The sequence below is a fragment of the Flavobacterium facile genome (assembly GCF_036321945.1).
Taxonomy (GTDB): domain Bacteria; phylum Bacteroidota; class Bacteroidia; order Flavobacteriales; family Flavobacteriaceae; genus Flavobacterium; species Flavobacterium facile.
The window spans coordinates 226,493-267,317 of record NZ_JAZAYT010000030.1; the positions used below are offsets into that span (position 1 = coordinate 226,493).

At 31.3% G+C, this 40,825-nt stretch carries 42 protein-coding genes (1 of these 42 only partly in view); 36 read left to right on the forward strand and 6 right to left on the reverse strand.

What is annotated here, in order from left to right; translation table 11 throughout:
• The 18 genes from rpmD to kynU all read left to right on the forward strand — a co-directional run.
• Nucleotides 1–61 carry the end of a 50S ribosomal protein L30 gene (rpmD, locus tag UEQ13_RS06395; protein WP_091314305.1) on the forward strand. It extends 119 nt beyond the left edge of the window, so 61 of the gene's 180 nt are visible here — the last part of the coding sequence; its start codon lies off the left edge, out of view; its stop codon occupies nucleotides 59–61.
• Between the two features lie 13 nt (nucleotides 62–74).
• Entirely contained in the window at nucleotides 75–527 is a 453-nt protein-coding gene (gene rplO / locus UEQ13_RS06400) for a 50S ribosomal protein L15 (protein WP_091314302.1), read from the forward strand.
• Nucleotides 528–538: 11 nt separating this feature from the next.
• Nucleotides 539–1,882 carry a preprotein translocase subunit SecY gene (gene secY, locus UEQ13_RS06405; protein ID WP_329805514.1) on the forward strand — a complete coding sequence of 448 codons (1,344 nt, stop codon included), beginning with the start codon at nucleotides 539–541 and terminating at the stop codon, nucleotides 1,880–1,882.
• A gap of 6 nt (nucleotides 1,883–1,888) precedes the next feature.
• A complete protein-coding gene (gene infA, locus UEQ13_RS06410) occupies nucleotides 1,889–2,104 on the forward strand; it encodes a translation initiation factor IF-1 (protein ID WP_091314296.1) in 216 nt (71 codons plus the stop codon).
• A 70-nt stretch (nucleotides 2,105–2,174) separates the two neighbouring features.
• Nucleotides 2,175–2,291: a type B 50S ribosomal protein L36 gene (ykgO, locus tag UEQ13_RS06415; protein ID WP_002987490.1), complete on the forward strand. Its 117-nt coding sequence runs from the start codon at nucleotides 2,175–2,177 to the stop codon at nucleotides 2,289–2,291.
• A gap of 2 nt (nucleotides 2,292–2,293) precedes the next feature.
• Nucleotides 2,294–2,668, forward strand: a complete 375-nt coding sequence (gene rpsM / locus UEQ13_RS06420; protein WP_091314289.1) for a 30S ribosomal protein S13 — start codon at nucleotides 2,294–2,296, stop codon at nucleotides 2,666–2,668.
• Between the two features lie 8 nt (nucleotides 2,669–2,676).
• The gene (gene rpsK / locus UEQ13_RS06425; RefSeq protein WP_091314282.1) at nucleotides 2,677–3,060 is read left to right on the forward strand and encodes a 30S ribosomal protein S11; all 384 of its coding nucleotides are present in this window, start codon (nucleotides 2,677–2,679) and stop codon (nucleotides 3,058–3,060) included.
• 87 nt (nucleotides 3,061–3,147) lie between these two features.
• Nucleotides 3,148–3,753: a 30S ribosomal protein S4 gene (gene rpsD / locus UEQ13_RS06430; protein ID WP_329805515.1), complete on the forward strand. Its 606-nt coding sequence runs from the start codon at nucleotides 3,148–3,150 to the stop codon at nucleotides 3,751–3,753.
• Nucleotides 3,754–3,774: 21 nt separating this feature from the next.
• Entirely contained in the window at nucleotides 3,775–4,767 is a 993-nt protein-coding gene (locus tag UEQ13_RS06435; protein WP_091314275.1) for a DNA-directed RNA polymerase subunit alpha, read from the forward strand.
• A gap of 61 nt (nucleotides 4,768–4,828) precedes the next feature.
• The gene (gene rplQ, locus UEQ13_RS06440) at nucleotides 4,829–5,317 is read left to right on the forward strand and encodes a 50S ribosomal protein L17 (RefSeq protein WP_329805516.1); all 489 of its coding nucleotides are present in this window, start codon (nucleotides 4,829–4,831) and stop codon (nucleotides 5,315–5,317) included.
• A 152-nt stretch (nucleotides 5,318–5,469) separates the two neighbouring features.
• Nucleotides 5,470–6,579, forward strand: a complete 1,110-nt coding sequence (gene carA / locus UEQ13_RS06445; RefSeq protein ID WP_329805517.1) for a glutamine-hydrolyzing carbamoyl-phosphate synthase small subunit — start codon at nucleotides 5,470–5,472, stop codon at nucleotides 6,577–6,579.
• A 106-nt stretch (nucleotides 6,580–6,685) separates the two neighbouring features.
• On the forward strand, nucleotides 6,686–7,978 hold the full coding sequence (gene eno, locus UEQ13_RS06450) for a phosphopyruvate hydratase (protein ID WP_329805518.1): 1,293 nt from the start codon (nucleotides 6,686–6,688) through the stop codon (nucleotides 7,976–7,978).
• Between the two features lie 167 nt (nucleotides 7,979–8,145).
• The gene (locus UEQ13_RS06455) at nucleotides 8,146–10,110 is read left to right on the forward strand and encodes a tetratricopeptide repeat protein (RefSeq protein WP_329805519.1); all 1,965 of its coding nucleotides are present in this window, start codon (nucleotides 8,146–8,148) and stop codon (nucleotides 10,108–10,110) included.
• 4 nt (nucleotides 10,111–10,114) lie between these two features.
• Nucleotides 10,115–10,885 (forward strand): LytR/AlgR family response regulator transcription factor, encoded by a 771-nt coding sequence (locus UEQ13_RS06460; protein WP_329805520.1) that lies wholly within the window; start codon nucleotides 10,115–10,117, stop codon nucleotides 10,883–10,885.
• Nucleotides 10,886–10,898: 13 nt separating this feature from the next.
• Entirely contained in the window at nucleotides 10,899–13,184 is a 2,286-nt protein-coding gene (locus tag UEQ13_RS06465) for a T9SS type A sorting domain-containing protein (protein WP_329805521.1), read from the forward strand.
• Between the two features lie 188 nt (nucleotides 13,185–13,372).
• Nucleotides 13,373–14,659, forward strand: a complete 1,287-nt coding sequence (locus UEQ13_RS06470; protein ID WP_329805522.1) for a citrate synthase — start codon at nucleotides 13,373–13,375, stop codon at nucleotides 14,657–14,659.
• Nucleotides 14,660–14,964: 305 nt separating this feature from the next.
• On the forward strand, nucleotides 14,965–16,014 hold the full coding sequence (queA, locus tag UEQ13_RS06475; RefSeq protein WP_329805523.1) for a tRNA preQ1(34) S-adenosylmethionine ribosyltransferase-isomerase QueA: 1,050 nt from the start codon (nucleotides 14,965–14,967) through the stop codon (nucleotides 16,012–16,014).
• 93 nt (nucleotides 16,015–16,107) lie between these two features.
• Nucleotides 16,108–17,388: a kynureninase gene (gene kynU, locus UEQ13_RS06480; protein WP_329805524.1), complete on the forward strand. Its 1,281-nt coding sequence runs from the start codon at nucleotides 16,108–16,110 to the stop codon at nucleotides 17,386–17,388.
• A 48-nt stretch (nucleotides 17,389–17,436) separates the two neighbouring features.
• Here kynU and UEQ13_RS06485 read toward each other — a convergent pair whose 3' ends face one another.
• On the reverse strand, nucleotides 17,437–19,248 hold the full coding sequence (locus UEQ13_RS06485; RefSeq protein WP_329805525.1) for a hypothetical protein: 1,812 nt from the start codon (nucleotides 19,246–19,248) through the stop codon (nucleotides 17,437–17,439).
• 206 nt (nucleotides 19,249–19,454) lie between these two features.
• Between UEQ13_RS06485 and UEQ13_RS06490 the strand changes: the two genes are divergently transcribed.
• The 6 genes from UEQ13_RS06490 to UEQ13_RS06515 all read left to right on the forward strand — a co-directional run bounded on the left by UEQ13_RS06490 (nucleotide 19,455) and on the right by UEQ13_RS06515 (nucleotide 25,303).
• Nucleotides 19,455–20,969 (forward strand): M36 family metallopeptidase, encoded by a 1,515-nt coding sequence (locus UEQ13_RS06490; protein WP_329805526.1) that lies wholly within the window; start codon nucleotides 19,455–19,457, stop codon nucleotides 20,967–20,969.
• Between the two features lie 42 nt (nucleotides 20,970–21,011).
• The gene (locus UEQ13_RS06495) at nucleotides 21,012–21,539 is read left to right on the forward strand and encodes a T9SS type A sorting domain-containing protein (RefSeq protein WP_329805527.1); all 528 of its coding nucleotides are present in this window, start codon (nucleotides 21,012–21,014) and stop codon (nucleotides 21,537–21,539) included.
• Between the two features lie 85 nt (nucleotides 21,540–21,624).
• Nucleotides 21,625–22,704 carry an agmatinase family protein gene (locus tag UEQ13_RS06500; protein ID WP_329805528.1) on the forward strand — a complete coding sequence of 360 codons (1,080 nt, stop codon included), beginning with the start codon at nucleotides 21,625–21,627 and terminating at the stop codon, nucleotides 22,702–22,704.
• Nucleotides 22,705–22,772: 68 nt separating this feature from the next.
• Nucleotides 22,773–23,192 (forward strand): YMGG-like glycine zipper-containing protein, encoded by a 420-nt coding sequence (locus UEQ13_RS06505; protein WP_329805529.1) that lies wholly within the window; start codon nucleotides 22,773–22,775, stop codon nucleotides 23,190–23,192.
• Nucleotides 23,193–23,327: 135 nt separating this feature from the next.
• A complete protein-coding gene (locus UEQ13_RS06510; protein ID WP_329805530.1) occupies nucleotides 23,328–23,903 on the forward strand; it encodes an HNH endonuclease in 576 nt (191 codons plus the stop codon).
• A 56-nt stretch (nucleotides 23,904–23,959) separates the two neighbouring features.
• Nucleotides 23,960–25,303 carry an FAD-dependent oxidoreductase gene (locus UEQ13_RS06515; RefSeq protein WP_329805531.1) on the forward strand — a complete coding sequence of 448 codons (1,344 nt, stop codon included), beginning with the start codon at nucleotides 23,960–23,962 and terminating at the stop codon, nucleotides 25,301–25,303.
• Here UEQ13_RS06515 and UEQ13_RS06520 read toward each other — a convergent pair whose 3' ends face one another.
• Genes UEQ13_RS06520 through UEQ13_RS06530 form a run of 3 tightly spaced genes read right to left on the reverse strand, consistent with a single transcriptional unit; the run spans nucleotide 25,304 to nucleotide 27,560 of the window.
• The gene (locus UEQ13_RS06520; protein WP_329805532.1) at nucleotides 25,304–25,666 is read right to left on the reverse strand and encodes a cupin domain-containing protein; all 363 of its coding nucleotides are present in this window, start codon (nucleotides 25,664–25,666) and stop codon (nucleotides 25,304–25,306) included.
• 4 nt (nucleotides 25,667–25,670) lie between these two features.
• Nucleotides 25,671–26,039 (reverse strand): DMT family protein, encoded by a 369-nt coding sequence (locus UEQ13_RS06525; RefSeq protein ID WP_329805533.1) that lies wholly within the window; start codon nucleotides 26,037–26,039, stop codon nucleotides 25,671–25,673.
• Between the two features lie 15 nt (nucleotides 26,040–26,054).
• Nucleotides 26,055–27,560, reverse strand: a complete 1,506-nt coding sequence (locus UEQ13_RS06530) for a helicase HerA-like domain-containing protein (protein ID WP_329805534.1) — start codon at nucleotides 27,558–27,560, stop codon at nucleotides 26,055–26,057.
• A 336-nt stretch (nucleotides 27,561–27,896) separates the two neighbouring features.
• Here UEQ13_RS06530 and UEQ13_RS06535 point away from each other — a divergent pair, with 336 nt between their 5' ends.
• From UEQ13_RS06535 to UEQ13_RS06575, 9 genes are all read left to right on the forward strand, one after another.
• Entirely contained in the window at nucleotides 27,897–28,721 is an 825-nt protein-coding gene (locus UEQ13_RS06535) for a MotA/TolQ/ExbB proton channel family protein (RefSeq protein WP_329805535.1), read from the forward strand.
• Nucleotides 28,722–28,765: 44 nt separating this feature from the next.
• Nucleotides 28,766–29,407, forward strand: coding sequence for an ExbD/TolR family protein (locus UEQ13_RS06540; protein WP_329805536.1), 642 nt, complete (start codon nucleotides 28,766–28,768; stop codon nucleotides 29,405–29,407).
• Between the two features lie 18 nt (nucleotides 29,408–29,425).
• Complete coding sequence (locus UEQ13_RS06545; RefSeq protein ID WP_329805537.1) at nucleotides 29,426–29,995, forward strand: ExbD/TolR family protein; 570 nt, start codon at nucleotides 29,426–29,428, stop codon at nucleotides 29,993–29,995.
• A 21-nt stretch (nucleotides 29,996–30,016) separates the two neighbouring features.
• The gene (locus UEQ13_RS06550; protein ID WP_329805538.1) at nucleotides 30,017–30,835 is read left to right on the forward strand and encodes an energy transducer TonB; all 819 of its coding nucleotides are present in this window, start codon (nucleotides 30,017–30,019) and stop codon (nucleotides 30,833–30,835) included.
• A gap of 227 nt (nucleotides 30,836–31,062) precedes the next feature.
• Nucleotides 31,063–31,971 carry an energy transducer TonB gene (locus tag UEQ13_RS06555; protein ID WP_329805539.1) on the forward strand — a complete coding sequence of 303 codons (909 nt, stop codon included), beginning with the start codon at nucleotides 31,063–31,065 and terminating at the stop codon, nucleotides 31,969–31,971.
• Between the two features lies 1 nt (nucleotide 31,972).
• Nucleotides 31,973–32,878 carry a PstS family phosphate ABC transporter substrate-binding protein gene (locus UEQ13_RS06560; protein WP_329805540.1) on the forward strand — a complete coding sequence of 302 codons (906 nt, stop codon included), beginning with the start codon at nucleotides 31,973–31,975 and terminating at the stop codon, nucleotides 32,876–32,878.
• 2 nt (nucleotides 32,879–32,880) lie between these two features.
• Nucleotides 32,881–34,575 (forward strand): tetratricopeptide repeat protein, encoded by a 1,695-nt coding sequence (locus UEQ13_RS06565; RefSeq protein WP_329805541.1) that lies wholly within the window; start codon nucleotides 32,881–32,883, stop codon nucleotides 34,573–34,575.
• 445 nt (nucleotides 34,576–35,020) lie between these two features.
• The gene (locus UEQ13_RS06570) at nucleotides 35,021–35,653 is read left to right on the forward strand and encodes a 7-carboxy-7-deazaguanine synthase QueE (protein WP_329805542.1); all 633 of its coding nucleotides are present in this window, start codon (nucleotides 35,021–35,023) and stop codon (nucleotides 35,651–35,653) included.
• Nucleotides 35,653–36,030 carry an energy transducer TonB gene (locus UEQ13_RS06575; protein ID WP_329805543.1) on the forward strand — a complete coding sequence of 126 codons (378 nt, stop codon included), beginning with the start codon at nucleotides 35,653–35,655 and terminating at the stop codon, nucleotides 36,028–36,030. Before UEQ13_RS06570 ends, UEQ13_RS06575 begins: the two co-directional genes overlap by 1 nt.
• A 41-nt stretch (nucleotides 36,031–36,071) precedes the next feature.
• Here UEQ13_RS06575 and UEQ13_RS06580 read toward each other — a convergent pair whose 3' ends face one another.
• Complete coding sequence (locus tag UEQ13_RS06580; RefSeq protein ID WP_329805544.1) at nucleotides 36,072–36,776, reverse strand: class I SAM-dependent methyltransferase; 705 nt, start codon at nucleotides 36,774–36,776, stop codon at nucleotides 36,072–36,074.
• An 81-nt stretch (nucleotides 36,777–36,857) separates the two neighbouring features.
• Between UEQ13_RS06580 and UEQ13_RS06585 the strand changes: the two genes are divergently transcribed.
• Together UEQ13_RS06585 and UEQ13_RS06590 are read left to right on the forward strand one after the other, a co-directional pair.
• Nucleotides 36,858–37,355, forward strand: a complete 498-nt coding sequence (locus tag UEQ13_RS06585) for a YkgJ family cysteine cluster protein (RefSeq protein ID WP_329805545.1) — start codon at nucleotides 36,858–36,860, stop codon at nucleotides 37,353–37,355.
• Nucleotide 37,356: 1 nt separating this feature from the next.
• Nucleotides 37,357–37,758 (forward strand): PH domain-containing protein, encoded by a 402-nt coding sequence (locus UEQ13_RS06590; RefSeq protein WP_329805546.1) that lies wholly within the window; start codon nucleotides 37,357–37,359, stop codon nucleotides 37,756–37,758.
• Here the strand turns inward: UEQ13_RS06590 and UEQ13_RS06595 are convergent.
• Nucleotides 37,755–38,978: an exo-beta-N-acetylmuramidase NamZ family protein gene (locus tag UEQ13_RS06595; protein ID WP_329805547.1), complete on the reverse strand. Its 1,224-nt coding sequence runs from the start codon at nucleotides 38,976–38,978 to the stop codon at nucleotides 37,755–37,757. The genes UEQ13_RS06590 and UEQ13_RS06595 overlap by 4 nt on opposite strands.
• Before the next feature lie 12 nt (nucleotides 38,979–38,990).
• Here UEQ13_RS06595 and UEQ13_RS06600 point away from each other — a divergent pair, with 12 nt between their 5' ends.
• Nucleotides 38,991–40,223, forward strand: a complete 1,233-nt coding sequence (locus UEQ13_RS06600; protein WP_329805548.1) for an ABC transporter permease — start codon at nucleotides 38,991–38,993, stop codon at nucleotides 40,221–40,223.
• Nucleotides 40,224–40,825 lie beyond the last annotated feature (602 nt).

A 40,825-nucleotide genomic window follows, 5' to 3' on the forward strand; every position in this document is an offset into this window, starting at 1 on the left:
TGCTGTCCTTGGAATGGTAAATAAAGTTAAACACTTAGTTTCTGTAGAAGAAACTAAATAACAATATACATGTTATGAATTTAAGTAACTTACAACCAGCAGAAGGTTCTGTTCACAACCAAAACAAAAGAGTAGGTAGAGGTGAAGGTTCTGGTAAAGGTGGTACTTCGACAAGAGGTCACAAAGGAGCCAAATCACGTTCTGGTTATTCAAAGAAAATTGGTTTTGAAGGAGGTCAAATGCCTCTTCAACGAAGAGTACCAAAATTTGGTTTCAAAAACATCAATAGAGTAGAATATCAAGGTATAAATCTTGATACATTACAAGGTTTAGTAGAAAATGGTGTTATCACTGAAGCTGTAGATTTTACAGTATTTGTTGATACTCGTTTGGCTACAAAAAATAGCTTAGTAAAGATTTTAGGAAGAGGTGAGCTAAAAGCAAAATTAAAAGTTAGTGCTCACAAATTTACTGCTACTGCAAAAGCTGCTATCGAAGCTGCCGGAGGAGAAGTAGTAATTCTTTAATCATCATCACTATGAAGAAATTTATAGAATCATTTATCAATGTTTGGAAAATAGAAGAACTAAAAAATAAAATTTTAGTTACTCTTGGAATCTTACTTGTGTACCGTTTCGGTTCACAAGTAACATTGCCAGGTATTGATTCAACTAAATTGCAAAGTTTATCTAATCAAACTGAAGGTGGAATCGGTTGGTTAATTAATGTGTTTACAGGTGGTGCTTTCTCGGAAGCTTCAATCTTCGCATTAGGAATCATGCCTTACATCTCAGCATCTATTGTAGTACAATTAATGGGAATTGCTATTCCTTATTTACAAAAATTACAAAAAGACGGTGAAAGTGGTAGAAAAACTATTAACCAAATTACACGTTGGTTAACTATTGCAATTACATTGGTTCAAGGGCCAGGTTATATTTTTAATTTAAAACAAACCTTACCTGCTGAAGCATTTGTAAATCCTGATTTCTTTACTTTCTTCCCTTTATTCGGGTCAGTATTAATCATCGTTTCGGGTACAATTTTCGCAATGTGGTTAGGAGAAAGAATTACAGAAAAAGGAATTGGTAACGGTATATCATTATTAATTATGGTTGGAATTTTAGCTAGAATGCCAGAGGCATTTATGCAAGAATTCGCATCTGCTATTACAAATGGTGGTCCAATGAAAATCATTATCGAAATAATTATTTGGTTATTAGTAATTATAGCTACAATATTATTAGTAATGGCTTTGAGAAAAGTTCAGGTTCAATACGCAAGAAGATCAGTTTCTGGTGATTTTGAATCGGATTCAATGGATGATAATAGACAATTTATCCCATTAAAGTTAAATTCTGCAGGTGTTATGCCAATTATTTTTGCGCAAGCAATTATGTTTATACCTGCTGCACTAGCTGGATTATCTAAGTCTGACACGGCTTTAAGCATTTCAAATATGTTTAAAGATCCATTCGGTTTAGTATATAATTTAGTTTTTGCTTTATTAATTGTAATTTTTACGTATTTTTACACCGCCATTACGGTACCAACAAATAAAATGGCAGATGACTTAAAGAGAAGTGGTGGTTTCATTCCAGGTATTAAGCCAGGAGCTGAGACAGGCGATTTCTTAGATAAGTTAATGTCTTTAATTACCTTTCCAGGTTCATTATTCTTAGCTTTAATCGCAGTGTTCCCTGCAGTTATTCATGGTTTATTAGACGTTCAAGGGGCATGGGCATATTTTTATGGAGGTACTTCATTAATCATTATGGTCGGAGTTGCAATCGATACGATTCAACAAATCAATTCATACTTGTTAAACAAACATTATGACGGTTTAATGAAAAGTGGTAAAAATAGAAAAGCTGTCGCTTAATTAATTATGGCAAAACAATCAGCAATAGAACAAGACGGAAGCATTGTAGAAGCATTATCTAATGCAATGTTTCGAGTTGAATTAGAAAACGGACATGTAGTAATTGCTCATATCTCAGGTAAAATGCGTATGCATTACATTAAGTTGTTACCAGGAGACAAGGTTAAACTTGAAATGAGTCCTTACGATTTGTCTAAAGCTAGAATTACTTATAGATATTAAATAAGCAGTAGGCGATAAGCAGTAAGCGATAAGCTTAAAGCATATAGCATATAGCATAAAGCAATTTACAATGAAAGTAAGAGCATCAGTTAAAAAAAGAAGCGCAGAATGTATTATCGTGCGTAGAAAAGGTAGATTATACGTTATTAACAAAAAGAATCCTAGATTTAAACAAAGACAAGGATAATTATGGCAAGAATAGCAGGGGTTGATATCCCAAAAAACAAAAGAGGAGTTATCGCTTTAACATACATTTTTGGTATGGGTAGAAGTAGAGCTATTGAGGTTTTAGAAAAAGCCAAAGTAAGCCAAGATAAAAAAGTACTTGATTGGAATGATGACGAGATCGGAGCAATTCGTGAAGCGGTTTCATCGTTTAAAATCGAAGGTGAATTACGTTCAGAAATTACATTAAACATAAAACGTTTAATGGATATTGGATGTCAAAGAGGAATCCGTCACAGAGCTGGATTACCTTTAAGAGGTCAAAGAACGAAAAACAACTCGAGAACAAGAAAAGGTAAAAGAAAAACTGTTGCTAACAAGAAAAAAGCAACTAAATAGTAAATAATATGGCTAAGGCAACTGCAAAAAAACGTAAAGTTATCGTTGAGTCTTCTGGAGAAGCACATATTAGCGCTACTTTTAACAACATCATCATTTCGTTAACAAACAAAAAAGGTGAAGTTATTTCTTGGTCATCAGCTGGTAAAATGGGTTTCAGAGGTTCTAAAAAGAACACTCCGTACGCTGCCCAAATGGCTGCTGAAGATTGTGGAAAAGTAGCTCTTGAAGCTGGACTTAAAAAAGTAAAAGTTTACGTAAAAGGTCCAGGGAACGGTAGAGAATCTGCTATCAGATCTATCCATAACAGCGGAATTGAAGTAACTGAGATTATCGATGTTACTCCGATGCCACACAATGGATGTCGTCCTCCGAAAAGAAGAAGAGTATAACAATTAGTATAAAACAAAGGTAGGAATTTAGATTATCGAAGGAAAGACCTTAATTCATAATCCCTACCTTAAATTAAAATTTGTAAAATGGCAAGATATACTGGTCCAAAAACAAGAATCGCCCGTAAGTTTGGTGAAGCAATTTTCGGAGAAGATAAAGCTTTCGAAAGAAGAAATTATCCTCCTGGTCAACATGGTTTGGCAAAAAGAAGAGGTAAAAAATCTGAATATGCTGTCCAGTTAATGGAAAAGCAAAAAGCAAAATATACTTATGGTATTTTAGAGCGTCAATTCAGAAATTTATTTGAAAAAGCAGCTGCTGCTTCAGGTGTAACAGGTGAAATCTTGTTACAACTTTGTGAAGCTCGTCTTGACAACGTAGTTTACAGAATGGGTATTGCACCTACTCGTAGAGGTGCGCGTCAAATCGTTTCTCACAGACATATCACAGTTAACGGTGAATTGGTAAATGTACCATCTTACCACTTAAAACCAGGTGATGTTGTTGCAGTTCGTGAAAAATCTAAATCTCTTGAAGCTATTGAACGTTCTTTAGCTAACAATTCTTCTGTATATGAGTGGATGACTTTTAACAACGATACTAAACAAGGTACGTTTGTAACAGTTCCTCAAAGACTTCAAATACCAGAAAATATTAAAGAGCAACTAATCGTAGAGTTGTATAACAAATAATAATTGACATTAGTCGAAGATATGGCAATATTTAATTTTCAAAAGCCCGATAAAGTTATAATGATCGATTCTACCGATTTTGAAGGTAAATTCGAATTTAGACCTTTAGAACCTGGTTATGGTTTAACAGTTGGAAACGCTTTAAGAAGAGTTCTACTTTCTGCATTAGAAGGTTTTGCTATTACATCTGTAAGAATTGAAGGTGTTGAACACGAATTTTCAACAATTTCTGGTGTAGTAGAAGATGTAACTGAAATTATCTTAAATCTTAAACAAGTACGTTTCAAACGTCAAATTGAAGATATCGATAACGAATCAGTTTCTATCTCACTTTCTGGTAAAGATCAAATTACAGCTGGTGATTTCCAAAAATTTATTTCTGGTTTTCAAGTTTTAAACCCAGACTTAGTAATTTGTAACTTAGATAGCAAAACAACTATCAACATGGAACTTTCTATCGAAAAAGGTAGAGGTTATGTTCCTGCTGAAGAAAATAAAAAACCAAATGCTCCTATTGGAACAATTTTTACAGACTCTATTTACACGCCTGTAAAAAATGTGAAGTATTCTATTGAAAACTTCCGTGTTGAACAAAAAACGGACTACGAAAAATTAGTTTTCGAAATCAAGACTGACGGTTCAATTAATCCAAAAGACGCATTAACAGAAGCTGCTAAAACGTTGATTCACCATTTCATGTTGTTTTCTGACGAAAGAATCACTCTTGAGGCTGATGAAATTGCTCAAACTGAGTCTTATGATGAGGAATCATTACATATGAGACAACTATTGAAAACTAAATTAGTTGATATGGACTTATCAGTAAGAGCATTAAATTGCTTAAAAGCGGCTGAAGTTGATACACTTGGAGACTTAGTTTCTTTCAATAAAAACGATTTAATGAAGTTCCGTAACTTCGGTAAAAAATCACTAACTGAATTAGATGAGTTAGTGGCTAATAAAAACCTTACTTTCGGAATGGATTTAGCAAAATACAAGTTAGATAAAGAGTAATTGCTTCATATTTTGCTCTCCATAGCGGATTGATGCAAGATGAAGTCTAAAATAAAATGTCATGAGACACGGAAAAAAATTCAATCATTTAAGTAGACAAACAGGTCATAGAAAAGCAATGCTTGCTAACATGGCATGTTCACTTATTGAACACAAGCGTATCAATACAACTGTTGCTAAAGCAAAAGCTTTAAAACAATTTTTTGAACCACTTGTTACAAAATCAAAAGAAGATACAACTCACAACAGACGTATTTGTTTTTCTTATTTAAGAAGCAAGTATGCTGTTACTGAATTGTTCAGAGCAGTAGCTGATAAAGTTGCAGATCGTCCAGGAGGTTATACTCGTATCATTAAGTTAGGAAACCGTTTAGGGGATAACGCAGATATGGCTATGATTGAACTAGTAGATTTCAACGAAATTTATTCAACTGCTAAAAAAGAAGTTAAAAAAGCATCTACTCGTAGAGGTAAAGCTAAAAAAGCTGACGAAACTACTGGTGAAACTCCAGCTGCTGAGTCTACTGATACAACAGAAGCTTCTGAATAATTATGAATCATTTGATTTAAATATAAAAAAAGGATAAACAAATTTTTGTTTATCCTTTTTTTTTGTAATTACTAAAACGTAATTTTGCAAAATAAACAATACAACTATTAAGAAGTCTTCTTTTACTTCTTATATCAAAACTACAACAACTAATGAAATACAACGACAAACAACAAGCTATTCTTCTTCTAAAAGATGGAACCATTTTCCACGGTAAATCAATTGGAATCTCAGGAACAACTTTTGGGGAAATTGCATTCAATACTGGAACGACAGGTTACCAAGAAATATTTACTGATCCATCTTATTATGGACAAATTATGGTAACAACCAATGCGCATATTGGGAACTATGGTGTAAATGTGAATGAAGTAGAGTCTGATAATGTAAAAATTTCTGGATTAGTATGTAAAAACTTCAGCATGAATTATTCTCGTGTAAATGCTTCAGAAAGTTTATACGACTATTTAAAAAAACAAAATCTAATTGTAATTTCAGATGTTGATACTCGTGCTTTAGTAAGCTATATTAGAGATAACGGTGCGATGAATGCGATTATTTCAACAGATGGTACTTCAATCGAAGAATTAAAAATGAAATTAAACCAAGCGCCAAACATGGAAGGTTTAGATTTGGCTTCAGTGGTTTCAACTAAAGAACCTTACTTCTTCGGAGATGAAAATGCTACATATAAAATTGCAGCTTTAGATTTAGGAATCAAAACTAATATCCTGAGAAACCTAGCAAAACGTGATTGCTATATAAAAGTTTATCCATACAACGCAACTTTTGAAGATATGAAGGCTTTTAGTCCTGATGGGTATTTCTTGTCAAACGGACCTGGTGATCCAGATCCATTAGTTTCTGCTCAAGAAGTAGCTAGAAATATTTTAGCGGAAAACAAGCCTTTGTTCGGGATTTGTTTAGGTCACCAAGTTATTGCTTTAGCTAACGGAATTTCAACTTACAAAATGTTCAACGGACATAGAGGAATAAATCACCCAGTTAAAAATTTAGTGACAGGTAAGGGAGAAATCACTTCTCAAAATCACGGATTTGCCGTAAATAAAGAACAATTAGAAAGCCATCCTGATTTTGAATTGACTCACGTACATTTAAATGACGGAACTGTTGCAGGAATGAGAATGAAATCTAAAAATTGTTTCTCTGTACAGTATCACCCTGAAGCTAGTCCTGGGCCACACGATTCTAGCTATTTATTCGATGAGTTTATCGAAAATATAAAAACTTCAAAAAACTAAAACGGTATCTTTTATAAGTTTTAATTTAAAATTGATAGTAAAAATAAAATATAATTAACTTTGTTTAATTACTAAACGACTCCACTGGAGTACAATTCTTATATATATGAGCATAATAATTAAAGTTCACGCAAGACAAATATTAGATTCAAGAGGAAATCCAACTGTAGAAGTGGATGTAATTACAGAAAACGGAATTTTAGGTAGAGCAGCAGTTCCATCTGGAGCTTCAACTGGAGAACACGAAGCTGTTGAGTTACGAGATGGTGGAAAAGCCTTTATGGGTAAAGGTGTTTTAAAAGCGGTTGAAAATGTGAATACTACTATTGCTTCGGAATTAGTTGGTATGTCAGTTTTCGAACAAAATGCTATCGATAAAATGATGATTGAGTTAGATGGGACACCAAATAAATCTAACTTAGGTGCAAATGCAATCTTAGGTGTTTCTTTAGCAGTAGCAAAAGCAGCAGCCAACGAATTAGGTATGCCTTTGTATAGATATGTTGGTGGCGTTTCTGCCAATACATTACCAGTTCCAATGATGAATATTATAAACGGTGGTTCTCATTCTGATGCACCAATTGCGTTTCAAGAATTTATGATTATGCCAGTAAAAGCAACTTCTTTTACTCATGCTATGCAAATGGGAACTGAAATTTTTCATAACCTTAAAAAAGTATTGCACGACCGTAATTTATCTACTGCTGTTGGTGACGAAGGTGGTTTTGCGCCAAACTTAGCTGGTGGAACAGAAGATGCTTTAGATTCTATTAAATTAGCCGTAACAAATGCAGGTTATACTTTTGGCGATGATATTATGATTGCTTTAGATTGTGCAGCTTCGGAATTTTATGTAGATGGAAAATACGATTATACAAAATTTGAAGGTGCTGGTGGAAAAATCAGAACTTCTGAAGAACAAGCAGATTATTTAGCAGAATTAGCAGCGAAATATCCAATTATTTCTATCGAAGACGGAATGTACGAAGACGATTGGAAAGGTTGGAAATACTTAACGGAAAAAATCGGGAATAAAGTACAATTAGTAGGTGACGATTTATTCGTAACTAACGTAGATAGATTATCTCGTGGTATTAACGAAGGAATTGCTAACTCCATCCTAATCAAAGTAAACCAAATCGGAACTTTAACTGAAACAATCGCAGCTGTAAATATGGCACATAATGCAGGTTATACTTCAGTAATGTCTCACCGTTCTGGAGAAACAGAAGACAATACAATTGCCGATTTAGCTGTAGCATTAAACTGTGGACAAATTAAAACAGGTTCAGCTTCTCGTTCTGATCGTATGGCAAAATACAATCAGTTATTAAGAATTGAAGAAGAATTAAACGAAGTAGCTTACTTTCCAGGTGCAAATGCCTTTAAAGTAAAGTAAAACATATTTGTCATTCTGAATTTATTTCAGAATATAAACCCTTTTAGGACTATAAAATTCTAAAAGGGTTTTTTATTCCTTCAAATTCTAATTGTAAACCGCTGAATACTCATTTAGTAAATTTTCTTTTAAAGTATATCTTATATTTGTTTCACAATAAATTTAAGATGAGAAAAACTACTATCATTTACCTTTTACTATTTGCTTCAGTTACTTTATTTGCACAAAATAAAACAATTGATAGTTTGTTACTTGTACTAAAAAAAACAACTAACGATATTGATAAAGTAACGACTTTAAATTCTTTATCGGACAATTATAAAGTAAGTGATGCTAAAAAAATGTTTTTTTATGGTAATCAAGCATTGGTTTTAGCTAAAAAAATAGACTTCAAAATTGCAGAAGGAAATGCATTCTTAAATATTGGGAATTCTAAAATTATTGAAGGTGATTACAAATTAGCTTTAGATAATTTTCAAAAAGCACAAGAACTATTTGAAAAAGAAACTCCAACACCAAATACACAAAAAGATATCGATTTAGGTTTAGCAAAAGCGTACGGAAGTATTGGAATTGTTTTATCAGAACAAAGTAATTATTCAAAAGCCTTATATTATTATTTAAAATCGGTTAAGATTTACGAGAAACTTAAAGATGATTTAAGATGCTCTAAGTTATATAACAACATTGGTGTTATCTATAAATCGGAAAAATCTAATTTTAAAGCGTTGGAGTTTTTCAGTAAAGCAGAAAAAATTCAATTGTCTTTAAAAGATGAAAATATTCCTATTACGCAAACCAATATCGCTAATATTTATTTAAACCAAAACAATACTGAAAAAGCACAATCTTATTATAATTTGGCAAAAATAAGTTTAGAAAAGTATCCAAATCCTCGTGCTTTAGGTGAATGGTATAATAATAAAGGACTTTTGTTTAAGAAGCAAAAAAATAATCCGGAAGCTATTCTAAGTTGGGAAAAAGCGATTGAAGCGTTTACTGAAATTGATGACAAATTCGGAAAATCGGATACTTATTTCTATTTGGGAGAATTGTATTATGATTCAAATAATTTTGATCAAGCCTTGTTAAATATCAATAAATCGTTACAACTGGGAACAGAATTAAATGTTTTGGAGCTCGTAATGAAATGTCAAAAAATGCTAAGTGATATTTATAATAAAAAAGGAAATACATCTTTAGCATTTAATTATCTGCAAAAATACACTTCAACTAAAGACAGCTTAATTAATGAAGAAAATATTCGAAAGTCGGTTGAGTTGTCAATGAACTATGAATTTGATAAAAAGGAATTGGTTCAAAAAGAAGAAAACGAAAAAAAGGAACTACTATTAAAAGAAGAAGCAAAAAATTTCAAATTAAAAGCAGGTTTTATTGGTTTAATTTTGCTGTTGCTTTTCGGAATCGTTTTTCTAGTCTACAATAGAAATCAACTAAAGAAAACATTAACGCTTCAAAAAGAATTAGCAGAATACGAACAAAAAGCCTTGCATTTACAAATGAATCCGCATTTTGTTTTTAATTGTTTAGGTTCGATTTCAAGTTTTATTGTTCAGAATGGAACGGATTCAGCCATAAAATACTTGGCGAAATTTTCAAAACTAATGCGATTAACATTAGAATATTCGAAAGAATCGTTAATTCCAATCGACAAAGAAATAGAAAGTTTACAGAATTATTTAGAATTGGAACAATTGCGTTTTAATGACAAATTTAATTTCACCATTTCTAAAAGTAATGATATTGAAGATGATGTGGTTTTGCCGCCGCTTTTACTTCAGCCTTTTGTTGAAAATGCCATTATTCATGGTGTTATTCCTAAAAAAGATAAAGGAAAAATTTCGATTTCATTCTCTATACAAAATGAATCGCTTTTATGTACGATTCAAGATAATGGAATTGGAATTAACCAATCTAAAATAAATAAAGAGAATTCAGTTTTAGCGCATAAATCGATGGCTATCGACATCATAAAAAAACGATTAGAAAGAATTGCTTCATCTACTGCGAAACGTTCTTCAATCAAAATCGAAGAATTAAATGACAACAATGTGGTTTCAGGAACAAAAGTAATTTTGCAATTGCCATTACAATATATAAATAGTATTTAAAAATATGATTACAGCTGTATTAATAGACGACGATGAAAATTTAAGAATAGGAATGAAAGCCTTACTTGAAAGATTCGCGCCGAATATCAAAATTATAGGAGAAGCTGATAGTGTAGATTCAGGTTATGAGATTCTTGATGCGATAATGCCACAAGTAGTTTTTTTAGATATTCAATTAAATGACGGAACCGGATTTGATATTTTAGAAAAACTAAAACAAAAAAATGGGGAAATTAAAACCAATATTGTATTTATAACGGCTCACGAGCAATACGCCATAAAAGCATTCCGATTTAGTGCATTAGATTTTTTACTGAAACCTGTCGATCCAGATGATTTGCAAAAAGTAATCGCAAAGATTAATGCCGAAATTGAAAAGAATAATAGTTTTTCACATATCGATTTATTACTGGAAAACATTAGAAAAAAAGTAGATAATTTCAAACGAATTGCTTTATCAAATTCTGATGGTATTCATCTGTTTGAAGTGAACGATATTATAAGATGTGAAAGCGAAGATAATTATACTAAGTTTTTTATTAAAAATTCGAAACCTGTATTGATTTCAAAAACCTTAAAGGATTATGAAGAATTGTTATCAGAACACGGATTTGAACGCATTCATCAATCGCATTTAATTAATTTAAATTATTTAAAATCTTATATCAAAAAAGATGGCGGTTACGTCATAATGCAAGACGATTCGCATTTACCCATATCACAAAGAAAAAAAGAACGATTACAAAATATACTAACCAAACAACTCAACAACTAAAAAAAATACAATTATGAAAAAAATTATTTATTTACTACTGCTTTTTTCTGCGTTTGCCAATGCGCAGATAGTTAATATTCCAGATGCTAATTTTAAGACTAAGTTGTTGGAGGCAAGTCCAAGTAATGAAATAGCTTCTACTGATGTTCCAAATTCCAATGGTGAAGTTACTAGTTATCATACAATAGATACCAATAGTGATGGTGAAATTCAGATAAGTGAAGCTTTAGCTATTAAATATCTAAATTTACAATTAGCCACTATAAGTTCAATTGATGGTATAAGTAGCTTTCAAAATTTAATTACATTTAACTGTAGAAATAATATGATAAGTGTAATTGATTTGTCTAGCTTTCAAAATTTGAAGTTTTTTAATTGTTTAAGTAATGCTGTAAACCAATTGACTTTGCCTTCAAATAATACATTGCTTTCACTTGAAATTGGTTATAATCCTTTAACAAGTTTAAATTTAAATGGCAATGTAAATATTTTTCGATTAAATATTTTGTATACGTCAATTCCTAGTTTAGATATTGGAAGCTTAACAAATTTAAATGAAATACAATACAAAGCAGGTGTTACAGACTTGTTGAATTTTAATAATAAAAGTAATATTACATATTTAGGTTTGTCAAATTCAACAGTTACTTCATTTAATTTTAGTGAGTTTCCAAATTTAGTAAATTTGGATTGTCATCAGACAAACTTAGTCAGTATTGATTTATCTCAAAATCCATTTTTAACTTCATTATATGCTAGTTATAATAGTTCATTGCAATTGTTGAATTTGAAAAATGGTGGTCCGAATTTAACAGGATATCAAATTGTATCAAATACTTTCGATTATGTATGTGTTAATGATGATGTAGGTTTTAGTTTTTTAAACTATTTATCTGATTGGAATGGAGGGAGTTCTGTTGTAAATGCTTATTGTTCTTTTACTCCAGGTGGAAGTTTCAATACTATATCAGGTTCAATTATTTATGATGAAAATGGCGGTGGTTGTGAAGCTACAGATTTGCCACAACCGAATATTAAAATTGATATTACTAACGGAGTAAATCAAGGGTCAACTTTTACAGATAATTCTGGGAATTATAAATTTTATACGGATGCTGGTAATTTTACTATGACTCCTAATATGGAAAATCCAACTTTGTTTACTGTTACACCAGCTACTGCAATAATTCCTTTCGCAAATGATAATAATAATACAGTAACACAAAATTTCTGTATCTCTCCTAATGGAATTCATCCAGATTTAGAAATTGTTGTAGCGCCAATTGTACCTGCAAGGCCAGGTTTTGATGCGATTTATAAAATTGTATATAAAAACAAAGGAAATCAAACACTATCTCAAGCTTATGGTGTGAATTTCTTCTATAACGAAAATCTAATGGATTTTGTTTCTGCTTCGGTTGTGCCAACAAGTATTAATTCAGGTGGTTTATCTTGGAGTTATGCAAATTTATTACCATTTGAAAGTAGAAGTGTTTTGGTAATATTTAGTATTAATACACCAACAGATATAACAAATCCAGTTATTATTGGCGATGTTTTACAATTTACAACATCAATTTTGCCAATGGCAGGTGATGAAAACACTTCAGATAATACATTTTTATATAATCAAACAGTTGTTGGTGCTTACGATCCAAATAACATTATTTGTATGGAAGGTAATGTTGTGTCTCCTTCATTAATTGGAGAATATTTACATTATGCCATAAATTTTGAAAATACAGGAAATTATGAGGCCGAAAACATTGTTGTTAAAACAGAAATAAATCCTGCGCAATTTGATGTAAATTCATTGCGAATGTTAAATACTTCGCACAATGCATATGTTAGAATTAATAATAATATTGTAGAATTTGTTTTTGAAAATATTACTTTAGAATCTGGTGGACACGGAAATATTTTATTAAAAGTGAAGTCGAAAGGAAATCTTACTAACGGAGCAATTGTAAAAAAACGTGCGGATATATTTTTCGATTATAACGCCCCAATTGATACCGGTTTTGAAAATACAGTTTTTCAAGCTTTAAGTAATTCAAGTTTTATTAAAGATAATTCTGTTTCAATTTATCCGAATCCAACAAATAGTATCATTAATATTAAATGTGATAACACTATTAAGTCTTTGGAGTTGTTTGATGTTCAAGGTAGAATTTTAATTACGAAAATGGTTAACGATCACAGTGATGTTTTAGATATTTCTAATAAAGCTAACGGAATTTATTTTCTTAAAATTACTTCTGAAAACGGAATTAAAGTAGAGAAATTGATTAAAGAATAGTTTTTTAATTTCTAATAAAAACACCTTTGCTAATTCATTTTGGTAAAGGTTTTTTTGTTTAAATGATTAGATTATAGATTTTATATATACCTATTGTGCAATTTATCTATACATTAATTTTAAAATTCAAGAATTAATTATTAAATTCGCAACAAACAAAATTATACTTACAAAATATATATATTATCATGTCGAAAAACGCAATTATAGAAATTGATGGCAATAAATTCGAACTTCCTGTTATGGTTGGAAGCGAAAACGAAACTGCTATTGATATTAGTAAATTAAGAGATTTAACAGGAGCAATAACTTACGATCCAGGATACAAAAATTCAGGGGTTTGTAAAAGCGATATCACTTTCTTAGATGGAGAAGAAGGAATCTTAAGATACCGTGGCTATTCTATCGAAGATTTAGCGGATAAAGCAGACTTTTTAGAAGTTTCTTACTTAGTGATCTTTGGTGAATTACCAACAAAAGAACAATTAGCGGATTTCGAAACAAACATTCGTAAATATACTTTAGTAAACGAAGAAATGAAAAACATCATTGATGGTTTTCCAAAAACAGCTCACCCAATGGGCGTTCTATCTGCGTTAACAAGTGCTCTTACTGCTTTTAATCCAAAAGTTTTAAATGTTGAAAACGATAAAGAAATGTACGAAGGTATTTGCAAAACAATGGGTAAATTCCTTGTTTTAGCTACTTGGACGTACAGAAAAAGCATGGGTTATCCTTTGAATTATTACGATAATACAATTGGATATGTAGAAAACTTCATGCAATTAATGTTTAAATTGCCTACTGGACCTTATGCTGCTAATCCAGTTGTTGTTGCTGCGTTAGATAAATTATTTATCCTACACGCAGATCACGAACAAAACTGTTCAACATCTACAGTTCGTATGGTAGGTTCTTCTCACGCTGGTTTATTTGCTTCAATTTCTGCAGGAGTTTCTGCGCTTTGGGGACCATTACACGGTGGAGCAAATCAAGCCGTATTAGAAATGTTAGAAGCGATCCAAAAAGATGGTGGCGATGCTGACAAATATTTAGCAAAAGCAAAAGATAAAAATGATGAATTCCGTTTAATGGGATTCGGACATAGAGTATACAAAAATTTCGATCCAAGAGCGAAAATTATCAAAAAAGCAGCTGATGAAGTTTTAGCTGAATTAGGTGTAAACGATCCAATCTTAGCTATCGCAAAAAGATTAGAAGAAGCCGCTTTAGTTGATCCTTATTTCGTAGAAAGAAAATTATATCCAAACGTAGATTTCTATTCTGGTATTATTTACCGTGCTTTAGGAATTCCAACAGATATGTTTACTGTATTGTTTGCAATCGGTCGTTTACCAGGTTGGATCGCACAATGGAAAGAAATGCGTGTAAACAAAGAACCAATCGGTCGTCCAAGACAAGTTTATACAGGTCATCCTTTAAGAGACTTCGTGAATTTTGAAGACAGAAAATAAATTAACTAATCCCGATTTTTATCGGGATTTTTTATTTCCAGTAATTTATAAAAATGAAATATGCTTCAGAATTTCAATCAGAATTGGATTTACTTTTTTGTTTCAAAATTATTGAAAACTCTGTTTTTAGTGAATTCTCTTAAATAAATCATAAAAAAAAACTTTGCGACTTCGTGTCTTTGTGGCATTGTCAAAAATAAATGCGTTTTTACTTGACAACGCCTATCTCACAATCGTATATTTGCAACCGATTTAAGCGAAGCCTTTTGTCTTTATACTTAATTCTTTAATCTTAAAATATATATATGAAATTATCTCACTTCCAGTTTAACTTGCCAGAAGAATTATTAGCTGAATTTCCTTCAGAAAACAGAGACGAATCTCGTTTGATGGTGGTACATAGAAAAACAGGTGAAATAGAACATAAAATGTTTAGAGATATTATCGATTATTTTGATGATGGAGACGTAATGGTATTAAATAATACTAAAGTTTTTCCAGCACGTTTATACGGTAATAAAGAAAAAACTGGAGCAAGAATTGAAGTTTTCTTATTAAGAGAATTAAATGCTGAACAACGTCTTTGGGATGTTTTAGTAGATCCAGCTCGTAAAATCAGAATTGGAAATAAATTATACTTTGGTGATGACGATTCATTAGTAGCTGAAGTTATTGATAATACAACTTCTCGTGGTAGAACTTTACGTTTTTTATATGACGGTTCTTACGAAGAATTTAGAGAAAAATTAATCGAATTAGGAGAAACTCCAATCCCTAAATTCATCAACCGTGAAGTAACTCCTGAAGATGCAGAACGTTACCAAACTATTTATGCTAAAGAAGAAGGTGCTGTTGCAGCGCCAACTGCTGGTTTACACTTCTCTAAACATTTAATGAAACGTTTAGAAATTAAAGGAATTGACTTTGCAGAAGTAACTTTACACGTTGGTTTAGGAACTTTTAATCCAGTTGAAGTGGAAGATTTATCTAAACATAAAATGGATTCTGAAGAAATGGTGGTTACTCAAGAAGCGTGTGACATCATCAACGGAGCAAGAGCTAAGAAAAAGAAAGTATGTTGTATTGGTACTACTTCAATGCGTGCCATGGAAAGTACAGTTTCTTCAATGAGAACTTTAAATCCATATTCAGGTTGGACAAATAAATTCATTTATCCTCCTTACGATTTCAGTTTAGCTGATGCAATGGTTTCAAATTTTCACACTCCAAAATCAACTTTATTAATGATGGTTTCTGCTTTCTGTGGTCACGATTTAATGAAAAAAGCATACGAAATCGCAATTAAAGAAAAATATAATTTCTACTCTTATGGAGATGCGATGTTAATTTTATAATATCATGTTTTAAATATAAATAAGCCCAGCAGTAATGTTGGGTTTTTTTATATCTTAATTTTTTTCTACTTTTACGCTACTAAATTAACAACAATGAACTTCCAAAATACTAAAGAATTCGCTAAAAGCATTGATGCTCAAGATGAATTGGCTCATTATAAAAACGAATTCTATTTTCCACAACATAATAATAAAGATGTAATCTACTTTACAGGAAACTCTTTAGGTTTACAACCAAAAATCACCAAAAACTATGTTAATGAAGTCATGGATGATTGGGCTAATATGGCTGTTGAAGGTCATTTTTATTCTGAAAAACCTTGGTGGGATTATCACGAAAGATTTTGTAATCCATTAGCTAAAATTGTTGGTGCAAAACCTTCAGAAGTTGGTGTAATGAATACGCTTACCGTAAATTTACATTTGCTTTTAGTTTCTTTTTACCAGCCAAAAGGAAAAAGAATTAAAATTTTATGCGAAGAAAAAGCCTTTCCTTCAGATCAATATATGTTGCAAAGTCAAGTGAAATTTCACGGTTTTGCTCCAGAAGACGCTATCGTAGAAATTAAAAGAAGAGAGGGCGAATTAACAACCAGACAAGAAGATATCTTAGCCAAAATTGAAGAATTAGGCGACGAGTTAGCTCTTGTTTTTATTGGCGGTGTGAATTATTACACGGGACAAGTTTTTGATATGAAAACCATTACTGCTGCCGGACATAAAGCAGGAGCAATCGTAGGTTGGGATTTAGCACACGCTGCAGGAAATATCGAATTAAATTTGCACGATTGGCAAGTAGATTTTGCCGCTTGGTGTAGTTATAAATACATGAATTCAGGACCAGGAAACGCTTCTGGGTTTTTTGTTCACGAAAAACACCATACTAACATAGACTTAAATCGATTTGCAGGTTGGTACGGACATAATAAAGAACGTCGTTTCTTAATGGAACCTAACTTTGATGCTGTAGAAGGTGCAAACGGTTGGCAAGTAAGTAATTTACCAATTCTTTCTTTAGCGCCCTATTTAGCAACTGTGGAAATGTTTGCCGAAGTGGGAATGGAAAAATTAATCGCAAAGAGAAATCTTATAACTTCTTATCTAGAATTCATTCTTCACGAAATTGATAAAGAAATTGATGGTACTGAATTTGAAGTCATCACTCCGTCAAACCAATCAGAAAGAGGTTGCCAACTTTCGGTTTATTTACACGGACAAGGTAAAGAATTGTTCACCTACTTAATGCAAAATGGAGTGATTACAGATTGGCGTGAACCAAATGTAATTCGTTTAGCTCCAGTTCCGTTTTATACTTCATTTGAAGATATTTATAATTTTGGACAAATATTAAAACAAGGGATTTTATCTAAATAAAATAAAAAAAAAACCAGACAGCTATTCAAAACTGTCTGGTTTTTAATTTTATGTCAAAACTAAAGTTGGAATTTCAATTTTGTTTAATTCTAGTTGATAATGCTCAATTTGTTTTTGAATTTTAGTTCTTTCGTTTTTAAAGAAATCAGTATTCGAAAACAAATTTTGATAGTAATTTATACCTTCTATTAAATTGTTTTTAAACGAATTCCATTTTTTAATTTGACCTGCTGAAATTTCAGTGCTATAATCGGAAATTTCATTTTTTAAATAGTCGACATACATTTTTAATTCCTTCACAAATACATTTGGTCGATTTACATCTGTCATAACATTTGCGTTTCCATAAATATGTTTTACCATATTTGCTAAAGAAATTTCTTTGTCAAAATACGCTAAATTCGGTCCAGGACAAATTACAATTCCTTGTTGTTGACCTTTTATTTTGATATCATTTTCTAAATAAGCCGCATTAACCAAACCTACACAAAGACAAGCTTTATCCGTGATTTTAGCTTTTAATTTTTCAAATGCTGTTGCTGAAATATCATTTTTAATGGCATCTAATTCTTCCAGTTTAATATCTTGGTATTTTTTAGAAGCCATACACAATCCTTTTTCATCATGTTCTTTGCTTAATGCTAATAAGCGCTTCGGACAAGAACTTCCTGCATTGTTTTCATTTATTCTTTTTTGTTTCCAATACTCGTTTGAAGTTCCTTTAACAGAATTAAAAGGAACACCAAGTGGTGAAATATTACTTAAATAAAAATCATTTTCTTTTGCATTTGCCAATAAAATTCGTGTTTCATTATCTACTGAAGTAGCCTCAGGAACCAATAAAAATGGCGAACCCCAACCAATTGCATCTAAATTGTATTGTTCCAGTAAAAATTCATGTTCTTCTGCAGTTCCAATTCCGCCTTGAGCGGTAATCTTTAATTCCATTGGCTTTTCTGGAGTAAACATTTCTTTTTGTTTTAATGCTTTTACCAATAATTCATGAGCAGATTCAATTAATTGATTTTTCTTTTCTTTAAATTCTTGTAAAATCGGACCTAAAAGAAAACCGTCGGTTGCAAAGGCATGTCCGCCACAATTTAAACCGGATTCTATTCTGTATTCGGATACCCAAAGTCCTTTTTTAGCTAAGAAATTTCCTTGAATCATTGCGGAACGGAAATCGCTAACTTTTAAAATAATTCTCTTTTTTAAATTCGAATTCAAATCGGGAAAAAAGTCTTTAAAATTTTCGAAGTAACTATACAATCTTGGATTCATTCCAGCAGAAAGCACAACTGAAGAACTTAAATTACTATTTGCAAAACCACGAAGTGCAGCATGGGCGTCATTAAATTCTATTGGTAATTGTTCGTTTTTGTTAAAATTGTCTTTGTCAACTTTCGTCATAATATTAACGTCAATTTCACCAGAAGAGAGATGATGCTCTAAATAACTTTTGATAGTTTCTTTAATTGTAATTCCATCATCAATAAAATTTTGTAAACCTTTTTTAAAATCTGATGTATTAGGTAATATTCCAATGTAATTTTCTAATGAAGTCTTGCTTTCGACTAATTCGTTTTTAAAATTTTCGAATTTTTCTTTCACAATAGTGTCCATTAAATTCAAATAATGTGTAATTCTTTCGGCTCTAAAATCATGAAATTTTTGTATGATTTCTTGATAGGGAATGCTGAATTTTTCACTGTAAAATTGACGCATTTTTTCAATAACTTCATCATCAGTAATAGAAACTACAGAAGAAATCCCGTATTGCGCCACTCGAATCGGACTGTCAATGGTATACGCTAATCCCATAACCGGGATATGAAAAGTATGAGTGTTCTGATTTGTCATTTAATTCATGAATTTAATTCACAAATTTGCTCATTTGTAAAAACATAAAATATGATTTTTGTCATGCAATATGAATTTAAAACATTTATAATTTGGAAAAATTTTAAAACAATGAGCTTTAATATTGTAAAATAATTAGTTGAAAAATAGGTTTTTAAACATTTTTTAATACTTTTGTTGAATTAATCCCAAAAAAATATTAAAAAATGAAAAAAAACCTACTTTTTATTTTGTTTCTTTTTACTTCGATTTTTGCTTTCGGGCAAACTTCTGAAAAAGAGCAAGCTGCAAGAAATTGGATTAAAGTCAATTTAAAAGAATTGAAAATTAATTCAGATTCAGATATTAATTTACGTTTTGTGCGTAAAAGTATATCTGGGGAAACATTACGTTTCCAACAAATGATTAATAATGTTCCAGTATTTGATACTGAAATTGTTATTCATTTCAATCTTAATGGTCAAATTTCTTTTGCAGACCATAACATAACAAAAGAGATAGTTCAAATTAATACTATTCCTCAAATTTCTAAAGAAAATGCTATTCAAATTTCTGATAAAGAAATTGGAGTTTCAGGAATGGTTACTTTTCAGGAATCAAAACTATTTGTTTATAATAAATTGAATACAACACAATTAGTATATAGAATAGTAACAAGTTTTGAAGAAAAAAATGGAAGTTGGGAAGCTATTATTGATGCTCAAAATGGTAATGTGTTAAGTGTTAAAGATATCGCAATATATTGTGGAGCTGAATGTACTAATCCTCATAAACATTTAGAAAAAACTTCAAACAATCAAAAGTATTTTATGCCAAAAGAAGCTAGTTCTTCTTTGGCCTTTCAACCAGGAACAGCAATGGTGTTTTTATCTGATCCGCTTTCCGGTGCTCATGTAGCTTATGGTGGAAATTATACAGATGGAGCTAACGATACTGATACTGCTGAATTAAATGCGCAAAGAGCGTTAGTTAATTTACCAGAAGTTGATAATGTAGCTGGAACATTTAAATTGAAAAGTTCTTTTGTTGAAATTAAAAACTTAGAAAATCCAAATAAAGGTTTATTTACACAAGCAACTAATAATTTCTCGTTTACTCGTAATCAAGATGGTTTTGAGGCAGCAAATGTATTTTATCATACAGACAACAGTTTAAGATATATCAATCAAACTCTTGGAGTGAATTGTATTCAAAATATAGATAATTCTCATGCTGGTATTTTATGGTTTGATCCATCTGGTGAAAATGGTGCAGATAATTCACATTATTCAAACGGAGTTTTGGTATTTGGAGAAGGTTGTGTAGATGATGGTGAAGATGGTGATGTTATTTGGCATGAACTTGGACACGGATTACACGATTGGTTAACTGGAGGTTCTTTATCTCAAGTAAATGGTTTGAGTGAAGGTTCTGGTGACTATTGGGCACAATCTCATAGTAGAGCTTTAAATCAATGGACGTCAGCTCAGCCAGCTTATAATTGGGTGTTTAATTGGGATGGTCATAACGCATGCTGGCCTGGTAGAGCTACAGATTATCCAGCTCTTTATCCAGGGGGTTTAGTAAATCAAATACATACTGATGGTCAAATTTGGTCAACAGTTAATATGAAAATTTGGGATGTTATAGGTCGTCAAAAAATGGATAAAGCCTTTTTAGAGGGATTAGCATTAACAAATAGTTCTACAAATCAACAAAATGCTGCAATTGCTGTTAGATAAGCTGCAATTAATATGTGCTATACTTGTGCTGAAGTTAAAACAATGACTGATAAATATACTGCGGCAGGTTACACAATGTCTGCAGTACCACTTACAATTTGTTGCCCTTCTAATCAAACAGTAACCGCAGGTGCAGGTAATACCTATGTCGTTCCAAGTTTTACAAGTTTATCAAATGCTATTAGTCAAACCTGTAATGCTGTTGTAACTCAAAGTCCAGCAGTTGGTGCGGTACTTGCTCCTGGAACATATCCTGTAACAATGACCGCTACTAGTGGAACTTCAGTAAATTGTGGTTTTAGTTTAATCGTTGAAGCTAATTTAGGTGTAGAAGATATGGTTAAAAATAATTTCATTGTTTATCCAAACCCTGCAAATACAACTATTACAATTAAAGGTGATAATATTGAAAATGAAGAAATTGAAATGTATAACATGTTAGGTCAAAAAGTACTACAACGTTCTTTAATTGCTAATGAATCTGTTATTGATATTTCTGGATTAACAAATGGAGTATATTCTTTATACTTTGTAAATTCAAAAACTTCTCAAAAAATTATCAAACAATAATTTTTTCTAAAAATAAACTAAAGCCGAATTTTTATTCGGCTTTTTTTATGAAATAAATTACCTTTGTAATCTAGAAATTAATAAAATGAACAAACAACAAAAAATCGAAAATTTCGATCCATCACAACCTGGTTTAGCAGATGCGACTGTTTTTGGATTGCCATTTACTGCTGAAGAATCAGAAATTATTATCATTCCTGTGCCTTGGGAAGTAACTGTAAGTTATGGTTCTGGAGCATCTGAAGGTCCAGATGCCATTTTTGATGCCTCTTTTCAAGTCGATTTATTACATCAAGATTTTCCTGAATTATGGAAACTTGGGATTTATATGGATGAAGCACCAGAACAATGGGCTAAAAATTCAGAAAAATATAAAGATTTAGCGCAACCAATTATTGAAGCTTTAGAAAATGGAGAATCTTTAGAAACATTTCCAGCTTTATTAGAAGACTTGCATAAAATAAATAAAGCCTGCAGAACTTTACATACAGAAGTAAAAGACAAAGTTTTATATTGGCAAAATAAAGGAAAAAAAGTCGCGCTTTTAGGTGGTGATCATAGTACGCCACTTGGCTATTATGAAGCTCTGGCAACGCAACACGAAAGTTTCGGAATTCTACATTTAGATGCACACATGGATTTGCGAATTGCATATGAAGGCTTTACGTATTCTCACGCTTCAATTATGTATAATACTTTACAAATTCCGCAAGTTTCAAAAATTGTACAAGTTGGAATTAGAGATTTCTGCGAACAAGAAGTGGAAGTAGTTAAAGATTCAAAAGGAAGAGTTGTCGTTCATACCGATTCAGATATGAAAGCAAAAGCCTTTGAAGGACAAACTTGGAAACAACAATGTGAAGAAATTATTGCTCAGTTGCCACAAAAAGTAACGATTTCATTTGATATCGACGGAATGTATCCATGGTATTGTCCAAATACAGGAACGCCAGTTCCAGGTGGTTTTTCATTTGAACAAGCCACGTATTTGTTTAATTTATTAGCTAATTCTGATAAAGAAATTATTGGTTTCGATTTAGTAGAAGTGGCTCCAGGTGAAAATGACGATTGGGATGGTAATGTAGGGGCGAGAATGTTGTTTCATATGTGCGGTATATTAGCAAAATCTCATAAGTTAGAGGTTGGTCAGAAAATTAAGTTTTAATATATAATTAAGAGCTTACAGATTTTAATACTTTACATTTGTAAGAACTAATTTTAAAATTTACTTTTATGAAAAACGCATGTGTATTATTATTCAGTCTTTTATTTATTTCATGCCAATTTCAAAATAAAGAAGAAATCGAAAAAGCGAAACAAGCAAGTATTGATTCTATGAAAACTGAAATAGAGAAACAAAGAGTTGTGGATTCTATGAAAACCGAATTAGCTAGAGTTAACGAAGAAAAAGAAGTTTTACAGAATAGTAAAACAGTTGTTGTAAATAACAATACAACAACTACTCAAGCCGCTCCTAAAAAGAAAGGTTGGAGTAATGCAGCAAAAGGCGCTGTAATTGGTGCTGGTGTTGGTGCTGCTACTGGAGCAATTGTTAGTAAGAAAAAAGGAACGGGTGCTATTATTGGAGGTTTAGCAGGAGCAGGAGTTGGTGCCGGAACAGGAGCTATTATTGACAGTAAGAAAAACGATTAATTAATAAAAATTTACACTAAAAGCCCTTTTGCAAGTCGTAAAAGGGCTTTTTGTTTATGTGTGAAATACTATTATGTATAGTATTTTGTATATTTGTTGAGAATTAAATGTGTTTTAATTACTTAAAAATAAATTATGGGACATTTTTTAATGGAAACTTGGGAAGAATATAAAATTGAAGTTGTTGAAAAAGTTCGTTATGCCGTATCAAATATTGGTAGAATAAAAAGTTTTACGGATACAATTTCAAATGGAAAATTATTAAAAGGATCTAAAACGGAAGGTTTTTTGTTCTTAAGATATAAAAGGCAAGAAAACAATAAAATGAAATATTATCACCACGCGGTTCATAAAATGGTGGCTGAAATGTTTATTCCGAAAAATTCAGAAGATCAAATTTATGTTTTACATTTAGATTATGACAAATTAAATAATAGCGTCACAAATTTAAAATGGGCTACTTATGAAGAAATGCGAGAGCATGGAAAAAATAGTCCAAATGTAAAAGAAGCATTTAAAAAATTACAAGAGCACAATATAAAAAATGATGGCGCAAAATTAAGAGTAATTGATGTAATGCGTTTAAAAAAAATATTACTTAATCCTAATAGAAAAACTCGATATAAAATTTTAGCCAAACAATTCGGTGTTTCAGAAATGCAATTGCATCGTATTAAAACCGGAGAAAATTGGGGTCATATTAAAGTTTAAAAGTAAATTAATACATTTTTAAGTAGTATTTTTGCTTATTATAAGAATAAAATTCAATGCAAAAACAAAAAAAAATTGCGATAGTTGGTTCTGGTTTAGTAGGAACATTATTGGGTATTTATCTAAAAAAAAGAGGTCATATAGTACATGTTTACGATAGAAGTCCTGATATTAGAAAAATAAATTTTACGGGGCGTTCTATAAATCTTGTTTTGTCAGATAGAGGAGTAAAAGCATTACGTGATGTAGGTTTAGATCAAGAAGTTTTAGGTATAGGAATTCCTGTCGAAAAACGTGCTATTCATACGGGTTTAGACACTGTTAATGAACAATATTATGGTAAAGATGGCGAAGTTATTTATTCGCTTTCTAGAGGTTTGCTAAATAAAAAAATGGTAGATCTAGCCGAAAAAGCTGGTGTAGAATTTTTCTTTGAAGAGAAAGTTTGGGATGTCGATTTAACAACGGCAACCATTTCAATCGGCGACTCAGAAAGAGGAGAATGGACTACACATGATTACGATTTGACTTTTGGTGCAGATGGTGCTTTTTCAAGAATCCGACACAAAATGCAACGCCAAAGTATGTTTAATTATTCTCAAGAATTTTTAAATATCGGCTACAAAGAATTAAATATTCCAGCTAACTCAGATGGAACTCATAAATTAGATAAAAATTCCCTTCATATTTGGCCTCGCGGAAACTACATGCTTATGGCGCTAGCCAATTTAGATGGAAGTTTTACCTGTACTTTATTTATGCCACATGATGGTGAAAACTCTTTCGAATCGTTAAAAACAAAAGAACAATTAGTAGAATTCTTTGCCAATCATTTTCCAGATACAAAAGAAGTTATTCCAAATTTAGTAGAAGATTTCTTTAAAAATCCAACCAGTTATTTAGTAACCATGAAGTGTTTTCCATGGACATTCAGTGATAAAGTAGCCTTAATTGGCGATGCTTGTCATGCCATTGTACCTTTTTATGGGCACGGAATGAATGCTGGTTTTGAAGATATTACAGTTTTAGAACAAATGATGGAAGAATACGGTGATGATTGGGCTAACTTACTTAATGATTACGAAAATTCAAGAAAACCAAATACAGATGCTATTGCAGAACTTTCCTATAGAAATTTTATGGAAATGAGTTCTAAAACAGCTGATGAGAATTTCTTACTTCAAAAGAAAATTGAAAAATGGTTTTCAGATAAGCATCCACAACTATGGGTTCCCTTATATTCTCGTGTAACATTCAGTCATCAACCTTATGCAGAAGCCTTAGCGATTGGCGACAGACAAAACGAAATTATGCAGGAAGTCTTAAAAATGGAAAACATCCAACAAAATTGGAATAGTGATTTCGTAGAAAATAAAATTTTAGAATTATTGGCTTTGTAATTATTCTTCTCGATGTACTTTTGTGAAATCAAATGCAGGTTTGCAAATGGCTATATATTCACATTCTTCTGAAAATGGATTGGAATACTGAACTCTCGTGTTTGCTTCAATTTTTATAGATTGTCCTGCTTTCAGAATTACAATTTCGTCTTCAATTATAAATTGTTTTTTACCCTTAATTATATAGGTGTATTCTTCAAATTCTGGCGTTTGGAAAGGCTCGCTCCAGCCTGGTGGTGCGATCATGTGCGCAATTGATATTTCAGCATTATCTGTTGTGGCCATTCCGTGGTGTTCTTCAATCAATTTACCATCGGTAGTTGGAACTATAAAAGGTGTCTTTTGAATGATATATTTTTTCATAATATTATTTTTTAAACATAAAGTATACTGCTAAAACTAGGAAGATAGCTCCTATTGCATGATTCCATCTAAAAACTTCATTCTTAAAAAAAATTAATGTAAAAACTACAAATACAATAAGTGAAATCACCTCTTGAATTAGTTTAAGTTGAATTAAACTAAACGGACCATTGTTGCCGGAATATCCTAATTTATTAGCTGGTAATTGAAATAAACAAATAAAAAATGCAATTGCCCAAGTGACTAGAATAGTTGTAAACATTCCTTTGTTTTCCATCCATTTTAATTCTTTGAATTTTAACGGACCATACCAAGCCATAAAAACAAATATGTTGGTAATTATTAATAATCCTATTGTAGCAATACCTTTCATACTATAGTTATTGAGTTATTTTTTTAAAACCTTCATTAGTATACTAAAAGCACCACGAATAAAACTAGCGCTTGTTACTACTTTTACTACTGATTTCCCAATTACAGAGGCTGTACTTGGTTCTTTGTTTTCTTGTTTTTCTTCTTCTGCTTCGGCTACTTCTGTAGAAATTTCTTCAATTTTCTTAGTTAAAATTTCATAAGCACTTTCTCGGTCAATTTCTTCAGCATATTTTTCAACTAATTTCGAATTCGAATTAATAGTTTCAATTTCATCATCCGTTAAAATGTCCATTCTGCTTTCTGGTGCGCGCATCATTGTTGCTGCTAAAGGAGTTGGAATCCCTTTTTCGTTTAAAGCAGTTACTAAAGCTTCACCAATTCCTAATGACGTTAATAATTCTTCCGTTTTATAAAATTCTGAAGTTGGATAATTATCAGCGGTTTGATTTATCGCTTGTCTGTCATTTGCTGTAAAAGCTCGTAAAGCATGCTGAATTTTCAAACCTAATTGTGCTAAAACGCCTTTTGGAATATCCATTGGGTTTTGCGTAATGAAATATACACCAACACCTTTTGAACGAATTAATTTTATTATTGTTTCAATTTGATCTAATAAGGTTTTACTAGCTTCATTGAAAATAAGGTGTGCTTCGTCAATAAAAATAACCAATTCCGGTTGTTCTACATCTCCTTTTTCAGGCATTAAATTGTAAATTTCAGCCAATAAATTCAACATAAAAGTAGAAAACAACTTTGGTTTGTCCTGAATATCGTTCAATCGTACAATATTAATATAACCAAATCCGTTTTTGTCAATTCGCATTAAATCTTCAATTTCAAAAGATTTTTCACCAAAAAAGATATCGGCACCCTGTTGTTCTAATTCAATAATTTTTCTAAGAATTGTTCCTGTAGTAGAAGTTGAAATTTTACCGTAAGATTCCGAAATTTCCTCTTTACCTTCTTCGGTAATATAATTCATTACCTTTTTAATGTCTTTTAAATCAAGTAATGGCATTTTATTGTCATCACAATATTTAAAAATAACTGAAATCACACCAGCTTGCGTATCATTCAAATCTAAAATTCGAGAAAACAAAACCGGACCAAATTCAGAAACTGTTGCACGAAGTCGAACACCATTTTGTTCAGAAAGCGTTAACAATTCTGTAGAAAATCCTTTGGGTTGAAAAGGTATATTTAGCTTGATATGACGTTCTGTAATAAAACTTTTTTCTTCACCAGGTTGCGCAATTCCAGAAAAATCTCCTTTAATATCCATCATTAAAACCGGAATTCCTTTTGAAGCTAACTGTTCCGATAAAACTTGAATAGTTTTTGTTTTTCCTGTTCCAGTTGCGCCAGCAATTAATCCATGACGGTTTAAGGTTTTTAAAGGAATGTTTATTGGTGTTTCGGCAATAGTTTCACCTTCTAACATTCCAACTCCAAGCGTAATGTAGTCACCTTTTGATGTATAGCCAGTTTGTAACGCAGAAATAAAGTTTTCTTTTGACATTTTGATGGGTTTTTGTTTATACAAAGATGAATTATTTTTTAAAAACAAGGAAATTTTATGTAACAAAAACCAATTTTTGCAGACTTTACATTTTCTTAACATTTAAAATTATTAAAATAATCTTTTTTTATTGAAGAATTAACAAACAAATGTAAATAATTTTAAATATAATTTTGATATATTTGTTATTTGGTACGATTGTTGCATATTTTCAAACTTGAAATGCAATTTTTATTAAATTAGTTTTTTTTTAAAACCTAATTCGCATAAATTTGCGACTATCAAAATAAAATTGAAATCAAATAATTTATCAATTCAAACTAAAAATTTTAAAAAATGGAACAGGATTTAAACGTTTCTGTAGAGAACAAAGGAAGTAAAGGAAGTAGTACTTTTGCGGCAATTACAATTGTTATTTGTATTGTTATTGGAGCTTTATTGTGGAAATTTGTAATGGGAGCACCAGCAAATTTTGTTAAGAATGATCCAGCAGGACAACCGTTACCAGGTAATTATTTAGGTATGGTTTATAAAGGTGGTGTAATTGTTCCTGTGTTAATGGGATTATTTTTAATGACAATTGTATTCTCTGTAGAAAGATTCATCGTTTTGAAAAAAGCAGCTGGAAATGGAAATTTAGATAACTTCGTAAAAGGTGTGTTATCTCAAATTAAAAGTGGAGATGTTCAAGGTGCAATTTCTGCATGCGATACTCAAGAAGGTTCTGTTGCTAACGTAATCAAAGCAGGTTTATTGAAATCAGAACAAGTTAAAAAAGACGGTTTAGATGTAGATGCAGCTACTGAAAACATTACTAAAGAAGTAGAACAAGCAACTTCATTAGAAATGCCAATGTTAGAAAAACACTTAACTATTATTTCTACTTTAGTATCTATTGGTACATTATTAGGATTATTAGGTACAGTATCTGGTATGATTAAAGCATTCGCTGGATTAGCAGAAGGTACTCCAGACCAAGCTGAATTAGCAAATGGTATTTCTGAAGCCTTAATTAATACAGCAACTGGTATTGGTACTTCTACTATGGCAGTTATTGCATATAACTATTTTACTTCTAAAATTGACACATTAACTTATTTTATTGACGAAGCTGGTTTCGCAATTTCTCAAGCTTACAAAAGAGCTAAAGGAGGGAACTAAGATTTTCTTAGATAAAATAATTTATAAAGTTAAAATAAAGTAAAATGGCAAATATAAAAACATCTAAAAAAAGCACAAGAATCGACATGACGGCCATGTGTGACGTTGCGTTTTTGTTATTGTCCTTTTTTATCATGACAGCAACATCAAAAGTACCTGAGCCTAAGCCAGTAGATACTCCTGCGTCAACCATAAAAGCTAAATTGCCAGAAAGAAACTTATTAACTATTACTGTTGGTGATAGTGCAGTATATATTGGGATGTCTGAAAGAGAAACCAGAATTGCAGCATTAGAAGCGATGTCTTTGAAATACGATATTGCTTTTACTCCAAAAGAAGTTGAAGAATTTTCTTTATTAGAGTCATTTGGTGTTCCTTTAGATCAATTGAAGTCTTTATTAGCTCTTAAAAATGCTGAAAGAAACAAACCAGGTACACAGTCAGGTATTCCATATAAAGGTGATATTTCTGAAAACGAATTATCTTATTGGATATTTTACGCTAATGCGGCTATAGTAATGGAGCAACAAGCTAAAGGTTTAGAAAAGATTAAGGAGATTGAAATAGCTATAAAAGGTAGTTCTAAAGAAAAATATCCAGTTGTAAAGAATGTATTTGATATACTTCAAAAACAAAGCATGAATGATTTTTATTTAGTAACTTCACTAAGAGATGAAGATTTTTAATTAAAATAAAAAAATAACATGGCAGAATTAAATACCGGTGGCGGTGGCGGTAAAGGCGGTAAAGTAAGAAGTAAAAAATCGAACCCAGGTGTTGATTTAACAGCGATGGTGGATTTAGCTTTCTTGCTAATTACTTTCTTTATCTTAACAACCACATTGTCTAAACCACAATCTATGGATTTGGCTTTACCAGACAATACTCCAGTTCCTCCTAGTGAATCTCCTGAAGTTCCTGCATATAGAACATTAACTGTTGTTTTAGGTAAAAATGACAAGTTAGTATATTATATTGGGTTAACAGATGCTCCGTATATGGAAGATGGAATAAATGGTAAACCTAAATTGGAAAATTATGGTGGAAAAGGAATAAGAAAAGCGCTAATTGCTCATAATAAATTTGTGATGGAACGTGTTGAAAAACCGGAAACACAAGGTATGATGGTGCTTATTAAAGCGAGTAAATCGGCTAACTATAAAAATTTAGTTGACATTTTAGATGAAATGGCAATTGTTAAACCGTTTTCTTATTCAATTGTTGATGTAACTCCAGGCGACTTAAAAATGCTTGAAGACAATAAAATTAAATAACATAACTTTAAATATAGTATAATGAGTGGAAATGTAAACCTTAGCGAAGCTAGTTTAATTGACAATATATTCGAAGGACGTAATAAAAGTTATGGTGCATACGAATTAAGAACAAATAGCTCTAAAAGAACTCTTATAGCTTTAATTTTATCTTCAATATTTTTTATAGGAATGGTTTATACTGCTTTTCTTTTAATGAAAAAGAAAGATGTAGAAGAAGTTAAAATCACTAAAGTAGAACTTAAGAAAGTTAAGACTCCTATCAAAAAAGAGGAAAAGAAAATTTTAGAACAAAAAAAGGAAGAACCTATTAAAAAGGTGAAATCTGTGGTAGATATTGTAAAAAATGTTCCACCAGTTGTTGTAAATAAAAAAACGGTTGAAAATGACATTCCTCCAGTAGATCCAGATAAAAAGTCTGGTTCTGAAACGGCTAAAGGTGATGCTACTGCAAATCTTGATAAAGGAGTTGAATTAGCTAAAGAAGAACAACAAGGAGATGATACAGATTATAATGCAATCTTTACATCTGTTCAAGTTCAAGCAGCACCTCCAGGTGGTATGAATGCATTTAGAAAACAAATTGCTAGTTCATTCCGTTTACCAGAAGTTGACGAAACAACTACAGGGACAGTTATTGCGAAATTCGTAGTTTGGGATGATGGTTCAATTAGAGATATTCAAATTGTTAAAGAAAGTCCAGCCGGTTTAGGTTTAGGAAAAGAAGCAACAAGAATTTTATCGAAATCTCCAAAATGGACTCCAGGTATATATAATGGTAGAAGTGTAAAACAATACTATACATTACCTATTTCAATTCAAATTACAGCTAACGAATAATATGAATTGGTTAAATAAATTAAAACAGAAATCGCCCAAACAGCGATTTCTGTTTATTTTAGGGCTTTTAATATTTTGTTTTTATTTAGTTTTAGCTTATTTAGTAACCTTTTGGTATGACTTTCCTTTAGAAGTTTCAATGACTAGAAGAAGAATTTTTAGCGGTTTGTTAGTCTTATATGCTAGTTTCAGATTTTACAGATTAATTCAAAAAGAAGAATAATAATATGAAAAATGTTTTCATAGCAATTTTATTTTTAAATGTAGCAATTTGTATTGGTCAGATTAAAGCTGAACAGAAACCATTTAAAAATTTAGATTCGATTAAAAAATATGATCATTCTCCAGCTGGAGAAAAATCTGAGGGTGAAAACTTAGATTTTATTCAAATATTTACTTCTGTTGATATTCAAGCTCAACCTTTTGAGGGCATAAATAACTATAGTAGATATATTGCTTCTTCTATTAATTTGCCTGAAGTTTCTAAAAAAACTATCGCAAGAGTAGTTGCAAAATTTGTTGTTTCTGATGATGGTTCAGTTAAATATATTCAAATTTTAGAGGAAACACCATCCAATTTAGGTTTAGGTAAAGAAACAATAAGAGTTTTGACTAATTCTAGAAAATGGGTTCCAGCTATATTGAATGGAAAGGCAGTTAATCAATATTATACTTTACCAATTTCATTTGAAATACCTGCAACTGAAAAAAAAGGACTTCCCATCGAAATAGCAAATAAAGAAGTAACACCAATTGTATCTGAAAAGTTTCCAGAAACCAATATTACTTCACCTGTAAAACAAGCAGAACCAATTGGAGGATTAAAAAAATTTTACACAGATTTATCTTCGAAATTACAAGTTCCAGAAGTTGAAATTGCAGGAACATATAAAACAAAAGTTAAGTTTTTAGTGAATCAAGATGGAAGTCTTTCTGATTATCAAATCCTAGAAGAAACACCTTTAAGTGTTGGATTAGGACAAATTGTTATCAAATATTTGCAAACTACCCCAAACTGGATTCCAGGCGAACAAAACGGAAGAAAAATAAAAACTTATTTTGTTTTACCTGTTACGACAGTTATTCAACCAGAACTTGAATTAGAACCAGAACCAGAATTAAAGAAAAAAGACTAGAATGAAAAAAATAGTTTCCATAATCGTACTACTTGTTTTATTGATTTTCTCTTGTAAAAAATCAGAAAATAACACGGATGACGAATCATACGTAAAAGGTAAAGCCGACATCTATGTTGATGAATCTCTATTGCCAATTGTAGAAGATCAAGAAATGGTTTTCGAAAGCAGATATCCTAAAGCGACTATCAAACTAATACCTAAATCAGATTCAGATATTGTTAATTTACTATTACAAAGAAAAATTGACATCGCCGTTCTTTCTCATGAATTAACAACAACACAAGAAAAGACATTAAAAGATAGTGATGTAATTGGTAAAAATACACCTTTTTGTTCTGATGCCATTGCACTAGTAGTGAATCAAGGAAATGCAAAATCTACTATAACAACTTCGGAAGTTTATGAAATTCTAAAAGGTAAAAAAACAGACTATCAATTTGTTTTTGATAATGAAAATTCAAGTACTTTAACTTATTTAATGGATAAAGCTGATGTTAAAACTTTACCAAAAAGCGTTACTGCACTTAAAAATAACTTAGAAGTTGTTAAATTTGTATCCGTAAATAATAATTCAATTGGTTTTGTGGGTGTAAATTGGTTATTAAATCCTTCTATAGAATTAGAAAGCACTGTTAAAAAAGTAAAAGTTTTAGCTGTTGGTTCAACTACTGAAAATGCTGTAAAGCCAACACAATCCCACATTGAAACAAAAGAATATCCTTTCGTAAGAAAAATTTATTTGTTAAATTATCAAGGTAGAGTTGGTTTAGGCATGGGATTTGCTTCCTTTGTTAAAAGTGAAGTTGGACAACGAATTGCACTTAAATCTGGATTAGTTCCAGTAAAAATTCCAACACGAGAAATCAGAATAGTAAAAAATAATAAAAAAGAAATAAACAAATAGAAATGAAAACAGTTATTTTATCAAGTTTTGCCACTATTTTTACTACTCTTGTAGTAAACGCTCAAGATATTGAGCAAGTAAAAAAAACAATCGATGCCGAAAAATTTTCTGATGCTAGAAAATCTTTAAAATCAATGGTAGCTTTATCGCCAGATAAAGGTAAAAATTACTTTTATTTAGGTCAAGTTTACGTTGCTTTAGAAAAACAAGATTCTGCAAAAGTATATTTCGAAAAAGGTAAAACAGCAAAAGATGCCGGACATTTAAATTTAATTGGTTTAGGTCAATTAGAATTATTAGATGGTAATAAATCTGCAGCAGAAACGCATTTCACAAATGCTTTGGCTTTTGCAAAAAAGAAAAACACTGAAGAGCAAATTTATATTTCTCAAGCTTATTTAAAAGCAGCTACTCCTGATAATTCAAAAGCATTAACAGCAGCAAAAGCAGCTGTAGCAGGTGATCCAAAATCGGCTTTAGCACAAGTGGCTTTAGGTGATGCATTGGTTGCTAATAAAAACATTAACGATGCATATGTAGCATACAGAACTGCAGGTGAATTAGATAAAACGTTGTTAAGAGCACCATTGCAATTAGCTATTATTACTAGAAATGCGCAAGCTTTTCCAGAAGCATTAAAAGCATTTAATGATATTTTAGCTATCAATTCTAGTTACGGACCAGCTTACCGTGAAAAAGCAGAAACAAATTTAGCTTGGGCTTATGCAAAGAAATCTCTTTTCGAAGAGAAAATCGCTGCAGCTTTAGAAGATTATAAAAAATACATGAGCTTAACGGATGTTTCAACTGATGCAAAAATAAAATATGCTGATTTCTTAATCCTATCTAAAAAATGGAAAGAATTAGAAACAGAAGCTTTAGCTATTCAAAAATCAGATAAAGTAAATCCAAAAGTATATAAATATTTAGGATATGCTTATTCTGAAAATGGAAACCCAGAAGCAGCAATTAAATCATTAACAGACTATATGTCAAAAGTTGATGTAAAAAGAATCAACGGTAAAGATTATTTGTATTTAGCAAAAGCAAAATTAGCAACGTCTATGGACGATAAAGGAATCGTTTCTAATCAAGCTAAATTTAATGAATCAATTTCAGATTTAACTAAAGCAGCAGAATTAAACCCATATTTAAATACAGAGTTTACAGAAATTGGAATTAAATTATATACAGGTAAAGCCTACCTAGAAGCATCAAAATTATTCGAATTAGCGGTTAAAAACACTAGTTCTAAAAGTTACGCTCGTGATAATTATTTGTTAGGGAATTCAATTTTATTCCATGCAGGAAACAAAACAGAAGCTCAAAAAGCAACTTTAACTGCTGAATTCGCAAAAGCAAACAAAGCATATGACGAGTCTATCAAAGCGGCGCCAAGTAATGTTCAAGATGTTTACTATAACAAAGGACAATTAAACAGAGTTGTTGGTACAAAAGAATCTAATGCGCAAGCTGTTTTGGATTATGAAGGTTATGTGAAAACGGTTACTGCAAAAGGTGACGCTGAAATTGCAAAACCAGCTGTAAAAGAAAATCTTTTTGACGCTTACTCTTTCATCGGTGCAAATTATGCAGCAACGGATAAAGTAAAAGCAATTGAAAATTTCAAAAAAGCAGCAGAAATTAATCCTACAGATACTTTCGTGAAAGAATCTTTACAAGCTTTAAATAAATAAGAATACATAAAATCAATTTTAAAACCGATAGCGAAAGTTATCGGTTTTTTTATTTGAAGCCATTTCCAGCTTTCCATTTTAGTTGTTCTCATAAATAAGTAAAAACTATATTTTACAAAAAAGCTTCCGTTGGTCGCTTTCTTGCAAAAAGTTTTTATCTCATTTCTTTCTAACAAGCTGCCATTCCAATCTGGGCTAATACATTTGCAATTGCAAGTTCAAAAATCAATTTCAATTTAAAGTTCAAATTTAAAAAACAATTTAAAAATCTTCATGTTTGAATATCCTTTTAATCCTTTCCATCTGCGTGCAAAAAAATAAAAACAAAACAGAATCCGCAATAATCTCCAAGTCACTAAATCCCTAATCCTCCTTTTCAAAAAACTTCCCACTTCTAACTTCTAACTTCTAACTTTGTACTATCTTTGCATCCAATAAATAAAATATGCTTAATAAAGAAACTCAAATATTAGTCAACAAAGGCGAAATGCTTCCGTTAATGGAAGAATTTTACACCATTCAAGGCGAAGGATATCACACCGGAACTGCCGCATACTTCATCCGAGTAGGTGGTTGCGACGTGGGTTGCCATTGGTGCGACGTAAAAGAAAGCTGGAATGCCGATTTGCATCCACCAACTTCAGTGGAAACCATTGTAGCTAATGCAAAAAAATATGCCAAAACAATTGTCATCACTGGTGGTGAACCTTTAACTTGGGACATGAATCCAATAACCGCACAATTAAAAAATGCGGGATTAAACGTTCATATCGAAACTTCAGGTGCATATGATGTAACAGGAACTTGGGATTGGTTTTGTTTGTCACCTAAGAAAAATAAATTACCAGTAGAATCGGCATATGCCATCGCAAACGAATTGAAAGTAATTATTCATAACAAACACGATTTCATTTTTGCAGAAGAACAAGCAGAAAAAACAAACAAAAACGCGATTTTATTCTTACAACCAGAATGGAGCAAAAAAGAAGAAATGACACCACTTATTGTAGATTACGTTATGAACAATCCAAAATGGAGAGTTTCATTACAAACTCATAAATATCTAAATATTCCTTAATGAAAAAGATTCTATCGATTATTGTTTTGTTTTTTGCTTTCAATTTGTCTCATGCACAATTGGGCGGTGAAGATGAAGTATATTTATCAGGAGATTTAACCGAAGCAACTTTTCAAGGTGGAGATTTAAATAAATTCTATGATTATATCATAAAAAATTTCGACACGAAAACAGTGGAGAAAAAAGGACAACTAATTTTTTCATTTACAATTAATGATAAGGGTGAAGTAAAAAATATCAGAGTCGTAAAAGATTTAGGTGGTACATCTGCATTAGAAGTAATCAGAGTTTTGAGAGCTTCGCAAAAATGGGAACCTGCTAAAAGAGGAGGCAAGCCCGTAAGTATAGATATAAAATTACCAATGAATTTTAAATAAAAACAAAAAGGTCGAGAATCAATTCTCGACCTTTTTTGTATTTAACTCAATCTCGCCAAATAATCAAAATGTTCGCCTTCTGCAACCAATTCACAATGTAAACCATTAGCTATTGCCGCATTTTGTAGTGTGTTGTAATCTAAATACAACCATGGGAAAGTTTCTTCCGTTTCTCCTTTATATTGAACGGTAAAAGTCAATTCACCATAATAACCATCTGCAGGAATACTATAAGCGCCATCTTCATCCTGGTCAAACATATAAATCAAATCTGACGAATCAATTAAAATTTGTCCACCTTCATTTAATAACGATTTTAATTTCTGAAGATATTTTGCGGTTTCATTTAAGGTTCCGAAAATTCCAGTTCCATTCATCAAAAGAAGAATCGTATCGAATTTGTTTTCCGTATCTAAATCTAAAATATTGGCAACTTCTGCATTATTAATTCCGCGAAGTTGACAAGCTTTCACCGTGTTTTCAGAAATATCTATCGCCGTAACCTCTAGTTTTCTTTCGTTTTGTAATTCTAAAGCATGACTTCCAGCGCCACAACCCACATCCAAAACTTTTCCTTTTGCCAATTGCAATGCTTTTTGTTCCAGTTTTGGCATTTCGTTATAGTTGCGAAATAAATAGGCAACACTCATTTCATCTGCTTCAGAAATGGAAGTTTCTGTAAGTAAATCTTCAGGGGAATTATTAGTTTGGTAATCTAGTATGGCTTTTCCAAAAAGGTCTTTCATTATTTATATTTCAAAATTCAACATTCGTTATTCTTAAATCAACATTCAAAATCGTAGCTTTGCAGTTCATTAATAAACGACATGTTAAAACCAGCATTAAACGAAATTCAAAAACTAGCCAAAGATACGCATATTGAAAATAAAAAATATTTCGATAAGCTAAAAAAACGTGTGCCTAAAAATTTAGATTATGTGATGCAAGATTTACATGATGCCGAATTTAAGAAAACCGATTGTTTAGAATGTGCGAATTGCTGTAAAACCACAGGTCCATTATTTACAGATGCCGATGTAGAACGAATTTCAAAACATCTAAAACAAAAACCACAACAATTTATCAATCAGTTTTTACGTGTTGATGAAGACAATGATTATGTGTTAAAATCGGTGCCGTGTACGTTTTTAGATAACGAAAACAAATGTTTCATTTACGATGTTCGTCCAAAAGCCTGCAGAGAATTTCCTCATACCGATAGAAAAAAGTTCAATCAAATCACTGATCTGACTTTATTGAATGTTGCGATTTGTCCAGCCGCTTTTAATATTGTAGAGAAAATGAAATTAAAAATGCCTTTGTAATATGAAAGTTTTTAAATCAAAAATAGATTGGTGGTTCGGATTGGTTTTAGTTTACCCAATTTTCCTGAGTATAAAAAGTATGTTAGAAGGTGAATGGATTGGATTGTTAGGATTAGGTGTTGTTGTAGGACTTATTTTGGTTTTCTCAAAAACAACACGATATATCATAAATGAAAATCAATTAATCGTTAAAAGCACATGGATTGTAAACGAAAGAATTGATATTTCTAAAATTACAAAAATAGAAAAATCGAATAGCGTTTTGAGTTCACCAGCACTTTCACTAGACAGGTTAAGGATAAGGTATAATAAATATGACGAAATTCTAATTTCTCCAAAAGAAAAAAAAGAGTTTACAGACGAATTATTAAAAATTAATCCGGCTATTGAAATTATTGGTTAATTGTAAATCAAATACTTTTTTCGCATTTCTTTAAAAGTAATCAAACCAGCTTCCCAACTTTGTCTAATTTCCTTTTCCGAAACTCCGTTTACAATTTGTTCTTGTAGTTTTTTGGTTCCTGCCAACTTCGTAAAGAAATCATTAAAGAAAACCGTTTTATCAGAAGTATCTGAATACGCTTTAATTAGCCATTTCAATTCTAAATGGGTCACTTTTTTAATTTTCGTTAAGTCTTCACCAATACACAACACGTCTTTATGCATCGGTTCTTTTGCACCAAAATTTGAAATAGGCGTAAAGCTAAAATTGAAATTCGTTAAAAAAGGCGAACCATAAATTTGAAATTGCTTTTCTGTTCCTCTTCCCATACTTACATTCGTGCCTTCAAAAAAGCACAAACTTGCATATAAATTGATAGATTGGTCATTCGGTAAATTTGGCGAAGGCTTCACAGGTAAACTGTAGATCATATTTCTTTTGTAATTCGTACAAGGAATAATTTTCAATTTACATTGGATTCCGTTGGTCAACCATTTTTCACCATTAATCATTTTGGCATATTCACCAATAGACATTCCATGTAAAACAGGAATGGGGTGCATGCCTACAAAACTTTTATGTTCCATTTCTAAAACCGGTCCATCAACAATAGTCCCATTCGGATTTGGTCTGTCTAAAACGATAAGTTCAATATTATTTTCCGCACAAGCTTCCATCACATAATGTAACGTAGATATATAGGTGTAAAAACGCGCACCCACATCTTGAATGTCAAAAATCATCACATCAATATCTGCTAATTGCTCAGGCTTTGGTTTTTTGTTATTTCCGTAAAGTGAAATAATAGGTAAGTTGGTTTTGCTGTCTTTTCCATCTTTTATCATTTCACCTGCATCGGCAATTCCTCTAAAACCATGTTCAGGAGCATATATTTTCAAAAGATTGATTTGTTTTTCTAATAAGAAATCAACCAAATGTTTTTTGTTTTCAACTATTCCAGTCGGATTTGTAACTATTCCAACTTTCTTATTGGCTAATAAAGGTAAATAGGCCTGGTAATTTTCAGCGCCAGTTTTAAACTTTACTTCTTTTGGAAGTGTGCTTGTAGTTGGGGTTGTATTTTTAATTTTCGTACTTGTTGTGTTCTTTTTGGAAGCACATCCGAAAGAAAATAATAGTATTAAAATAAATAAAAACGTATTTTTGAACTCAAATTTCATATAAAACATATTTTGAATTTAGAATATTTTATTGCGAAACGACTTATTGTTTCTAAAAGTTATAAAAGTAGTGTTTCTTCTCCAATTATAAAAATTGCTATTTTGGCTATTGCCTTAAGTATTCTTATGATGGTGATGTCTGTGGCAACAGGTGTAGGGTTACAACAAAAAATTCGGGAAAAAATTTCAGCGTTCAACGGTCACGTAATAGTTTCTAACTTTGATGACAACCAATCTCAAGTTACTGCCGAACCAATTGATTCTAGAGTATTGCCCATTTCGCAATTAAAAAAGAATAGTTTCATCACACACGTGCAACCTATTATTACAAAAGGAGCTTTAATAAGAACAGAAACCGATGTGGAAGGAATTATCTTTAAAGGTGTCGATGCTTCGTATCAATGGAAAAACTTAAAGGAATTTTTGGTTGAAGGAAAAATTCCAAGCTATAAAGAAGGTGCTATTAATGAAGTGCTAATTTCTCAATTTTTAGCCAACCGATTAAAATTGAAAGTCGGAAATTCATTCAATACCTTTTTTATGAAAACACAAGGCAAATTGCCAAGTGTAAGAAAATTTAAAATTGCTGGAATTTATAATTCAGGTTTTCAAGAATTCGACTCCTCTTATATAATAGGTAACATCGAACATTTGCAACGTATCAATAAATGGCAGCCTAACCAAATTGGAGCCTATGAAATTTTCATCGACGATTTCTCTAAATTAGACGAGCGTGCTCAGGAAATTTACAAATCTATTCCGCCAACATTTAATAGTGCCTCCATTTCTGAAAAATACTTTAGCGTTTTCGAATGGTTAAAACTTTTCGATTTCAATATTTTAGTCATCCTTATTATAATGATAGGTGTGGCAACTATTAATATGGTAGTCGCTTTGTTGGTTTTAATTTTAGAACGCACTCAATTAATAGGAATGTTAAAAGCACTCGGCGCAAGTAATTGGTCAGTTCGAAAAATATTTTTATATAATGCAGCTCATTTAATCTCAAGAGGATTGCTTTGGGGAAATGGAATTGCTGTATTATTATTAGTACTTCAAAAGAAATTCGAAATCATTAAACTGAATCCCGAAAGTTATTACGTGTCATCCGCTCCTGTAGATATCAATTTACTTCACATCCTATTATTAAATGTAGGTACTATATTAATATGTGTACTGGTGTTGTTAATTCCATCTTACCTAATCACAAAAATATCTCCAATCAAAGCCTTAAAGTTCGATTAGAAGTTTGTTTTGCTTTTACACTATAATATATGCGGTTGATGTTTTTAACGTCGGCCGTTTTTCATTTAGAATAATTACATTTCTACTATTATATATATAGGTATGATTTTTCAGGAGCTAAATCCTGCTATCCACTATATCTTTTATTTAATTTTTAAGGAATTAAATAAAAGGATGCCGCTCCTATCAGGGCTAGAATCCTGTTTTCAGAAGAAATTCTCGCAACACATTCTCTTTTTGATGGTTTCTGAAGCTTTGATTTGGGAAAAACACACCCGAAAACAGACTATTTTACAATGAAACCCTGTTTTTTAAATCCAATCAAGAATTTGAGAAGGTATTGCAAGTCCAGTAAAATCTCTAAAATCTAACATTGGGTTAAAATGGTTTAAATAAATTTTGTTTATAACTTACTGCAAACCAAAAGATAGCAAAATACTTTATAAATATGTTAAGATAATGTTAGGAAATACAAAATTAAGTGCTAGTTTTGCACCCGCAATGAGAGAGAAGTTCTTTATATAATGACAGACAGATTGGAGATTATTTTTTTAAAAAAAAGTAAAAAAAGATTTGGAATTTAAAATATAAAGATGTTATCT

Excerpts from the sequence above, each read along its gene's own strand:
- rplO (WP_091314302.1), top strand. The coding sequence starts at position 75 with ATGAATTTAAGTAACTTACAACCAGCAGAAGGTTCTGTTCACAACCAA.
- secY (WP_329805514.1), top strand. The coding sequence starts at position 539 with ATGAAGAAATTTATAGAATCATTTATCAATGTTTGGAAAATAGAAGAA.
- infA (WP_091314296.1), top strand. The coding sequence starts at position 1,889 with ATGGCAAAACAATCAGCAATAGAACAAGACGGAAGCATTGTAGAAGCA.
- ykgO (WP_002987490.1), top strand. The coding sequence starts at position 2,175 with ATGAAAGTAAGAGCATCAGTTAAAAAAAGAAGCGCAGAATGTATTATC.
- rpsM (WP_091314289.1), top strand. The coding sequence starts at position 2,294 with ATGGCAAGAATAGCAGGGGTTGATATCCCAAAAAACAAAAGAGGAGTT.
- rpsK (WP_091314282.1), top strand. The coding sequence starts at position 2,677 with ATGGCTAAGGCAACTGCAAAAAAACGTAAAGTTATCGTTGAGTCTTCT.
- rpsD (WP_329805515.1), top strand. The coding sequence starts at position 3,148 with ATGGCAAGATATACTGGTCCAAAAACAAGAATCGCCCGTAAGTTTGGT.
- UEQ13_RS06435 (WP_091314275.1), top strand. The coding sequence starts at position 3,775 with ATGGCAATATTTAATTTTCAAAAGCCCGATAAAGTTATAATGATCGAT.
- rplQ (WP_329805516.1), top strand. The coding sequence starts at position 4,829 with ATGAGACACGGAAAAAAATTCAATCATTTAAGTAGACAAACAGGTCAT.
- carA (WP_329805517.1), top strand. The coding sequence starts at position 5,470 with ATGAAATACAACGACAAACAACAAGCTATTCTTCTTCTAAAAGATGGA.
- eno (WP_329805518.1), top strand. The coding sequence starts at position 6,686 with ATGAGCATAATAATTAAAGTTCACGCAAGACAAATATTAGATTCAAGA.
- UEQ13_RS06455 (WP_329805519.1), top strand. The coding sequence starts at position 8,146 with ATGAGAAAAACTACTATCATTTACCTTTTACTATTTGCTTCAGTTACT.
- UEQ13_RS06460 (WP_329805520.1), top strand. The coding sequence starts at position 10,115 with ATGATTACAGCTGTATTAATAGACGACGATGAAAATTTAAGAATAGGA.
- UEQ13_RS06465 (WP_329805521.1), top strand. The coding sequence starts at position 10,899 with ATGAAAAAAATTATTTATTTACTACTGCTTTTTTCTGCGTTTGCCAAT.
- UEQ13_RS06470 (WP_329805522.1), top strand. The coding sequence starts at position 13,373 with ATGTCGAAAAACGCAATTATAGAAATTGATGGCAATAAATTCGAACTT.
- queA (WP_329805523.1), top strand. The coding sequence starts at position 14,965 with ATGAAATTATCTCACTTCCAGTTTAACTTGCCAGAAGAATTATTAGCT.
- kynU (WP_329805524.1), top strand. The coding sequence starts at position 16,108 with ATGAACTTCCAAAATACTAAAGAATTCGCTAAAAGCATTGATGCTCAA.
- UEQ13_RS06485 (WP_329805525.1), bottom strand. The coding sequence starts at position 19,248 with ATGACAAATCAGAACACTCATACTTTTCATATCCCGGTTATGGGATTA.
- UEQ13_RS06490 (WP_329805526.1), top strand. The coding sequence starts at position 19,455 with ATGAAAAAAAACCTACTTTTTATTTTGTTTCTTTTTACTTCGATTTTT.
- UEQ13_RS06495 (WP_329805527.1), top strand. The coding sequence starts at position 21,012 with ATGACTGATAAATATACTGCGGCAGGTTACACAATGTCTGCAGTACCA.
- UEQ13_RS06500 (WP_329805528.1), top strand. The coding sequence starts at position 21,625 with ATGAACAAACAACAAAAAATCGAAAATTTCGATCCATCACAACCTGGT.
- UEQ13_RS06505 (WP_329805529.1), top strand. The coding sequence starts at position 22,773 with ATGAAAAACGCATGTGTATTATTATTCAGTCTTTTATTTATTTCATGC.
- UEQ13_RS06510 (WP_329805530.1), top strand. The coding sequence starts at position 23,328 with ATGGGACATTTTTTAATGGAAACTTGGGAAGAATATAAAATTGAAGTT.
- UEQ13_RS06515 (WP_329805531.1), top strand. The coding sequence starts at position 23,960 with ATGCAAAAACAAAAAAAAATTGCGATAGTTGGTTCTGGTTTAGTAGGA.
- UEQ13_RS06520 (WP_329805532.1), bottom strand. The coding sequence starts at position 25,666 with ATGAAAAAATATATCATTCAAAAGACACCTTTTATAGTTCCAACTACC.
- UEQ13_RS06525 (WP_329805533.1), bottom strand. The coding sequence starts at position 26,039 with ATGAAAGGTATTGCTACAATAGGATTATTAATAATTACCAACATATTT.
- UEQ13_RS06530 (WP_329805534.1), bottom strand. The coding sequence starts at position 27,560 with ATGTCAAAAGAAAACTTTATTTCTGCGTTACAAACTGGCTATACATCA.
- UEQ13_RS06535 (WP_329805535.1), top strand. The coding sequence starts at position 27,897 with ATGGAACAGGATTTAAACGTTTCTGTAGAGAACAAAGGAAGTAAAGGA.
- UEQ13_RS06540 (WP_329805536.1), top strand. The coding sequence starts at position 28,766 with ATGGCAAATATAAAAACATCTAAAAAAAGCACAAGAATCGACATGACG.
- UEQ13_RS06545 (WP_329805537.1), top strand. The coding sequence starts at position 29,426 with ATGGCAGAATTAAATACCGGTGGCGGTGGCGGTAAAGGCGGTAAAGTA.
- UEQ13_RS06550 (WP_329805538.1), top strand. The coding sequence starts at position 30,017 with ATGAGTGGAAATGTAAACCTTAGCGAAGCTAGTTTAATTGACAATATA.
- UEQ13_RS06555 (WP_329805539.1), top strand. The coding sequence starts at position 31,063 with ATGAAAAATGTTTTCATAGCAATTTTATTTTTAAATGTAGCAATTTGT.
- UEQ13_RS06560 (WP_329805540.1), top strand. The coding sequence starts at position 31,973 with ATGAAAAAAATAGTTTCCATAATCGTACTACTTGTTTTATTGATTTTC.
- UEQ13_RS06565 (WP_329805541.1), top strand. The coding sequence starts at position 32,881 with ATGAAAACAGTTATTTTATCAAGTTTTGCCACTATTTTTACTACTCTT.
- UEQ13_RS06570 (WP_329805542.1), top strand. The coding sequence starts at position 35,021 with ATGCTTAATAAAGAAACTCAAATATTAGTCAACAAAGGCGAAATGCTT.
- UEQ13_RS06575 (WP_329805543.1), top strand. The coding sequence starts at position 35,653 with ATGAAAAAGATTCTATCGATTATTGTTTTGTTTTTTGCTTTCAATTTG.
- UEQ13_RS06580 (WP_329805544.1), bottom strand. The coding sequence starts at position 36,776 with ATGAAAGACCTTTTTGGAAAAGCCATACTAGATTACCAAACTAATAAT.
- UEQ13_RS06585 (WP_329805545.1), top strand. The coding sequence starts at position 36,858 with ATGTTAAAACCAGCATTAAACGAAATTCAAAAACTAGCCAAAGATACG.
- UEQ13_RS06590 (WP_329805546.1), top strand. The coding sequence starts at position 37,357 with ATGAAAGTTTTTAAATCAAAAATAGATTGGTGGTTCGGATTGGTTTTA.
- UEQ13_RS06595 (WP_329805547.1), bottom strand. The coding sequence starts at position 38,978 with ATGAAATTTGAGTTCAAAAATACGTTTTTATTTATTTTAATACTATTA.